52 protein-coding genes (2 of these 52 only partly in view) are annotated in these 57,143 nt (G+C 74.0%); 20 read left to right on the top strand and 32 right to left on the bottom strand.

The genetic code is table 11. From position 1 onward, the window contains the following. Positions 1-1,999, top strand: the 3' portion of a protein-coding gene (locus tag D7044_RS33295; protein WP_120689762.1) for a hypothetical protein. The gene continues 230 nt to the left of window position 1, outside the view; 1,999 of the gene's 2,229 nt are visible here — the last part of the coding sequence; its start codon lies beyond the left edge, outside the window; it ends in the stop codon at positions 1,997-1,999. Between the two features lie 42 nt (positions 2,000-2,041). Here the strand turns inward: D7044_RS33295 and D7044_RS19405 are convergent, their stop codons facing one another. Both D7044_RS19405 and D7044_RS19400 read right to left on the bottom strand, forming a co-directional pair. Next, entirely contained in the window at positions 2,042-2,461 is a 420-nt protein-coding gene (locus D7044_RS19405) for a RidA family protein (protein WP_120675079.1), read from the bottom strand. Further along, a complete protein-coding gene (locus D7044_RS19400) occupies positions 2,458-3,279 on the bottom strand; it encodes an NAD(P)-dependent oxidoreductase (RefSeq protein ID WP_120689761.1) in 822 nt (273 codons plus the stop codon). Before D7044_RS19400 ends, D7044_RS19405 begins: the two co-directional genes overlap by 4 nt. Before the next feature lie 95 nt (positions 3,280-3,374). Here D7044_RS19400 and D7044_RS19395 point away from each other — a divergent pair, with 95 nt between their 5' ends. From D7044_RS19395 to D7044_RS19385, 3 genes are all read left to right on the top strand, one after another. After that, positions 3,375-4,268 (top strand): LysR family transcriptional regulator, encoded by an 894-nt coding sequence (locus tag D7044_RS19395; protein WP_120689760.1) that lies wholly within the window; start codon positions 3,375-3,377, stop codon positions 4,266-4,268. 194 nt (positions 4,269-4,462) lie between these two features. Continuing rightward, positions 4,463-4,954, top strand: coding sequence for an SsrA-binding protein SmpB (gene smpB, locus D7044_RS19390; protein ID WP_120689759.1), 492 nt, complete (start codon positions 4,463-4,465; stop codon positions 4,952-4,954). Positions 4,955-5,178: 224 nt separating this feature from the next. Further along, entirely contained in the window at positions 5,179-5,571 is a 393-nt protein-coding gene (locus tag D7044_RS19385; protein WP_120675071.1) for an SCO5389 family protein, read from the top strand. A 139-nt stretch (positions 5,572-5,710) separates the two neighbouring features. Here D7044_RS19385 and D7044_RS19380 read toward each other — a convergent pair whose 3' ends face one another. The 6 genes from D7044_RS19380 to D7044_RS19355 all read right to left on the bottom strand — a co-directional run bounded on the left by D7044_RS19380 (position 5,711) and on the right by D7044_RS19355 (position 10,713). Next, the gene (locus tag D7044_RS19380; RefSeq protein WP_120675069.1) at positions 5,711-6,109 is read right to left on the bottom strand and encodes a hypothetical protein; all 399 of its coding nucleotides are present in this window, start codon (positions 6,107-6,109) and stop codon (positions 5,711-5,713) included. After that, entirely contained in the window at positions 6,106-6,414 is a 309-nt protein-coding gene (locus tag D7044_RS19375; protein ID WP_120675361.1) for a hypothetical protein, read from the bottom strand. The genes D7044_RS19380 and D7044_RS19375 overlap by 4 nt, the downstream gene beginning before the upstream one ends. Before the next feature lie 155 nt (positions 6,415-6,569). After that, positions 6,570-6,980 (bottom strand): type II toxin-antitoxin system Phd/YefM family antitoxin, encoded by a 411-nt coding sequence (locus tag D7044_RS19370; protein WP_120675067.1) that lies wholly within the window; start codon positions 6,978-6,980, stop codon positions 6,570-6,572. A gap of 91 nt (positions 6,981-7,071) precedes the next feature. Further along, entirely contained in the window at positions 7,072-7,665 is a 594-nt protein-coding gene (locus D7044_RS19365) for a GNAT family N-acetyltransferase (protein WP_120675359.1), read from the bottom strand. Between the two features lie 148 nt (positions 7,666-7,813). Beyond that, positions 7,814-10,321: a DUF4132 domain-containing protein gene (locus tag D7044_RS19360; protein ID WP_120689758.1), complete on the bottom strand. Its 2,508-nt coding sequence runs from the start codon at positions 10,319-10,321 to the stop codon at positions 7,814-7,816. Continuing rightward, complete coding sequence (locus tag D7044_RS19355; protein ID WP_120675063.1) at positions 10,321-10,713, bottom strand: hypothetical protein; 393 nt, start codon at positions 10,711-10,713, stop codon at positions 10,321-10,323. The genes D7044_RS19360 and D7044_RS19355 overlap by 1 nt, the downstream gene beginning before the upstream one ends. A gap of 131 nt (positions 10,714-10,844) precedes the next feature. Here D7044_RS19355 and D7044_RS19350 point away from each other — a divergent pair, with 131 nt between their 5' ends. Further along, a complete protein-coding gene (locus tag D7044_RS19350; protein WP_120689757.1) occupies positions 10,845-11,330 on the top strand; it encodes a GNAT family N-acetyltransferase in 486 nt (161 codons plus the stop codon). A 25-nt stretch (positions 11,331-11,355) separates the two neighbouring features. Here the strand turns inward: D7044_RS19350 and D7044_RS19345 are convergent, their stop codons facing one another. The 6 genes from D7044_RS19345 to D7044_RS19320 all read right to left on the bottom strand — a co-directional run bounded on the left by D7044_RS19345 (position 11,356) and on the right by D7044_RS19320 (position 18,592). After that, complete coding sequence (locus tag D7044_RS19345) at positions 11,356-11,856, bottom strand: anthrone oxygenase family protein (RefSeq protein WP_120689756.1); 501 nt, start codon at positions 11,854-11,856, stop codon at positions 11,356-11,358. 7 nt (positions 11,857-11,863) lie between these two features. Beyond that, on the bottom strand, positions 11,864-13,753 hold the full coding sequence (locus D7044_RS19340; RefSeq protein WP_120689755.1) for an IucA/IucC family protein: 1,890 nt from the start codon (positions 13,751-13,753) through the stop codon (positions 11,864-11,866). Continuing rightward, on the bottom strand, positions 13,750-14,343 hold the full coding sequence (locus D7044_RS19335; RefSeq protein ID WP_120675357.1) for a GNAT family N-acetyltransferase: 594 nt from the start codon (positions 14,341-14,343) through the stop codon (positions 13,750-13,752). The genes D7044_RS19340 and D7044_RS19335 overlap by 4 nt, the downstream gene beginning before the upstream one ends. A gap of 74 nt (positions 14,344-14,417) precedes the next feature. After that, a complete protein-coding gene (locus tag D7044_RS19330) occupies positions 14,418-15,734 on the bottom strand; it encodes a lysine N(6)-hydroxylase/L-ornithine N(5)-oxygenase family protein (RefSeq protein ID WP_120675054.1) in 1,317 nt (438 codons plus the stop codon). A gap of 37 nt (positions 15,735-15,771) precedes the next feature. Then, entirely contained in the window at positions 15,772-17,370 is a 1,599-nt protein-coding gene (locus D7044_RS19325) for a pyridoxal phosphate-dependent decarboxylase family protein (RefSeq protein ID WP_120689754.1), read from the bottom strand. Positions 17,371-17,566: 196 nt separating this feature from the next. Then, positions 17,567-18,592: an ABC transporter substrate-binding protein gene (locus D7044_RS19320; protein ID WP_120689753.1), complete on the bottom strand. Its 1,026-nt coding sequence runs from the start codon at positions 18,590-18,592 to the stop codon at positions 17,567-17,569. A 64-nt stretch (positions 18,593-18,656) separates the two neighbouring features. Between D7044_RS19320 and D7044_RS19315 the strand changes: the two genes are divergently transcribed. The 5 genes from D7044_RS19315 to D7044_RS19295 all read left to right on the top strand — a co-directional run bounded on the left by D7044_RS19315 (position 18,657) and on the right by D7044_RS19295 (position 24,333). Then, complete coding sequence (locus D7044_RS19315) at positions 18,657-19,760, top strand: FecCD family ABC transporter permease (protein ID WP_407663322.1); 1,104 nt, start codon at positions 18,657-18,659, stop codon at positions 19,758-19,760. Further along, a complete protein-coding gene (locus D7044_RS19310; RefSeq protein ID WP_120675045.1) occupies positions 19,757-20,785 on the top strand; it encodes a FecCD family ABC transporter permease in 1,029 nt (342 codons plus the stop codon). The genes D7044_RS19315 and D7044_RS19310 overlap by 4 nt, the downstream gene beginning before the upstream one ends. Positions 20,786-20,889: 104 nt before the next feature. After that, complete coding sequence (locus D7044_RS19305) at positions 20,890-21,678, top strand: ABC transporter ATP-binding protein (protein ID WP_199716703.1); 789 nt, start codon at positions 20,890-20,892, stop codon at positions 21,676-21,678. Then, on the top strand, positions 21,675-23,723 hold the full coding sequence (locus tag D7044_RS19300) for a penicillin acylase family protein (RefSeq protein ID WP_120689751.1): 2,049 nt from the start codon (positions 21,675-21,677) through the stop codon (positions 23,721-23,723). Before D7044_RS19305 ends, D7044_RS19300 begins: the two co-directional genes overlap by 4 nt. Beyond that, positions 23,713-24,333 carry a GNAT family N-acetyltransferase gene (locus D7044_RS19295; protein WP_120689750.1) on the top strand — a complete coding sequence of 207 codons (621 nt, stop codon included), beginning with the start codon at positions 23,713-23,715 and terminating at the stop codon, positions 24,331-24,333. The genes D7044_RS19300 and D7044_RS19295 overlap by 11 nt, the downstream gene beginning before the upstream one ends. Positions 24,334-24,518: 185 nt before the next feature. On the opposite strand, the gene D7044_RS19290 is transcribed toward D7044_RS19295, so the two are convergent. The 12 genes from D7044_RS19290 to D7044_RS19235 all read right to left on the bottom strand — a co-directional run bounded on the left by D7044_RS19290 (position 24,519) and on the right by D7044_RS19235 (position 38,158). Then, on the bottom strand, positions 24,519-25,400 hold the full coding sequence (locus D7044_RS19290; RefSeq protein WP_120689749.1) for a S1 family peptidase: 882 nt from the start codon (positions 25,398-25,400) through the stop codon (positions 24,519-24,521). A gap of 110 nt (positions 25,401-25,510) precedes the next feature. Further along, entirely contained in the window at positions 25,511-26,347 is an 837-nt protein-coding gene (locus D7044_RS19285) for a metallophosphoesterase family protein (RefSeq protein ID WP_120689748.1), read from the bottom strand. 194 nt (positions 26,348-26,541) lie between these two features. After that, positions 26,542-27,114: a nucleosidase gene (locus D7044_RS19280; protein ID WP_120689747.1), complete on the bottom strand. Its 573-nt coding sequence runs from the start codon at positions 27,112-27,114 to the stop codon at positions 26,542-26,544. Between the two features lie 76 nt (positions 27,115-27,190). After that, positions 27,191-28,570: an IS607 family element RNA-guided endonuclease TnpB gene (gene tnpB / locus D7044_RS19275; RefSeq protein WP_120675031.1), complete on the bottom strand. Its 1,380-nt coding sequence runs from the start codon at positions 28,568-28,570 to the stop codon at positions 27,191-27,193. Continuing rightward, positions 28,567-29,142 carry an IS607 family transposase gene (locus tag D7044_RS19270; RefSeq protein WP_120689746.1) on the bottom strand — a complete coding sequence of 192 codons (576 nt, stop codon included), beginning with the start codon at positions 29,140-29,142 and terminating at the stop codon, positions 28,567-28,569. Before D7044_RS19270 ends, tnpB begins: the two co-directional genes overlap by 4 nt. A gap of 185 nt (positions 29,143-29,327) precedes the next feature. Continuing rightward, entirely contained in the window at positions 29,328-32,600 is a 3,273-nt protein-coding gene (locus D7044_RS19265) for a S8 family serine peptidase (RefSeq protein ID WP_120689745.1), read from the bottom strand. A gap of 368 nt (positions 32,601-32,968) precedes the next feature. Further along, entirely contained in the window at positions 32,969-33,844 is an 876-nt protein-coding gene (locus D7044_RS19260; RefSeq protein WP_120689744.1) for an SMP-30/gluconolactonase/LRE family protein, read from the bottom strand. Between the two features lie 37 nt (positions 33,845-33,881). After that, complete coding sequence (locus D7044_RS19255; RefSeq protein WP_120689743.1) at positions 33,882-34,526, bottom strand: bifunctional 4-hydroxy-2-oxoglutarate aldolase/2-dehydro-3-deoxy-phosphogluconate aldolase; 645 nt, start codon at positions 34,524-34,526, stop codon at positions 33,882-33,884. Continuing rightward, on the bottom strand, positions 34,523-35,446 hold the full coding sequence (locus D7044_RS19250; RefSeq protein ID WP_233565045.1) for a hypothetical protein: 924 nt from the start codon (positions 35,444-35,446) through the stop codon (positions 34,523-34,525). The genes D7044_RS19255 and D7044_RS19250 overlap by 4 nt, the downstream gene beginning before the upstream one ends. Further along, the gene (dgoD, locus tag D7044_RS19245; protein ID WP_120689742.1) at positions 35,440-36,585 is read right to left on the bottom strand and encodes a galactonate dehydratase; all 1,146 of its coding nucleotides are present in this window, start codon (positions 36,583-36,585) and stop codon (positions 35,440-35,442) included. The genes D7044_RS19250 and dgoD overlap by 7 nt, the downstream gene beginning before the upstream one ends. A gap of 65 nt (positions 36,586-36,650) precedes the next feature. Continuing rightward, positions 36,651-37,361 (bottom strand): FadR/GntR family transcriptional regulator, encoded by a 711-nt coding sequence (locus D7044_RS19240; RefSeq protein ID WP_120675019.1) that lies wholly within the window; start codon positions 37,359-37,361, stop codon positions 36,651-36,653. A 38-nt stretch (positions 37,362-37,399) separates the two neighbouring features. Beyond that, complete coding sequence (locus D7044_RS19235; RefSeq protein ID WP_120689741.1) at positions 37,400-38,158, bottom strand: SDR family NAD(P)-dependent oxidoreductase; 759 nt, start codon at positions 38,156-38,158, stop codon at positions 37,400-37,402. 144 nt (positions 38,159-38,302) lie between these two features. On the opposite strand from D7044_RS19235, the gene D7044_RS19230 reads away from it, so the two are divergent. Genes D7044_RS19230 through D7044_RS19215 form a run of 4 tightly spaced genes read left to right on the top strand, consistent with a single transcriptional unit; the run spans position 38,303 to position 43,484 of the window. Continuing rightward, positions 38,303-39,598 (top strand): ABC transporter substrate-binding protein, encoded by a 1,296-nt coding sequence (locus tag D7044_RS19230; RefSeq protein WP_120689740.1) that lies wholly within the window; start codon positions 38,303-38,305, stop codon positions 39,596-39,598. 10 nt (positions 39,599-39,608) lie between these two features. Continuing rightward, a complete protein-coding gene (locus D7044_RS19225) occupies positions 39,609-40,544 on the top strand; it encodes a carbohydrate ABC transporter permease (protein ID WP_233562999.1) in 936 nt (311 codons plus the stop codon). Further along, positions 40,541-41,365, top strand: a complete 825-nt coding sequence (locus D7044_RS19220) for a carbohydrate ABC transporter permease (protein WP_233562998.1) — start codon at positions 40,541-40,543, stop codon at positions 41,363-41,365. The genes D7044_RS19225 and D7044_RS19220 overlap by 4 nt, the downstream gene beginning before the upstream one ends. 22 nt (positions 41,366-41,387) lie before the next feature. Further along, positions 41,388-43,484 carry an alpha-galactosidase gene (locus D7044_RS19215; protein ID WP_120689739.1) on the top strand — a complete coding sequence of 699 codons (2,097 nt, stop codon included), beginning with the start codon at positions 41,388-41,390 and terminating at the stop codon, positions 43,482-43,484. Positions 43,485-43,551: 67 nt separating this feature from the next. On the opposite strand, the gene D7044_RS33290 is transcribed toward D7044_RS19215, so the two are convergent. After that, on the bottom strand, positions 43,552-46,431 hold the full coding sequence (locus D7044_RS33290; protein WP_120689738.1) for an Hsp70 family protein: 2,880 nt from the start codon (positions 46,429-46,431) through the stop codon (positions 43,552-43,554). Between the two features lie 163 nt (positions 46,432-46,594). Between D7044_RS33290 and D7044_RS19205 the strand changes: the two genes are divergently transcribed. Further along, positions 46,595-47,287, top strand: a complete 693-nt coding sequence (locus tag D7044_RS19205; protein WP_120689737.1) for a response regulator transcription factor — start codon at positions 46,595-46,597, stop codon at positions 47,285-47,287. Beyond that, entirely contained in the window at positions 47,280-48,302 is a 1,023-nt protein-coding gene (locus tag D7044_RS19200) for a sensor histidine kinase (protein WP_120689736.1), read from the top strand. The genes D7044_RS19205 and D7044_RS19200 overlap by 8 nt, the downstream gene beginning before the upstream one ends. 21 nt (positions 48,303-48,323) lie before the next feature. Here the strand turns inward: D7044_RS19200 and D7044_RS19195 are convergent, their stop codons facing one another. Genes D7044_RS19195 through D7044_RS19185 form a run of 3 tightly spaced genes read right to left on the bottom strand, consistent with a single transcriptional unit; the run spans position 48,324 to position 50,337 of the window. Beyond that, positions 48,324-48,974, bottom strand: a complete 651-nt coding sequence (locus tag D7044_RS19195) for a class I SAM-dependent methyltransferase (RefSeq protein ID WP_120689735.1) — start codon at positions 48,972-48,974, stop codon at positions 48,324-48,326. Then, positions 48,971-49,651 (bottom strand): TIGR04282 family arsenosugar biosynthesis glycosyltransferase, encoded by a 681-nt coding sequence (locus D7044_RS19190; protein WP_120689734.1) that lies wholly within the window; start codon positions 49,649-49,651, stop codon positions 48,971-48,973. The genes D7044_RS19195 and D7044_RS19190 overlap by 4 nt, the downstream gene beginning before the upstream one ends. Next, the gene (locus D7044_RS19185; protein ID WP_120689733.1) at positions 49,648-50,337 is read right to left on the bottom strand and encodes a glycosyltransferase family 2 protein; all 690 of its coding nucleotides are present in this window, start codon (positions 50,335-50,337) and stop codon (positions 49,648-49,650) included. Before D7044_RS19185 ends, D7044_RS19190 begins: the two co-directional genes overlap by 4 nt. Positions 50,338-50,482: 145 nt before the next feature. Here D7044_RS19185 and D7044_RS19180 point away from each other — a divergent pair, with 145 nt between their 5' ends. Beyond that, positions 50,483-51,871, top strand: a complete 1,389-nt coding sequence (locus tag D7044_RS19180; RefSeq protein ID WP_120689732.1) for a hypothetical protein — start codon at positions 50,483-50,485, stop codon at positions 51,869-51,871. Positions 51,872-51,942: 71 nt separating this feature from the next. Here the strand turns inward: D7044_RS19180 and D7044_RS19175 are convergent, their stop codons facing one another. Then, positions 51,943-53,007 (bottom strand): NAD-dependent epimerase/dehydratase family protein, encoded by a 1,065-nt coding sequence (locus D7044_RS19175; RefSeq protein WP_120689731.1) that lies wholly within the window; start codon positions 53,005-53,007, stop codon positions 51,943-51,945. 256 nt (positions 53,008-53,263) lie between these two features. Between D7044_RS19175 and D7044_RS19170 the strand changes: the two genes are divergently transcribed. From D7044_RS19170 to D7044_RS19160, 3 genes are all read left to right on the top strand, one after another. Then, positions 53,264-54,547, top strand: a complete 1,284-nt coding sequence (locus D7044_RS19170; protein WP_407663321.1) for a molybdopterin-dependent oxidoreductase — start codon at positions 53,264-53,266, stop codon at positions 54,545-54,547. After that, on the top strand, positions 54,540-55,082 hold the full coding sequence (locus tag D7044_RS19165) for a hypothetical protein (RefSeq protein WP_199716688.1): 543 nt from the start codon (positions 54,540-54,542) through the stop codon (positions 55,080-55,082). Before D7044_RS19170 ends, D7044_RS19165 begins: the two co-directional genes overlap by 8 nt. Positions 55,083-55,239: 157 nt before the next feature. Next, positions 55,240-56,340, top strand: coding sequence for an L-dopachrome tautomerase-related protein (locus D7044_RS19160; RefSeq protein ID WP_199716687.1), 1,101 nt, complete (start codon positions 55,240-55,242; stop codon positions 56,338-56,340). Positions 56,341-56,406: 66 nt separating this feature from the next. Here D7044_RS19160 and D7044_RS19155 read toward each other — a convergent pair whose 3' ends face one another. Continuing rightward, on the bottom strand, positions 56,407-57,143 hold the 3' end of the coding sequence (locus D7044_RS19155) for a GH92 family glycosyl hydrolase (protein WP_120689729.1). It continues 4,882 nt past the right edge of the window; 737 of the gene's 5,619 nt are visible here — the last part of the coding sequence; its start codon lies off the right edge, out of view — the gene reads right to left on this strand; the stop codon is at positions 56,407-56,409.

Raw genomic sequence — 57,143 nt, 5'->3', positions numbered from 1 at the left:
CTCCGGCACCGCGGTGCGGACGTTGTCGCTGGTCTTCCTCCTGCCGTTCATGCTCTGCAACGTGTCGGCCTGGATGAGTCCGAACCCCACCGGCTCGCACACCCTGATGAAGGCGCTGTGCCGGCTGCTCGGGCTCACCCTGACCGGGCTCTACGTGCTCTCCATCGTCGGGGCCGCCCTGGATCTGGTCGCCTGGCAGTGCATGGCCGCGCCGCGCTGTGTCCGGGGCCGGGACTGGCTCTCCTGGCTCGGCACCCAGCCGATCGGGCTGCGCCTGGCGGTGCTCAGTCTCGTTCCGGCCGGGGCCATCGCCCTGATCTGGTGGCTCGGAGCGCGGCCCGGCCGCCCGTTCAACGTCTTCCGGCCACCGGCGGCCGCCGGGGCCGGCACGTACCGGCTCGGCGAGGTGGGCAAATGGGACTCGGCGCCACTCGGTGGGCGGCTGCGCTCGATCCACGTCGCGACCGCGTTCGCGACGCTCGACGCGAGCCTGCTCGCCGCCCGTCTCGGGCCCGGCGCCTCCCTGGTGTCGCTGGTGCTGGCGGTGCTGGTGGCGGCCGTCCTGGTGGCCTGCATGGCGATGGTCTGCGCCCGGAACCTGATCGACCATCCAGGGCCCCGTCCGACTGCGGATCTCGCCACGCGGGCGCTGCGCACGGTCACCTGCGGGCTGAGCGTGCTGGTCGTGGTGGTGATCCTGGTCGACCCGGCGCCGTGGCCGGCGGGGCTCGGCCTGCCCCGCTACGGCGCCACCCTGGCGTGGGTCTTCGTCGCCCAGACGCTGCTGCTCGCCGGCATCGGTCTCGTCGTACTGCGCAGCCGGGGCCTGCACCGCACGCGGCAGGGGTGGGGGGCGCCGGTCATCGCGGCGGTCGCCACGGGGCTGGCGGTGGCGTTCTCCTCCGAGCTGGTCTACCGGGTGGCGGACCTGCTCAATCGGGACCAGCCGACGGCCGAGCGGCTGATGATCAGCCCGCCGCCGGCGTACAAGTGGGCGATCTTCGGATTCGGGCTGGCGGTGCTCGGCACGCTGATCATGGCTGGGGTGGTGATCCTCGTCTCCGGGCGGAGCAGGTACCGCATCGCCGCGAGGATCGTCGCCGACGACTTCCCCGACGCGCCGCCGGAGGCGGGGCCGCGCCTGCGGCAGGTCCAGCGGACCATCGCCCGGGCCCGGTTCACCGAGCACCTGGAGCCGATCACCATGGTGTACGCCTGCCTCATCGGGCTGGGCCTGGCGACCAGCGTCCTCGGGCTGATGGGGCGGTTCCCCGCGGACATCGTCCAGGGCTACCTCGGGATCCCGGGCGACCTGGTGAACTTCTTCCTGGGCGCGGGGAGCTACGTGATCGCCGCGATCCTGCTCGGCCTGGTCATCGGCGGCATCTTCGCCTACCGGACCGCCGAGTTCCGCCGGTACGTCGGGGTGATCTGGGATCTGGGCACCTTCTGGCCGCGCGGCAGCCACCCCTTCGCACCACCCTGTTACGCGGAGCGGGCGGTGCCCGAGCTGGCCCGACGGATCACCTACCTGGTCGGGCGGGGCAACCGGGTGCTGCTCTCCGGGCACAGCCACGGGTCGGTCCTGCTCGCGGCGGCCGTGCTGCAGCTGCCCGACGGGGTGGGCGAACGGGTCGCCCTGCTCACCTACGGCTCACCGCTGCGCCGGCTCTACTCCCACCTCTTCCCGGCCTACGTCGACGAGGACGTGCTGCGGGAGGTGGGCAGGCGAGTCGGCTGGCGGTGGATCAACATCTGGCGGGACACCGACCAGATCGGCAGTTGGATCTTCTCCCCGCACCGGGAGGGCGACCCGGAAGCGGCGGACGACCCGGCCGCCTCGGTGGATCGGCGGCAGATCGACCCCCGCGACGTGGTGGCGCCGCCGAGCGACAGCGTGCCACCACCGATGTTCGGGCACTGGCCGGGCGAGTCCGACGACCGGCTCACCGAGTCAGTCCGGGAACTCGCCGGGCGGCTGCGCACCGAGACCTCCTGACCGCCGCAACGCGCCCCGGCTGCTCGACCGGGCGCGGGCGGGTCAGCCGGGTGGGCCGGCCGGCACTGCGGCGGTGACCTCGACCTCGATCACCGCGCCGGGCAGGAAGAGCCGACTCACCTCGACGGTGGTGCTGGCCGGTGGCGGCGTCCCGGTGAAGAGTCGCCGCCGGACGGCCGCGTACCCGGGCAGATCGTCGAGATCGGTGAGGAAGCTGCGGATGTGCAGCACGTCGGCGAGGCCGGCGCCGTGCGCCGCGAGCACGCCGTCGACGATCTCGAAGATCCGCTCGGACTGTGCGACGACGTCACCCGGCGCGACCACCAGGCCGTCGTCGTCGACGCCGACCTGGCCGGCGAGCAGCAGCAGGGCACCACCGGTCAGATCGAGCCGGGCCACGTGCGCGAACCGGTCCCGGAAGGGCGCGGCCACGGTGTGCGGGTTGTCCAGGACGATTCTCACGAAGGCTCCTCGGCGGTGCGGGCGGCGATGTCCGCCCCCGCGTCGGGTGCGGTGGCCAGCGCCGCCCGCGCGGCGCCGACCAGGGGCGCGGCAGCCCCGGCGAGCTGGTCGAGCACGAGGCCGAGATCCTTCTCGGCCAGCGTGACGGGAAAGTCGGCGTCGGTCGTGGTGGCCCGGGCGAGCGCTGCGCCGAGCGGACCGTCGCCGAGCAGGTTCAGCGCGACGTCCCGGTCCAGGCCGACGGATCGGGCGACGGCGAGCGCGTCGGCGACGCCGGTGACCCCGATCAGCAGCGCCGTGTTGAGCACCAGCTTGGCCGCCGCGCCGCTGCCGGTGGGGCCCAGATGGCGTACGGTGCCGAGAGCTTCCAGCAGCGGGCGGACGCGCTCGACGGCGGTGGCCGATCCACCGGCGTACACCCGGAGCCGCCCGGTCGCCGCGGCGGCGACGCTCCCTCCGACCGGGGCGTCGACGAGGTGCACCCCGGTCGGGAGCCGGTCGACGACGGCTCGGACCGCGGCCGGGCCGATGGTGGACATCTCGACGAGACAGCTACCCGACGCGAGCGCCGCCGCGGCGCCGGCCGGTCCGAACAGGACGGTGTGCACGGCCGTCGGGTCGGCCAGCATGGTGACGGCGACGTCCACCCCGGCGACGGCGTCGGCGGGCGAGTCGGCGACCGCGATGCCGGCGCGGCGCAGCGGTTCGGTACGGCCGGCCGTGCGGTTCCAGACCGTCACCGAGTGGCCGGAGGCGAAGAGGCGCTGGGCCATGGCCGCCCCCATCCGCCCGGTGCCGAGTACGGCGATCTTCAACATGACTGGAACCGTAGGCGGCCGCTCGGCATGCGACCAGCGAATGATCGGCATGCCTGCCATGCACATACGGCATGTCAGCGGCTAACGTTCGCCGCATGCAGATCGAGGCGCTCGACGTGCTGCGGACCGTCGCCCGGCACGGGTCGATCACGGCAGCGGCGCGGGAGCTCCGCTACACCCAGTCGGCCGTGTCCCGGCAGATCGCCGCGCTCGAAGCGGAGTTCGGGGTGGTGCTCTTCGACCGGTTGCCGCGCGGCGTGACCTTGACCGAGGAGGGACGCCACCTGCTCCCGCACGCCGAGGCGGTGCTCGACCGACTGACCACCGCTCGCCGCGAGCTCGACGCGCTGCGTGGGCTGGGCGCCGGCCGCCTTCGGGTGGGCGCCTTCCCGACCGCCGTGGCCGCGCTCGTGCCACGCGCCCTGGCGGACTTCCGCGCCGCGTACCCCGACGTCGGCGTCTCCCTGGTGGAGGACCGGACGCCCGCCCTGCTGGAACGGCTGCTCGCCGGCGACACGGATCTCGCTGTGGTGAGCGCCCCACCCGACCAACCCCTCGACACCACCCGCTTCGACCTGCGTCACCTGCTCGACGAGCGCCTGCTGGTGGCGGTCCCCCGCCGGCACGCGCTCGCCGGGCGCGACACGGTACGCCTGGCCGAGCTGGCCGAGGAGTCCTTCATCGCGGGCTCCACGGATCAGGCGGATCCGCTCATGCGGGCCAGCATGCCGCCCGGCTTCCGGCCGCGAATCGACATCGTCGCCGCCGACTGGACCGGAAAGCTGGGCTGTGTGAGCGCGGGACTCGGCGTCGCGCTGATCCCCGCACTGGCCGTCCGGGCCGCCCCCGCCGACCTCGCCCTACTCCGGCTGCACCCCGACGACGCGCCGACCCGGCAGGTCTACGCGGCCGTGGTCGCCCACCGCCACCGACCCCCCGCCGTAGCCGCGCTGCTCCCCCTCCTGGCCGAGGTGGCCGCCACGCTCTGACCCGACCCGACCCGACCCGACCCGACCGCTCGCCGCCGCCCGCCCCGGCGCGGCCCGGCGGACGGTCGCGCACCGGCGCGGCCCTGCGGACGGTCGCGCGGCGGCGAGGTCCGGCGGACGGTCGTGCGGCGGCCGCTGGGGGCTCGCCGCAAGCGAGGCGGGTAGCGCGCCCGCGTCCGGCTATCCTCGGCCGGGTGAACGCCTCGAAGCAGCCCGAGCGCCGGCTGATCGCCGCGAACAAGAAAGCGCGGCACGACTACACGATCCTCAAGACGTACGAGGCCGGGATCGTGCTGGCCGGCACCGAGGTGAAGTCGCTCCGGGAGGGGCGCGCGTCGCTGGTCGACGCGTTCGCCCAGGAGCGCGACGGCGAGATCATGCTGTACGGACTGCACATCGCCGAGTACGGCTACGGCACGTGGACCAACCATCAGCCGCGGCGCACCCGCAAGCTGCTGCTGCATCGGGTGGAGATCGAACGCATCCTCGCCAAGGTCCGGGAGGGCGGGATCACGCTCGTGCCGCTGTCGATGTACTTCGAGAACGGCTGGGCCAAGGTGGAGCTGGCGCTCGCCCGGGGCCGCCGCTCGTACGACAAGCGTCAGGCCCTGGCCGAGCGGGACGCCAACCGGGAGATCGCCCGGGAGTTCGGCCGTCACCTCAAGGGCCGCACGAAGCGGGCCTGACGCCGGCCCGCGTCCGTCACCGGTGACCGCCCTGGGCGCCGGGACCGCCGAGCACCGGTAGCACCCGGCCGAGGCCGGCGGCGGGACCAGGGCAGGCGGACAGCTCCGGTGCGGCGTGTCCGGAATGGGCACGCCGTGGCGCGTTGACTGATTCCCCACGCCGTGTTGTGCTCGACTCTCAACCGTTAATGGAAACGGTTGTCATTGCTGAATGGAGGATGAGCATGTCCCTCACCGTCCCACCGGCCCTGCTCGACGCCGCCGAACGCGGCCCGGTCGACGACGCCGACTTCGTCGCCTGCGTACGGGCCTCCCTGCCGTACGCCTGGGAGACCGTCAGCCGCGTGGTCGCCGACCTCGACGCCGGCGGAGCCGAACGCGCCGACAACCTGGTGCCGCCGCCGACCGAGGCGGACCGGGGGCAGTTGCTGCGCGCGCTGGCCAGCGACGCCATCCGGGCCGGGCTGGAGCGGCACTTCAAGGTGAAGCTGGCGTTCCAGAACTGCCACCGGGTCGCCGCGTTCCGACCAGCGGCGGTCGACTCGGCCGCGTACCGCGAGTTCGTCTCGCCGCGCGGTCAACTGCTCAACCAGTCACCCGAGCTGCGCAACTGCTGACCCGAGCCGCTGCCCGGGCCGGATGGTCCGGGCGGCGGCGCGCCGCGCCCTCGCCGGCCTTGGACCCGAGGCCGGAGGGGCCGGTGCAGACCTTCGAGACAGCGAGCTGCTGACTCCGCCGAGACCCGGTTCGGCGATGTCACTCCGGCATGTAGATCACGGGCAGTTCGCCGTCGCCGTAGCTGGTCTCGCGGGTCAGGATCGATGCGTCGTGATCGAAACTGGCCATGACGGTGGTGGCGAGGTCGACGCGGCCGGTGTAGCTGCGCCAGTAGCTCAGTTCCTGCCAGGAGTGGCCGCTGGTGGAGAGCACCGCGCAGGCGTCGAGGGCCAGCAGCCGGTGCAGGGCGGCCCGGTCCTTCGGGTCGCCGACGAGGGCCAGGGCTTCAACGGCGGTGATGGCGGTGACGCCGAAGCGGTTGCGATCCTCAATGACCTCGTGCAACGGCTCGCCGACGTGCAGGGAGCCGGCGACGTAGGCAAGCAGCGCCGACCGGTCCAACAGCAACCGGACCGGCCGGTCGTCGTCGGGGCTCACGCGGCCGGCTGCTGGCGGGTGCTGTCGGCCTCGTCGAGCAGGTGCTGGCGTACCCGGTCGCGCACGGACTGGCGGCGCTCGGCCGGCCACTCGGCCTCGACGGCGGCCCGGCGGGCGCGGGCTTCGGCCACCCCCTGCTCGCTGATCTCGATACCGGTGTGCGCCAACTCGGCGTCCAGGGCGTCCAGGCGCATCCGGTCACGGACCGCCTGGGTGACATAGGCGGAGGCGTTGGGTTCCTGCTCCAGGCGCTCGGCGACGTCCGGCGGAACAGAGATCGACAGCTTCCTCACCGGCTTGGTCATACCGAGAAGCATATGCCAGTAGCACCGCGAGTTGGCTGTGAACCACGGTGAGCGATCGTCGCCTCCGTCAGCAGCGCACGGGTCGGCCGGGACAGGGCGCGCCGACGCGACTCGGCACGCCGAGCTCGACGACGCGAAGGATCGCCCGAGCCGGATCAGTCGGCGAGCAGGTCGGCGTGGGCGGCCCGGAGCCGGGCCAGGGCTCGGTCGCCGGGTTCGGCCCGCCGGTCGAGCTCGGCCCACGCCTGTGCCAACGCGGCCCGGACCGCGCGCAGCTCGGCGGCGTGCCGACGGCTGCTCTGCTGGCGCTGCTCCTCCAGGCGGCGGGCCCAACCGGCGGTGACCGCGGCGAGCCGGTCGGCGTCGGCGGTGGTCTGGGCGAGGGTGCGCGCCGCACCGGCCGGCACGATCGCGGCGACCGGGCGCGGATCACCGTCGCGGGTCACGACCGTGACCGCGCCGGTCAACTCGGCGAGCGCCACGAGCTGGGTGAGCCGGGTGCGCACCTCGCGCAACGGCAGGGATCGCGGCTGATCGGGGTGGGGGGTCAGCGCGGAGACGGCCATGGATGCATGCTGCCGCGGGGGTACGACAGAAAGGCGTCGACCGCCGCGACGCGACACGGATGGCGTGCGGTCACGGACCGGACCTCGCCGGTCACCCGACGGGGCGCGGATCCTTTTCCGGCTCGCCACCCTCGACGGGGAACGACGCTCGCCACTCGTCGGCGAGCACCGACCAGACCTGGATGTCGATCCGGCCGGACGGTCCCGGGTATACCGCGCGGAGTGTGCCCTCGTGCCGCAGCCCCAGCCGACGGGCCAGAGCGATGCTGCGAACGTTGTCGGGCTTGGTGCGCCACTCCACCCGGTGGACGCCGCGCTCGCGCACCGCCCAGTCGACGACGTGGCGTACCGCCCGGAAGACCAGCCCGTGGCCCTGGGCCGACGGTTCGAGCCAACAACCCACCTCGCAGACGCCGAGCGAGACGTCGAACGAGACCAGCATGACGCCGCCGACGAGCGTGTCGCGCCGCCACAGCCCCCAGATCCCGCCGGCGTCGCGGGCCCAGCGGTCCGCGTACCGGCGCAGCACCGCCCGGGCCGAGTCGAGGTCGGTGGCCACGAAGGACGGTCCCACCCAGGGCGCGATGTGCTCCCGGGCGCGGTCGAGGTGGGCGAGGAACTCCTCGGCCCGCCAGGGTTCGAGCGGACGCAGCTCGACATCGGAGGTGAGGCGCAGCGCGAACACGGCACTCCCGTGGGTGATCGAGGGTCGGGACGAGCCGATCATGTCGCCTGCGGGCCGCCCCGGCCACCCGGTTTCGCACCCTGGACGTCCGGGGCCGGACCGTGCCGCCGACGGCCCGTCGCGGGGCCGCCGGCGGCACGGCGGGAACTCAGCGACGGCGCAGCTGGGAGACGATCGTCGGGTCGGTGACCTCGGTGTCCCGGGCGAGCAGCAGCGCCTTGCTGAGCACGACACCGAGCATCCGGTCGCCCTCGAACGGCAGGAAGAGCTCACCGTTGCCGGCGGACCCCGACTGCTGCGGCACGATGCAGAGGTACTCGTCGTTGGGGCTCATCAGGATGTTCCCCGACCCGAGGTGGATCTTGTATGTGCGCAGGTCGCCACGGACCACGAGGAAGCGCCCCTCCATCCGGCACCGGTCGGCGACGGCCAGCCGGGGCAGCAGCCGGGTGAGCAGGTCCCGCCGGGTCTCGGCGGTCGCCGACAGCTCACCGAAGCTGTACGACTGCCAGTACTCCCGGTAGCGGCCCTCCGGCCCGCCGTCCTGCCAGGTCGGGTCGTTGCCCACACTGGCCACCCCGACGAAGAGGTCGATGTCCCGCATGACCTCGCTGAAGACCAGCGGCGGGATCTGCTCCAGCGGCAGCGGGCCGGTCGGCTCGCTGCCCCCGGGGATCCACTGCGCGTACCCGCCACCGCCGGCGTGCGCGCTGTTCTCCGCGGCGCCGAGCGGGTAGAAGCGGACCTGGTCGGTGACCACCCGCAGGTAGGTGCCGGTGTCGGTGGCGTCGGTGTCGTAGTCGTCACCGGCCCCCTCCACCCAGTACTCGGCGCGCAGCCCCCACTCGGGCAGCTCACGGGTCGCCGGAGGGTACTCGTCGTCCACCATCAACCGGAGTCGGTTGCGCCACCCCCGCACCGCGGCGAGCGCGTGAAACTGGTGCTGGCGCAGCACGTGCGCGGCGAACCGGTTGGAGTAGACCTCGGTGCGCTCCTCGGCGGCGGTGAGCAGGTAGACCTCCCGGTGCGCCTGCTTGAACGGCTGCACCACGGCGTGGCGCTCCAGCCACTCGCGCCAGCCGAGCACCTCGGCGACGTCACGGCCGATCGGGTGCCAGATCGTCACCTCGGCGTCGTCGGCCGCCGTGACCGGCGCGCCGTCGACGGTGCGCAGCGCGTCGTCGGCGTAGCCGCACGGCACGCCGTCGACGAGCCAGATCAGCCGCCGCCCGAGCGTGCCGACCAGCGGGTGGTCCAGATACTGCGCCCGCCACGCCGCGTACCGCCAGCGCCGTCGGGCGAGGAACTGCCGGTCCAGCCGTTCGGCCTGCGCGGCCAGCATCTTCTCGATGTCCTTCGCCGCCGCCTTCAGCTCCCGCAACCGCTCCGGATGCTCGCGGCGGACCGCGGCGGGCACCGTCCGCACCGGACGGCCGGCGGCGTTGCGCCAGTGCAGCGCGACGTCGGCGCCCTGCACCACCAGCTCGGCGGTGACGTCGCCGAACGTCTCGACCCGCCGGCCCACGCGGGTCAGGTCGTACGTCGGCACCGCCAGCTCCTCGACCTCGGCCCGGGACAGCCCGAGCGCGGCGGCGCGCGCGTCGAGCGCCTTGTGCAGCTCCTTGAGCGTGCCCTTGAAGGTGACCCGGGTGGAGAGCCGGGCGAGCTGGGCCAGGGCCGGCTCGCCGTCGAGGCGGGCGAGCGCGTGGACCGCGGCGTTGGCCACCTTCGGGTTGCGCGGGCCGATCCCCGGAACCTTGCGCAGCGAAGTCTCCACCAGCCGCCCCAGCTCCCGGGCGACCTCGGCGTCCGCGCCTTCGGCGGCGAGCGCGAGCAGCCAGATGAGCCCACGCAGGGCCGTCGAGTTGTACGGGTCGTACGCCTGGGAGAAGTCCTGCTCGTGAGCGCGCGCGAGGATCGGGACGGTGCGGGGGCGACCGACCTGCGCCAGCCAGGTGAGCGCCGTCTTGCGGTAGAGGTCAGCCCCGACCCGGTCGAGCAGCGCGCGGGCCTGCCGATCCCATTTGTCGGAGGGGCGGGCGGAGGTCGCGCTCCGCGCGTGCGCCACCAGCTCCGGCCAGTCGGCGCCGAGCGCGGGCAGCTCGGCCAGCAGAAGGTCACTCCACGCCTCACCCGGGTTCAGCACCGGCTCCCGGACCCGCTGGAGCAGCTGCCGTACCAGACCGGTGGGTCCGTAGCCGGTGACCTCGGTGCGGCGCAGCACCGCGACGACCTCCCCGGGCAGAGTTCCGTCGGTCTCGTACACCACCTGGCACAGCTGGGCGTACTCGTCGGCGAGCCACCAGATCCACCGTCCGGTGGCGTGGTCGAGCAGCCGCCGGAGGTCGGCGACGGCGACCGCCTCGCCGAACCTGCGCAGCAGCAACGCCACGAGCGTGGTCAACGCCTCGGCCTCGGCCTCGCCGTCGGCGTCCGACGGGTCGCCCGCCGCGAGCCGGTCGACCAGGGCGGTGGCGAGCCGGGCCCGCCGGTCGTCGGGCAGCGCGTCGAGCGCACCCGCGATCCGGGGGCCCTCGTAGTACCAGCCGCCGTGGAAGTGCCGCGCGAGCCAGGCCAGCTCCGTGACGATCGCGGCGAGGTCGTCGCCGGTGGCGAGCCGCCGGAGCTTGGCGACGTGCTTGTCGTGGGCGCTCATCAGCCACCGACCAGCGGGACGAGCTTGAGGAAGCAGACCTCGGTGCCGGCGCGCAGCTGCACCTCCGTGTCGAGGTGGTCGACCTGCCGGTCGTCGACGAGCACCACGAACCCGTTCCGCCCGAACGCCTCGATCGCGCGATCGTACTGCTGCTCGGCGTCGACCCGGCGGGGCTCGCGCAACCGGTAGCCGTTGAGCGTGCGCTCGGCGTCGCTGGGCTGCACCAGGCCGCGGAAGACCTCGGGCTGCCCGGCGTTGTACTCGGCCACCTCCTGGAAGACCCGGCGGCGGATGAGTTCCCGCAGCGCCAGCCGCTCCTCGAAGATCTCCAGGTGCCACGCGTCGGCCTTGGCGCCGCTCGTGGTCTCGTCGATGAACTTGACCATCACCATGGCCGCGGAGTCTAGGGTCGGGCACCGACAGCGGGCGCCCCTGACGGCCGAGCCACCGGCACCGCACCCTCGACGGCCGCCCGGCGGGAAACCCGGTTGCCTCGCCGGGTCGGCGCTCCTAGCCTGCCGGGGTGCGGATCCGGGAGTTCGCCCCGCAGGACTGGGCGCAGGTGTGGCCGATCATCTCCGACGTCGTCCGGGCAGAGGAGACCTTCGTCTACGACCCGGCGCTGACCGCCGACGAGGCGTACGACCTATGGGTGGACGTCCCGCCGGGACGTACCGCGGTGGCGGTGGAGGGCGAGCGGGTCCTCGGTACGGCCAAGATGGGCCCCAACCGCCCCGGGCCCGGCTCGCACGTCTCCACCGCGAGCTTCATGGTGGCGGCGGACGCGCGCGGTCGCGGTGTGGGCACCGCGCTCTGCCGGGACGCGCTGGACTGGGCGCGGCGGCAGGGGTACGCGGGCATGCAGTTCAACGCGGTCGTGGAGACCAACCGGGCGGCCGTCGAGGTGTACCTGCGGGAGGGTTTCACGGTGGTCGGCACCGTGCCGGGCGCGTTCCGGCACCCCACCCTCGGCCGGGTCGGCCTGCACGTCATGTACTGCGAGTTCTGACCGGGCCGGTCTTTCCCGGCCGGGCTCAGCCGGCGATCCGCCCGTGCACCACCAGCGCCCAGGTGAGCAGCACGAAGCCGGCGGTCGAGGCGACCGCGCGCACCAGGTTCCAGCGGATCCACGCCGGGGCGAACCGGTCCCGCGCCGCCGCGACGTCGGCGAGCCGATCGGGGTCACCGACCCGGGCGAGCGCGTTGTTCAGCGGCACGTTGAGCGCCATGGTGACCACCAGGACGACCAGGTAGAGCACCAGCGCCGCCACGATCCAGGGCAGCGCCGCGCTCCAGTCGCCGCTCGCGTGCAGGGCCGCGGCCGCGCCGGTGAAGAGCAGTGCGCCGAAGAAGCAGCCGAGGAACCAGCCGTTGAGGATGGCCTCGTTGATCCGCTGCATGGCGAGGACCAGCGTGCGGGCGTCGGCGCGCACCAGGCCGGGCATGACGGAGTAGGCGAACGCGGCGAAGAGGCCGGCCATCAGGCCCGTGGTCACCGTCGCGGCGAGCAGGCTCAGCGTGCGCAGGATGGTCATCGGGTCATTAGACGCGCCGTCGGGGCGTCCGGGCCACCCCGGTCGCCCCGACGGCGTCGGCCTCAGGCGCGGGCGCGTACGGGGCCAGCGGATTGACCAGCGTGCCGACGAACTGCAGCGCCGCCGACGGGTCGGCGAGGTCGACCATCTGCTGGTTGTTGCGCAGCTGGAGCCGGTTCAGGCAGGAGAGCGCGAACTCCGGCGCGAACAGGTCGTACCGGGCGATCCGCTCGGCCAGGTGCGGGACGCTCGCCAGGTAGTCGGCGGCGCAGCCGGCCACCGTGCGCCAGAAGGTCTCCTCGGTGAGCGTGCCGGCCTCGGCCAGCACCGCGCAGAGGTGCCGCAGGTAGCAGTCCACGACGTCGGTGAAGATGGCGAGCAGCCGCTCCTCCTCCGGCACGTCGGCCCGGATCCGCTCGACCGCCGGCGGCAGCGGCCGGTCGGGGCTCATCACGACGATCTCCTCGGCGATGTCCTTGAAGATCGCCCGCTCGACGGTGTCCTGGTCGTCGAGGACGAGGATCACGTTCTCGCCGTGCGGCATGAAGGCCAGGTCATAGGCGTAGAAGGCGTGCAGCAGCGGGGTCAGGTAGGCGTCCAGGTAGCGGCGCAGCCACGCCTGCGGCGTCAGCCCGGACCGGGCGACGAGGGCGGCGGCGAGCGAACCGCCGTCGTGGTCGACGTGCAGCAGCGAGGCCATGGTGGCCAAGCGCCGCCCCGGCCCCAGGCTCGGCACCGGGCTCTCCCGCCAGAGCGCGGCGAGCATCTTCCGGTACGGCGAGTACCGGTCGGTGGCCGCCTCGTACTGCTGGTGCCGGTAGCCGACGGCGGCCCGCTCCCGCAGCACGGTGAGCCCGGTCGCGGTGAAGACCTCGTCGGCGGCGATCAGGTCGGCGAGCCAGTCGTTGATGGCCGGGGTGCCCGCCATGTACGCGGCCGAGAGCCCCCGCATGAACCCCATGTTGAGCACGGAGAGCGCGGTCTTGACGTAGTGCCGGTGCGGGTCGGTGAGGTTGAAGAAGGTGCGGATGGACTGCTGGGCGAGGTGTTCGTCGGGCCCGGGACCGAGGCAGACCAGGCGACGCTGCGCCACCTCGCCGGCGAAGGTGACGGCGATCCGGTTCTGCCACTGCCACGGGTGGACCGGGATCAGCAGGTAGTCGTCCAGGTCGAGGCCGAAGCCGGCCAGAACGGCCTCGAACCGGGACAGCGTCTCGGCACCGAGCTCGCCGGTGATCAGGGCGTCGTAGTCGAGGTCGGCGCCGTGGCTGAACTGCGCGTGGTCGCGGTGCGCCGCGACCCAGACCAGCCGGACCGGGCGGGCCGCCTCTGGGGCGTACCGGTGGTACTCGTCGATGCCGAAACCGAGCCGACCGTTGTTCGCCACGAAGCAGGGGTGCCCCTCGGTCATCGAGGTCTCGATGGTCTGGAAGTCGGCCCCCGCGAGCTCCTTCGCGGTCGGCTGCGGGCGGTCCAGTTTGTACGCGATGCCGGCCAGCGTGGAGGTGATCTCCTCCAGGTAGACCGGGAGGACCTGGTCGGAGAGCCCGAGCGCCGCACGCAGCTCGATGATCAGGTCGACCGCGTCCAGCGGCAACTCGTCGTCGCCGCGGTGCCGGGTGATGCTGGCGGCGTCGATCTGCCAGTGCTCGAGGCTACGCACGACGGCGGCGAAGCGGTACGTCACCGCAGCGTCGTCGCTGCGCAGCACGTACCACTTCGGGGTGTCGCCGGAGCCGGCCGGCTCCGCGGCGGTGGCGCCGGAGGGCGCGGCCGTGGGTTCCGGGGCGAGCAGCCGTTCGTGAGTGAACTCGGCGAGGGCCTTGCGCACCAGCAGCCGGTTGGCTCGGGCCCAGTGCGCGGGGGCGAGGTGGGCGACGGGGTCGAACACGGTCACGCCGAGGCTCCGTCCGTGCTGGGTACGCCGGTGACGGCTGCGGGGCCGGGGCGGCTGGCCGAGCCGAGGCCGGTGGTGGTGTGGAAGCGGGCGCGGGTGCAGATGCTCAACAGGGCGTCCTTCTCGGGTTTCGTGACGGTGCCGACGACGTCGAAGCCGACGGCGGCGTTCAGCGCGTGCACGGCGGTGTTGCGCACGTCCGGCTCGACCACCACCCGTCGCGTCGACGGGTCGGCGAAGAGCCAGGCCATCACCGTGGTGATCACCGCGCGGGTGAAGCCGTGCGCGGGGGCGTCGGCGGGCGCGCAGAGGAAGTGCATGCCCACGTCGCCGGGGTGAGCGTCGTACAGGCCGACCAGCTCGACGCGCGCGGGGTCGTAGCGCTCGGCCAGGAAGGCCGGCCGGCCGCGCCAGTGGCCCAGGTACGCCTCGTGGTGCGGGTGCTCGGCGATGCGCCGGTACTCCTGCGTCACCTCGGCCACGTCGGCGTCCTGCATCAGCCAGAACGCGGCCTTGGGGTGGGTCACCCAGCAGTGCAGCAGCGCGGCGTCGGCCTCCGGCTCGACCGGCCGCAGGGTGAACTCACCCAACCGTGCGTCGAGCCGGCTGAAGACGACCTCGCCGGCCGTGCGCGGCTCCGCGGTGCCCGGCTCGTCCCGGCTGCTCACGACGCCGTTCCCGCCGGTGCGCCGAACTCCTGGAAGGTGATGCTCTTCTCGATCGGGTAGTGCTCGCGGCCGAGCAGCTCCCGGATGATCCAGGAGTTGCGGTACGGACCCATGCCGAGGTCGGGCGAGGTGACGCTGTGGGTGTGGGTGCCGCCGTTCTGGAGGAAGATCTCCCGGCCGGTGTGGTCGATGCTGTAGTTGCGGGCGACGTCGAAGCGCCCGTGCGCGTCCCAGCGGATCCGGTCCCGGACCGGTTCGAGGAAGGCCGGGGGCCGGTAGCCGTAGCCGGTGGCGAGCACCAGCGCCTCGGTCCGGAGGGCGAAGTCCCGCTCCTGCTCGACGTGCCGCAGCCCGAGGGTGTACGTGCCGGTGGCCGGGTCGTACCCGGCGCTCTCCAGCTCCGTGTTGGTGAGCAGCCGGGTGTTCACCGGTCCGCTCACGCTCCGCTCGTAGAGCAGGTCGAAGATCGCGTCGATCAGGTCCGCGCTGATGCCCTTGAAGAGCCCCTTCTGCTCGGACTCCAGCCGGTAGCGGGTCGCCTCCGGCAGGGCGTGGAAGTAGTCCACGTAGTCCGGTGAGGTCATCTCCAGCGTCAGCTTGGTGTATTCCAGCGGGAAGAAGCGGGGCGAGCGGGTGACCCAGTTCAGCTGGTAGCCGTACGTGTCGATGTCGCCGAGCAGGTCGTGGTAGATCTCCGCGGCGCTCTGCCCGCTGCCGATCACCGTGATGCTCCGCCTCGTCCGCAGCGCCGCGCGGTTCTCCAGGTAGCGGGAGGTGTGCACCGGGTCGCCGCCCAGCCCCTCGCACGCCTTCGGCAGGTGCGCTGGGGTGCCGGTGCCGAGCACCAGGTGCCGCGCCCGGTAGGTGACCGTCTCCCCCGCGTCACCGCCCTCCTGTCCCGCGCCGATCCGGGCCCGCACCACGTAGCGCCCGTCGGTCGGGTCGTACTCGACGTCGGTGACCTCGTGGTTGAAGCGCAGGTTCGGCAGCTTCGCGGCGGCCCACCGGCAGTACGCGCTGTACTCACTGCGCAGCGGATAGAAGCTCTCCCGGATGTAGAACGGGTAGAGCCGCCCGGTCTCCTTCAGGTAGTTGAGGAACGAGTAGGGCGAGGTGGGGTCGGCGAGGCTGACCAGGTCGGCCAGGAACGGCGTCTGCAGGCGGGCTGAGGAGAGCAGCATGCCGGGGTGCCAGTCGACGCCCGGCCGGGCCTCCAGGAACACCCCGTCCAGTTCGGGGATCGGCGCGGTGAGGCAGGCCAGGCCGAGGTTGTAGGGGCCGAGGCCGATCGCGATGAAGTCGTGTGTGGACATGACGGCCCTCCCGGGGCGGTTTGCAGGCCTTCGGTGGTCAGCCGACCCGGCAGGCCAGGTCGGCGGTGGTCCGCTCGTGCACGTACCGGCCGGCGTGCTCGGCGATGAGCTGCACCACGTGGCCGACGTCGTCGAGGGTCGTCTCGGGGTTGAGCAGGGTGAACTTGAGGAAGTGCCGGCCGTCGACGGTGGTGCTGGCGACCAGGGCGGCCCCGGAGGCGGCGAGCGCCTCCCGCGCGTACAGGTTCGCCCCGTCGGCGAGGCCCCGGCCCGGCCCGGTGGGCAGGTAGCGGAAGACCACGGTGCTCAGCGGCGACTTGGTCACCACCTCGAACCGGGGGTCCTCGCTGATCAGCTCCCAGGCGCCGGCGGCCCGCTCCACCACCTCGTCGAAGAGCTCACCGAGCTGGTCCGGCCCCATCACCCGCAGGGTCAGCCAGAGCTTGAGGGCGTCGAACCGCCGCGTGGTCTGCAGGCTCTTGTCCACCTGGTTGGGGATGCGCTGCTCGACCATCCGGGCGGGGTTGAGGTAGTCGGCGTGGTAGGTGGCGTGGCGCAGCACCCGCCGGTCGCGGACCAGCAGGGCGCTGGAGCTGACCGGCTGGAAGAAGGACTTGTGGTAATCCACGGTCACCGAGTCGGCCCGCTCGATCCCGTCGAGCAGGTGCCGGCGGGTGGGCGAGGTCAGCAGGCCGCAGCCGTACGCCGCGTCGACGTGCAGCCACACGCCGGCCGCGGCGCAGATCCCGGCGATCTCGTCGAGCGGGTCGATCGAGCCGAAGTCGGTGGTGCCGGCGGTGGCCACCACGGCCATCACCACCTGGCCGTCACGGCGGCAGCGCTCGATCTCCCGGCGCAGCGCCGCCGGGATCATCCGCCGCTGCGCGTCCGTCGGGATCGTGCGCACCGCGTCCGGGGAGAGCCCGAGCAGCTTCGCCGACTTCTGCACGCTGAAGTGGCCGGCCGTCGAGGTGAGCACCCGCAGCCGGGGCAGCAGCTCGGCGCGGGCCTGCGGGCTCGGCGCAGCCTGGCTCGCCTCCTCCCGGGCCAGCAGCATCGCCTGGAGGTTGGACTGGCTGCCCCCACTGGTGAAGACCCCGTCGGCGGCGGGGCCGAGGCCGATCCGCTCCGCAGTCCAGTCGACCAGCCGTCGCTCGATCAGGGTGGCGCCGACGCTCTGGTCCCAGGTGTCCAGCGAGGAGTTCACGGCGGTCAGCACCGCCTCGCCGAGCAGCGCCGGGATCACCACTGGGCAGTTCAGGTGCGCCAGGTAGCGGGGATGGTGGAACCAGACCGCGTCGCGCAGGTAGACCTCGTCGAGCTCGTCGAGCGCGGCCGTTGTGTCGTCGAGCGGCCGGTCCAGGTCGATGCCGGAGACCCGGGGCGCCAGTTCGGCGGGGGTGATCCCGGTGAACGGCCGCTCCACACCGGCGGCCCGCCGCGCGACCCGGCCGACGCCGTCGGCGAGCACCGCGCGGTACCGCGCGGTCGTCCCGCCGTTGAAGAGATGCCCCCGGGCGGCGGTGGAGCCGGGCCGGGCCTCGACCGGGGCCGGGGTGGCCGGGCCGGGCGGGGTCGGGGCGGGCGGACCGGAGGGGCTCGGAACGGCCTCGACGGGGTACGCCGGCAGACTCATGGGAAGGTCCTCCACACTCGGTTGCGGACGGAGCTGATCTCGGGCAGCCGGAACCCGCCGCCCGGGCGGGACGGCAGGACGGCGGGGTGGGCAGGCGTGGCGGACGGGGCGCCGGAGCGGGGCGGCGGGTGCCGCGGGTGTCAGGACGAGGCCGGTCGACTGTGGAGTGTCCCGGTCGGGGCTCCGCCCCGCGGCGTCAGCTCAGCTTCTTCGCGGAGCGGATGGCGGTGGCGAGGTGCTCCAGCAGCGGCGCGGCGCCGGCGTAGGAGAACCGTGGCACGGCGTCCCAGGGCGTGACCTGGTTGGCCTTGACCGCGGGCAGCTGCGCCCAGGTCGGCTTGGCGGCGAGGTCCTTGGGCTGCAGTGCGGTGCTGCGGTTGTCGAGCAGGATCAGGTCGGCCGGGAACTTGCCGGCGTTCTCCCAGCTCAAGGCCTCGAAGTAGTCTCCCGACTCGAGCTTGGTGGGGACCACGATGTCGACCCCGAGCTCGGCGAAGTACATCAGGTCGGTGCTGACCTTCGGGTTGGAGACGTAGAAGAGGTCCGGGCTGCCGGAGGCGGCCATCACCTTGATGCCCGGGTTCGCCTTGACCGCCTGGCGGACCGACTCGGCCGCCGCCTCGAAGCGGGCCTTGGCGTCGGTGACCTTCTTCGCGGAGAGGTCCGCGCCGAGGGACTCGGCGAGTTGGGCGTAGCGCTCGATCGGCGTGGTCATCGGCACCCGGGCGGTGGTGATCGCCACGCTGGGCGCGAGCGGCAGGATCTTGTCCTTGCTCTCGTCCGGGACGTACCAGAGCGCCCCGGGGTCGTACATGTGGGTGACGAGCAGCTCGGGGCGCGAGGCGGCGTACTTCTCGACGCTGAACTCTCCCCAGACGTTGCCGAGGATCTCCACGCTCTCCACGTTCAGGTCACCGGCCTGCGGGTCGGTCGTGCCGTCGGCCCGCTTCGTCTCACCGAACACGCCGACGATCTGCTTGTCGAGTCCGAAGTCGACGAGCGCGGCGGCGGTGCCGGTGAAGGCCACGACCCGGGCCGGCCGGTTCTCGGCGCTCACCTTCTCGCCTCGGTCGTCGGTGAAGGTCCAAGGGCCACCGTCGCCGCTGGACGGGGCCGCCGGGTCACCGTCGCCGCAGCCGGTCAGCAGGAGGCCGAAGGCGGCGGCCCCGCCGGCCAGGAGGCCGCGGCGGGAGAGGCGACGGGCGGAGGTGGAACTGAGCATGGTGTCGTCTTTCGATCGGGGTCCAGAGTGAGCATGGACAGCGCGGTTAGGTTAACCTAACCTAATTCGCTGTCAAGTCTCGTTCGGCGTTTCACCCCCACCGGAGCCCACACTGTCCGTCGTCCAGTCATCACCGCCCGGCATCACCGCGAGGGCCACCGCACCAGGTCCGACCCGGCACGGGCGGGCCACCGTACGGGCGGTCGGCCTCGTCGCCGCCGTGGCGGTGCTCGCGACCGTCATCGTGCTCAGCATCACGGTCGGGGCGAAGCAACTACCCCTCGCCGACGTCTGGTCGGGCCTACGCGACAGCGGTTCGGCCGAATACGCGGTGGTCCACCAGATGCGCCTGCCGCGTACGCTGCTCGGCCTGCTCGCGGGCGCGGCGCTCGGCGTCGCCGGGGCGGTCATGCAGGCGCTCACCCGCAACCCGCTCGCCGACCCGGGTCTGCTCGGCATCAACGCGGGCGCCTCCGCCGCGGTGGCCACCGCCGCACTGGTCGGCGTGACGGCCCTCAACGGGTACGTGTGGTTCGCGCTGCTCGGCGCGGCGGCGGTGACCGCGCTGGTCTACGCCGTCGGCGGCGGGCGGGGCGCCACCCCGGCCCGACTCGCGCTGGCCGGCGCGGCGCTCAACGCCACCCTCTACTCGTACGTCAGCGCGGTGATGCTGCTCGACACCGCCTCGCTGGACCGGCTCCGTTTCTGGACCGTCGGCTCGCTGGCCAGCGCCGACACCGCGACCGTCAGCCGGGTGGCGCCGTTCATCGGGGCGGGCCTGCTGGTCGCGCTCGTCACCGCGCGCCCGCTCAACGCGCTCGCCCTCGGCGACGACGCGGCCCGGGCCCTCGGCGCGCGACCCACACTCATCCGGGCGGCCGTCATCACGGCGGTCACCCTGCTCTGCGGGGCCGCCACCGCCGCCTGCGGGCCGATCGTCTTCGTCGGCCTGCTCGTGCCGCACCTGGTCCGCGCGCTCACCGGGCCCGACCTGCGCTGGCTGCTGCCCTACTGCGCACTGCTCGCGCCGGCGCTGCTGCTCGGCGCCGACGTGCTGGGCCGGGTGCTCGGCCGCCCCGGCGAACTCCAGGTGGGCATGGTGACGGCCGTGCTCGGCGGGCCGCTCTTCCTCTGGCTGGTGCTGCGCAGGCGGGTGGCCCGACCGTGACCGTGCTGCGTACCCCAGGCGGGCTCTCCCTGCGGTTCCGCCCCCGCGCGCTCGCCGTCGGCGCCGGCTGCGCCCTGCTCGCCGCGGGCCTCGGCGTGCTGGCGGTCGCCGGCGGCGACTACCCGATGACCCCGGCCGACGTGCTGCGCACCCTCTTCGGCGGCGGCACCCCGGCCGAGGAGTTCATCATCCACGAGCTGCGACTGCCCCGGCTGGTCACCGCGCTGCTGGTGGGCGCGGCCCTGGCGCTGGCCGGGGCGGTCTTCCAGTCACTGGTCCGCAACCCGCTGGGCAGCCCCGACATGCTCGGCTTCACCCAGGGCGCGTCGACCGGCGCGCTGGTCGTGGTGGTGCTCGGCGGCAGCAGCCTCGCCCTCTCCGGGGCGGCCGTGGCGAGCGGCCTCGCCACCGGCCTCGTCGTCTACCTGCTCACCTGGCGCAACGGCGTGCACGGCTACCGGCTGATCCTGGTCGGCATCGGCATCACCGCCATCCTCACCGGGGTCAACGGCTACCTGCTGACCCGGGCGCCGCTGATGGACGCGGCCCGGGCGGTGCTCTGGCTCACCGGCAGCCTGGACGGGCGGGGCTGGTCCGAGGCGCTGCCGCTGCTGATCGTGCTGGCGGTGCTCGCCCCGCTGGTGCTCCTCGGCTGCGGTCCGGCGCTGCGGATGCTGGAGATGGGCGACGACACCGCCGCCGCGCTCGGCGTCCCGGTGCGGCGGCTACGAATGGTGCTGCTCGCCGCGGCGGTGCTGCTGGTCTCCTTCGCGGCGGCGACCGCCGGGCCGGTGTCGTTCGTGGCGTTGACCGCACCGCACCTGGCCCGACGGCTGACCCGCTCACCCGGGCCGAACCTGCTCCCCGCCATGGCTGTGGGCGCGACACTGCTGGTGGGGGCCGACCTGCTGGCCCAGCGGGCGTTCACCGGTCACCAGCTCCCGGCCGGCGCGATCACCGGCGCGATCGGTGGGGCGTACCTGGTCTGGCTGCTGGCCGTGCAGCGGCGGGCGGGCCGGTTGTGAGCATTTCCGCGGGTCCCGCAGACGGCGAAACCGCCCCGAACACCAGCGACGAGAACGGAGCACCATCCATGCAGGCCGGCCCTCCTCGGCTCAGCGGCACCGGGATGACCCTCGCGTACGACCGGCGCACCATCGCCGAGGACCTGACCGTCGCCGTACCGGACCGCTCCTTCACGGTGGTGATCGGGCCCAACGCGTGCGGCAAGTCCACCCTGCTCCGGGCGCTGTCACGGATGCTCAAGCCGACGACCGGCGCGGTGCTGCTCGACGGCGAGGACATCCAGCGCCGGCCGGCCCGCCAGGTCGCCCGTACGCTCGGTCTGCTGCCGCAGTCCTCGATCGCGCCGGACGGCATCACCGTGGCCGAACTGGTGGCCCGGGGCCGATACCCGCACCAGGGTCTGCTGCGGCAGTGGTCGCGCGAGGACGAGCGGGTCGTCGAGGAGTCGATGACGGCCACCGGCGTCGCCGACCTCGCCGACCGGGCCGTCGACGAGCTCTCCGGCGGTCAACGCCAGCGGGTCTGGATCGCCATGACGCTGGCCCAGCAGACCCCGCTGCTGCTGCTCGACGAGCCCACCACCTACCTGGACATCGCCCACCAGATCGAGATCCTCGACCTCTGCGCCCGGCTGCACGAGGAGCAGGGCCGCACGCTGGTCGCGGTGCTGCACGACCTGAACCACGCCGCCCGGTACGCCACCCACCTGATCGCGATGCGCGACGGTCGGGTCGTCGCCGCCGGGCCACCCGCCGAGGTGGTCACCGCGGAGCGGGTCGAGGAGGTGTTCGGGCTGCCCTGCCGGGTGATCGAGGACCCGGAGACCGGCACCCCGCTGGTCGTGCCGGCCGCGCGTCGACCGGCCGCACAGCTCGCCCCGGAGCCGGCGTGACCGCCCGAATCTTCCGCGACCCGTGGGGTGTCCCGCACCTGCGGGCGGCCGACGAGACGGCGCTCGCGGCGGCGCAGGGCCGGGTGACCGCGTACGACCGGGCCTGGCAACTGGAGGTGGAGCGGCATCGGGCTCAGGGCACCAGCGCGGCCTTCCTCGGCGCCGACGAGCTGGGCTGGGACCGGTTCGCCCGGCAGGCGCGGCTGGCGGACACCGCCCGCCGCTGCCACGCCGCGCTGGATCCGGCCACCGCCGCGTGGGTGGGGGCCTACGTCGAGGGGGTCAACGCCGGCCTCACCGCCGGGGCGGCGCGGGCGCCGCAGTTCGCCGCCGTCGGGCTGGCGCCCGGCCGGTGGGAGCCGTGGACCCCGCTGGCCGTCTGGCTCTCCCATCACGTCCTCTTCGCCAACCTGCCGACGAAGCTGTGGCGCGAGCATGTGGCCGAGCGCCTCGGCGAACGGTGGATGAACCTCTTCGCCGCCGACGCGCCCGCCACGACGGGCAGCAACGGGTGGCTGCTCGCCGGTGAGCGCACCGCCGACGGGGCCGCCCTGCTGGCCGGGGATCCGCACCGCTTCATCGAGGACCCCGGCATGTACCAGCAGATCCGGCTGGCCTGCCCGGAGTACGACGTGGTCGGTCTGGCGGTGCCCGGGGTGCCCGGCCTCGCCCACTTCGGACACACCGGCGGCGTGGCCTGGGCGATCACCAACGCGATGGCCGACTACCAGGACCTCTACGCGGAGCGGCTGCGTCGCCGCGGCGCGGCCGTCGAGGCGTACGGCCCGGACGGCTGGGAGCCGGCGGCCGCGCACACGGAGACCGTCGAGGTGTCCGGGGGTGAGCCGGTCCACGTCGAGGTGGTGGAGACCGCTCGCGGGCCGGTGGTGATCGGCGGCCCGGACGACGGAACGGCGATCAGCCTCCGCTATCCGCCCCGGGTGCTGGCGGAGCTGGGTTTCGGGGCGCTGCCGGCCCTGCTGCGCGCCCGGACGGTCGCCGACGTGGACGCGGCCGTCGACCGCTGGATCGAGCCGGTCAACGTGCTCCAGGCCGCCGACACCTCGGGTGGGCTGCTGCACCGGGTCGCCGGGGCGGTGCCGGTGCGGCATCCGGCGAACCGGCTGCGGGTGGTCCCCGCCTGGTCGGCGCGGCACGCCTGGAAGGGCTGGCACGCGCCGATGCCGCGCGCCGAGGTGGGCGACGTCGCGGTGATGGCGAACGCCCGTGGGCTCGCCACGCCGCTCGGCGTCGAGTTCGCCCCACCGCACCGGGCGGACCGGATCCGCGAGCTGCTCGACGCGGGCGGCGGCTGGACGGCCGAGGCGATGGCGACCGTCCATACCGACACCTACCTCGCCTCGGCAGGCCCTCTGATCGGGCGGCTGGCGGCGCTCACCGGGCTCACTCCGGCCGCCGCCGCCCTGCGTGACCGGCTGCTGGGCTGGGACCGCCGGATGGACGCCGGCAGCCGCGACGCCACTGCGTACGCGCTGGTTCGGGCGGCCCTCGTCCGGCGGCTCGCCGCCCACGATGCGCTCGCCCCGCTCGCCGACCCGCCGGCGTACCCGGAGGTGTTCCGGCCCTGGCTGGCGCTCGCGCCGCGGGTGGCCCACGCCGTCGAGGCGGTGCTGGGCAGCGGCCTGCTGCCCGAGGAGGCCACCGAGGCGCTGCTGCGCGCCGCCGTCGAAGAGGTGTCGGACGAGGAGCTGCCGCGCTGGGGCGAGCTGCACCGGCTCACCCCGTGGCGGGCGCTGCCGGAGCCGGACGGGGCGCCGGTGCCGGGCCTGGCCGGGGACCACGACTGTGTGCTCTCCACCTCCAGCGTGCCGGGCGTCACCCACGACTGCCTGCGCGGGCCGGCGGCGCGCTACGTCTGGGACCTCGGCGACCGCGACCGCAGCCGCTGGGTGGTGCCCTTCGGCGCCTGCGGGGTGCGCGGGGACCCGCACCACCACGACCAGACGCCGGCCTGGCTCGCCGGCGACCTGCTGCCCGTGACGACCGACTGGGACCAGCTCACCGAGGAGCGTCATGACCACTGACCAGGACATCACCGGGACCGACCCGCACCGCTACGAGCGGGACGTCACCGGGTTCGGCCGGGTCACCGTCCGCCCCGTCGACCCGGAGGGCGACGTCGACCTGCTGCACGGCTGGGTGACGCAGGAGCGGGCCGGGTTCTGGGGCATGCTGGACGCCGACCGCGAGCGGGTGCGGGAGATCTACGCGTACGTGGACTCGCTGACGACGCACCACGCCTACCTGGTGCACCGCGACGGGCTGCCGGTGGCGCTGTTCCAGACGTACCAGCCGGAGGCCGACCCGGTCGGCGAGTGCTACCCGGTCCAGCCCGGGGACTTCGGCCTGCACCTCTTCGTCGGCCCGGCGCCCGCCTCCGAGCAGGGCTTCACCGGGCGGCTGTTCGGGGTGCTGCTCGACTTCGTCTGGGCCGACCCGGGCCGGCGGCGGCTGCTGGCCGAGCCGGACGCGCGCAACGAGCGGGCGGTCGCCCGGCTGCTGCGTGCCGGCTTCCGGCTCGGGCCGCTGATCGACAAGCCGGAGAAGCGGGCCCGGCTACTCTTCCTCGACAGGCCGTCCACCGAGGATCGGCCGAGCGCCACCGGCGACGAGCCGACCGCCGCCGAGCGCTGACGGCGGGCCCACTTCCGGGCGGGCACTGCTGGCGCGACGCCGGCAGGTAGGCGCTGACGGCGGCCCGTGGGCGCTGACGGCCGGACGCCGGCCGGCGGGCGCTGACGGCCGGACGCCGGCCGGCGGGCGCTGACGGCGGGACGCCGGCCGGCGGCGAGCGCGCCACCGGCCGGTCACCGGGCGGGTCAGGGAATCGTCAGGCCGTACGCGGCCAGGATCTCCCCGATCGGCTGGTAGAACGTGGTGCCGCCGCTGGTGCAGTTGCCGCTGCCGCCGGAGAGGACGCCGACGATCCGGCCGGTCGCGGCGACGTAGAGCGGGCCGCCGCTGTCGCCGGGCTCGGCGCAGATGTTGGTGCGGATCAGGCCGTACACCACCCCGGTGGAGTAGTTGACCGTCTGATTCAGCCCGGTGATAGTGCCGCAGCGCACGCCGGTGGTCGAACCGCTGCGGCAGACCGCCAGGCCGATGGTGGCGGTGGCGGTGCCGGGGACGGGGAGCAGGCCCGGGTAGGTGTAGACCGCGCTGGGGCGGGGGATCGTGCCGGTGTAGCGCACCACGCCGTAGTCGTTGCCGGGGAAGCTGGTGCCGGTGCGGACGCCGAGCACGGTGGTGCCGGCCGCGTTCGCGTACCAGGTGCCGGCCGCGTTGGTGCAGTGCCCGGCGGTGACGAAGTAGGAGGTGCTGCCACTGCGGACGTTCGCGCCGAGCGAGCATCGCCCGCCGCCGCCGTAGATCGCCTCGCCGGCCGCGATCAGCGTGCTCAGCCGGCCGGGTTCCCGGCGCAGCTCGGCGCCGGCCCGGGCCGCGGTGGCGCGCAGCGCCGCCAGCCCGGGGCCGGTCACGGTCTCGTCGGCGGTGAGGGTCATCCGACCGGTGGCCGGGTCGATCCCCCAGGTGACACCGGCGGTACGCACCTCGCTGAGCACGCGCGCCGCGGCGGCGTGGTCGGGGCGGGCGGCCGCGTCGGCGCGGGCCGGTCCGGCGTCGGGTTCTGCCTGCGCGGCGGCGGGGGTGCCGAGCAGCAGGGCGGTCAGGACGAGGGCGACGAGCGGGAGACGACGCATCCGAGCCTCCGATCCAATCGGTGATTGTCGATGCGCATCCAGCATCCGCCGAGTTCGGGCGGCCTTCAAGCCCCACCGGGGAGCGGATCGCGCCGCGCTCGTCGGCGAAGTCAGGCCGGCGCGGCGGGCAGCACCACGCGCGGCCGGAAAGCGACGCCGCGCGGCCGCCACTCCCTCGGATAGCCCAGCGACACCTCCTCGAAGCGGACCCCGTTGTACCGGGTGGTGCGCGGGATGTGCAGGTGGCCGTAGACCACCGCCGCCGCGCGGAAGCGCAGGTGCCAGTCCGCGGTACGGGTGGTGCCGCACCACTGGGCGAACTCCGGATGGCGCAGGATCCGGGTCGGTTCGCGGACCAGCGGGAAGTGGTTCACCAGCACCGTCGGCCGCCCCGGATCGATCGCCGCGAGCCGCCGCTCGGTGTACGCCACCCGGGCCGCGCACCAGGCGTCGCGCCCCGGGTACGGGTCGGGATGCAGCAGCATCTCGTCGGTGCAGACCACCCCGGCGTCGTACGCCCGGCGCAGCGACTCCTCCTTGTTCGCCGTGCCGGGGGCGCGGAACGAGTAGTCGTAGAGCGTGAACAGCGGTGCGACAGTCACCGGGCCGTCCTGACCGGGCCAGACCGGGTACGCGTCCTCGGGGGTGAGCACGCCCAGCTCGCGGCAGGTCGCGACGAGTTCCCGATAGCGCGCCTCGCCACGCAGCTGGACCGGATCGTCGCGCAGCGTCCAGAGCTCGTGGTTGCCGGGCGCCCAGATCACGGTGTAGAACCGGTCGCGCAGCAGCGCCAGCGTCGCGCGGACGTCGGCGAAGTACTCGGCCACGTCACCGGCGACGATCAGCCAGTCGTCATCGGAGCCGGGGCGAAGGCCGTCGGCGACGGCGCGGTTCTCGGCGTACCGGACGTGCAGGTCGCTGACCGCGAGCAGTCGTCCCCCGCTCACCGGGCCCGGCCACCGGCTGCGGCGGCCGTCCGACGATCGATCGTCCGCACCCCCACGCCCGCACCCCCTGCCCACCCGACGGTCCGCAGTAGATTACGCCCCTCGACTCCCCCGTCGTCGATCATGAGTTTGACCGGCGCGACCCGCCGACGCGCCACCCGCAAACGTCATGATCGACGCGGGAGAGCGGTGGGTCAGCGGAGTTCGCTGCGGAGCCAGGTGGCCAGGTCGCGGGCGCAGGCGTCCACCGACTCCTGCCAGCTGCGCACCGCACCGTCGCCCGCCTCGTCGCTGACCCGCTTGATCAGCCGGCACGGCACCCCCGCCTGCGCCGCGGCCGAGGCGATCGCGTACCCCTCCATGTCGACGAGGTCCGCGCGCTGCGCGAGCCGGGCCCGGGTCGCGTCGTCAGCGACGAACGTGTCGCCGGTGGCGAGCACCGTCGGCTGCGTGCCGAGCGTCAGCGGCGCGCCGCAGATGTGCCCGGTGAGGTTGCGCAGCAGCTCGGTGTCGAGGTCGTGCTGGAAGACGCTGCCGATCTCGTGGAGGCCGTCCCAGCCGGGTCGCAGCGCACCGGCGGTGCCGAGGTTGACCACCAGGCTCGGCCGTACGCCGCCGGCCAGGGTCGCCGCCAGGGCCGTCGCCGCGTTGACCTTGCCCATCCCGGTCACCAGCACCGGCAGGTCGGTGTCGAGGTGCGCGGCCTCCTCCTCGAGGGCGAGCACGAGCAGCGGGGCATCGGACCGGATCTTGCCACGAAGGATCACCGGCGCATCGTACGGACCGGACCGGACCGCACCGGTCGCGGGCCCGAGCGGCGATAACCTGCGTCACCGTTACCGTTTAGCGCGCTTTGGTGAGCGCACGATCGGTTGTCCCGCCTTGCGGTGGGACGGTCCCGGTCTTGCCGGCTGACGCCGTGCCGGGTTCACGCTTCACAGCCACCTGCCCGCGCGCGTGGGTCTTCTGGTCGGCTCCACGTGCTGCCACCGAGCCACTCCCGGCGGTGTCGAACTCAGCCGCCAAGGCGGCCAGGTTGAGCGCGGCGTTGCGGTCACGGTCCATGACCAGACCGCACGCCTCGCATTCGTACTCGCGCTCGGACAGGGCCAGCTTGGTTTTCACCGCGCCACAACCCGAGCAGGTCTTCGAGGACGGGTACCAGCGGTCGGCCGTGAGCAGTCGGCCACCGTTCCACGAGGTCTTGTACGCCAACTGTCGACGGATCTCGGCGAACCCGGCGTCGGCGATATGCCGGGCGAGCCGCCGATTGCGCATCATCCCGGCCACGTTGAGATCTTCGACCACAATCGTGCCGTGCGTCGTGGCGAGTCGAGTGGTGAGCTTGTGCAGACCGTCGCGGCGCACGTTCGCCACCCGGGCGTGCGCGCGGCCGAGCCGGGCCGCCGCCCGCTCCCACCGCTTCGACGGCCGCCGTCCGGTGCGCCGGTCCGGGCCGCTCTTACGCGACAGGGACCGGCCCAGTGAGAGCATCCGCTGCCGCGCGGCCACCAGGTGGCGCGGGTTCGGTACGAGCTCTCCGGTGGAGAGCACCGCGAGGTGCTTGATCCCGACGTCCACGCCGACCACCGTGTCCGGCCGGGCCGGGATGCATTCGGCACGCTCGACCTCGACGGTGAAAGACACGTGCCAGCGGCCGCCTTCACCACGCACGGTGGCGCACATGATCCGCGCGGTGCCGTTGTCTACACGGCGGGCGAGCTTGCGGGCGGATTCGTGCAGCTTCAACCGGCCCAGCCTGGGCAGCACCACGTGCATGCGGTCGGGTTCGACGCGGATCGCGCCGGTGGTGAACCGCACGCTGGGTGTGGTGCGGCGGCGGGACTTGAAGCGAGGGAATCCGACCGGGCGCCCGGCCCGCCTGCCCTTACGGGAGTCGGACCAGTTCTTCAAGCCACGCGCGAGAGCGTCCAGGCCGGTGTTGAACGCCTCTTTGGACACCTCGGCCCACCACGGCGCCACCTCAGGCTTCGCGGCGTTCCACGTCTTACGCAGCCCGGCAAGCGACCACGACAGCGACGGCGTTAACTGCTCGTCTGGCACACCGTAGGAACGCTCCGCCGTCCGCTGGTCCATCACGGCCTTGACCTGGGCGAGAGCCCAGTTGTGCGCGACCCTGGCCGCGCCGACGTGGGCGAGGACGGCGCGTTCCTGGCCGCGGCTGAGGTCGAGAGCGAATCGGTACGCCTGGATCGTCTTCACGCAGGACCGTCCTCGGTGACGGCTTCGACCGCGCGGCGGGCGCGGTTCGCGGCACCGCGGCGACCATACAGGCGGGCGCACAGTGACGTCAGGATCTCGGTCACGTCCCGAACGAGGTCATCATCGACCTCGGCGGGATCAACCACCAGCAGCCGACGGCCCTGCGCGGACAGAGCGGCCTCCACGTACTCAGCGCCGAACCGGCCGAACCGGTCTCGGCGCTCGACCACAATGGTGGTCACCGCCGGATCGCTCAGCAGGGCGAGGAACTTCTTGCGGTGCCCGTCGAGGGCCGAGCCGACCTCAGTCACCACTCGATCGACCGCGAGTTTCCGCCCGGTGGCCCACACCGTCACCCGAGCGACCTGCCGATCCAGGTCCGGCCGCTGATCGGCCGACGACACCCGGGCGTACACCACGGTCTGCCCGGTGCCGGTGGTGACGCCGGTTACCGGCTCCCCCACCATGATCAGCCGGCCAACCCGGTACGTCGGAACAGGCAGCGTTCCCGCCGCATACTGCCGCCGCGCGGTGATATACGCGATGCCGGTCGACGCCGCCCACTCCTTCAATTCACACGAGCACCATAGCAACCCAAAGAGCGCTAAAGAACCCCAACACGTCGGCAGTTGTTACCCCCACACCGGGACTCCCCGGCCGACGCCCGAAGGCGGGCGGCTCCGACCTCGGCGCGGGACCCGGAGACGGTGGTGGGGCCGTCCGACACCGGACGGCCCCACCAGCGTGCGATCGGCGGTTACCGCAGCTCGTACGCCCGGATCACGGTCGTGGTCACCACCGCGCCCGCCGAGTCGGCCACGCGGGCACGCAGCGAGACGAAGCCGGCCCGGCCCGGGTGCCCGACCACCGCGGTGTGGCTGCCCAGCAGCGAGAGCACCGGCGCCTTGGCCCAGTGGGCGCCGTCGTCGTAGGAGACCTCCACCTCCACCTTGGCGATCTTGCCGGCGCCGGCCTGTCGGGTGAAGGTCAGCGGCACCGCCGCCAGGCCGTGCTTCTTCGCCGTGTTGGTGCCGTCGAGGCGAGGTGCGAAGCCGACCGCGGTCAGCGGCAGCGCAGTGCCGGTGGCGGTGTACGCCGAGTCGAACTCCCACACGGTCTCCACGCGGGTGGAGAGCCGCGTCGGCGCCGGCTGGGTGAAGCCGTACGAGAGCCGGTAGCGGGACCGTCCAGGCTCACCGACGTCGATTCCGGCGTACGCCCCGGCCCGCTCCTCGACCAGCGTGTCACCGCGGTAGAGCGCCAGCTTCCCGGTGAGCCCCGCCGGGTCGGCGGAGCCCCGGTGGCCGGCGGCGTCGGCGTAGCCGTCGAGCCGGAGCAGGAATTCGTTGCCCCGCCGCTCGACCACCGGGTACTCCGGGAACGCCGGGGTCATCGGCGTGGTGAAGACCCCGTAGTTCCACCGCTCGATGTAGTCCTTCCCGGCCCGGTACTCGGTCCGCTGCGCGGTGAGCTCCGACAGACGACGGTAGTCCGCCCCCGCGCCGACGCCCTCCTCGAAGGTCGACTCCCAGCCGAGGTTGCCGGCGTAGTACTCGGTCCGCTGCGCGGGCAGCGTCGTACGGGGCAGGACGAGCCCGTCGGGGTAGTCGACCCCGGGGATCACCGGGTAGTTGACCCGGGTACCCACGCCGCCGACCGCCGCCGCCGCGTAGCTGGTGCTTACCTCGGCCACGTCGCGCCGGCCGAGGTGGCGGGTGAAGCCGGTGACGAACGAGCCGGTCTGGTACCAGCCGGTCTGGTAGGTGTACGGGCTGGCGGTGAAGTCGCCGCTGCGGTCCGGGCGGGCGAAGAGCGCCGTCACGGAGGTGATCAGGCCCGCGACCTTCTCCGGGCCCAGGTCGGCGGTGTAGATGGAGCCCGGATCGCCGGTGAGGCTCATGGCGAAGAGCTGCGGTGCGCCGGTGTGCTGGACCTCGACCTCACCGATGACCGGTGCGGCGTCCCGGTCCGGAAGCCGGATGTCCACCGGCCGGGCCCGGCGGCCGTCGAGCGCCAGGGTCGTCGACCGGTCGATGGTCATCCGGCCGTTGGCCAGCACGGTGCCCGTGCCGTCGGCGCTGATGCCCATGCTGAGCACCACGTAGTCGCCCATCGGCACCCGGAGCGTGTCCGCGCTGTCGTAGCTGACCACGAACTCGCCGGTGGCGAGGTTGCCGAGCTGGGTGACCACCTCCTGCGGGGCGTCGGTCCGGGCGGTGACCTTCAGCTGGACGTCGGCGGAGGGCTGCTCCCGGAAGACGCTGAACGGCGTCTGGACGCTTACCCCGTCCGCGGTGGCGACCAGTCGACCGCCGAAGGTGCCGTACGCGGCGCCCCCGGCCCGGGTGTCAGCGGTGAGCCGGACCGAGGCCTGCCCGTGCGCGGGCACGGTGAGGGTGCCACTCTCCAACGTGATCACGCCGGCCGGCAGGTCTCCGGTCACGGCCAGCCGCAGGGTGATCGGCGCGTCGGCGTCGTTGCGGTACGTCACCGGCCGGCTGATCACGTCCTGGGCGTCGTGCGGGTACGACCGGAAGCCGAAGTTGACCACGGGCGGGTCGGCGGCGACCGGCTGGGTGAAGGCCCGGGCCACGTCGAGCTGGCCGGCGCCCTGACCGAAGAGTTCGATCGTCGCGCTGGGCCGTGCCGAACCCATCAGCGCCGACTTGAGCTGGCCGGCCCGCCAGTCGGGGTGCGCCTGGGCGAGCAGCGCCGCCGCGCCCGCGACGTGCGGGCTCGCCATCGAGGTGCCGCTGAACGAGACGTACTGCTCGCCGGCCGGGGCGACGTCGGCGGTGGCGGAGCGGGCCGCGGTGATCGCCGTACCGGGGGCGGTGATCTCCGGCTTGACCGCGTAGTCCTCGAGCCGGGGGCCCTGGCCCGAGTCCCAGCTGCGCGCGCCGGTCTTGTCGACGTTGCCGACGGCGAGGGCGGCGTCGGCCGAGGCCGGTGAGCCGACCGACTGCGGCACCCAGCCGCTGTTGCCCGCGGCGGCGACGAAGAGGGTGCCGTACCGGGCGGTGAGGTCGTTGACCGCGGCCTCGATCGGGTCGATGCCGGGCTGGTCGTCGGCGCCGAGGCTGAGGTTGACCACCCGCGCGCCGGACTCGGCCGCCCAGCGCAGCCCCTCGAGGATCGCCGAGTCGGGGCAGGCCGCGCCGAGGCCCTGGTAGCTGAAGCAGACCTTGCCGACCAGCAGGTTCGCCCCGGGCGCCATGCCCCGGTAGCGACCGCCGGAGGCGGCGCCGGTGCCGGCCAGGATGGAGGCGACGTGGGTGCCGTGCCCGGCCAGGTCGTCGTCGGTCGTCTCGTAGTCGGTGACGAAGTTCCGCTGGGCGAGCACCCGCCCGACGAAGTCGGGGTGGGTGTTGTCGATCCCGCTGTCGAGCACCGCCACGGTCACGCCCGAGCCGTCGTAGCCGGCGGCCCAGACCGCCGGGGCGCCGCTGGCGGGCACACTCACGTCGAGGGCGGGTTTGCGGATGCCGTCCAGCCAGAGCTTTCCGGTACGCAGCGAGCCGCGCAGCGTCGGCCAGTTGCGGGCCAGGTCGGCGACCTGGATCTCGGTGGCGAAGCCGTCGACCGAGGCGAGGCGGCGCTGCGCGGTCAGTCCGCGCATGCCGGTCAGGTCGGAGGCGATCAGGGGAAGCTCCCCGCGCCGGTCGAAGCCGTCGGCGAGGAGTTGGGTCACGTTGAACAGCCGCTCGTCGAGCCGATCCTGGCGCAGCAGCCCGAGCGCGTCGGAGGGCACCACGTACTGGTCGTCGCCGTGCTGGTAGCGGAGGAACTGCACGCCGTGGCGCGGGATGACCGCGATCCGGCCGGACGAGGACTCGATCCGGTCGCCGGTGATCAGGGTCAGGGTGCGGGTCGGTTGCCGAGTGGGTTCGGCCACCGCCGGCGCCTCGGCCGAGGTCGCGGCGGGGGCCAGTGGTGTGGGGCCGGCGCTGGCCGGGCCGCCCCCGATCAGCAGCCCGGCGACGGTCACGAGGGCAAGCGCGCCGTGAGGGGTCGAACGGCGTATTCGCATGCGTGCTCCTTTGCATGGCGGCAGAGCGCGCCACCGGCCGGTTCGCAGCAGCCGGGAACGCGCCCTGTCCGAAGAGGATCCGTGCGGCGGTTTTCGCACTGTCAATGCGATAACTCGCCCGGACGCCAATGCTTGTGGATCATCGCCCGGCTGTCGAGCCCGCCGAAGATCACGTAATGGCAACCCTTCGTCGGGTAGGCCCCACGTGGACGAGCGCCCGGCGATCCCGCCGGGCGCTCGTCACTGCTGTGGATCGTCAACTCGGGTTCCACGAAGTCGGGGTGTCGCACGGCTGGAACAGCCCGACATCAAGGAACCCGAGTCGATCAACCAAGCCCGGACCTCGTCCGGGCGCGGGGCAGGCCCCGTCAGCCCGCCGGGACCGACGCGGCGGGCCGGCCGGCGATCGGCACGTCGACGGCGAGCAGCGCGCCGTCGAGCGGCCCCGGGTCGGTCAGGCCGTACGCGGCGGTGGTCACGAAGAGTCGGCGCAGCCCGGGGCCACCGAAACAGACACTGGTGGGCTGCTCCGCCGGCAGCCGGATCTCCCGGTCCAGCACGCCGTCCGGCCGATAGCGGCGCACCGCCGAGCCGCCCCAGAGCGCCACCCAGAGGTGGTCCTCGGCGTCGACGGTCATGCCGTCCGGGGCGCCCTCGGCGGGGTCGAGCCGCAGGAACGGCGTCCGCTCCCCGAGGGCGCCGGTGCGGGCGTCCACGGAGAACCTGTCGACGTGCCCGCGCGGGGTGTCGGCCAGGTACATGGTGGTGCCGGCGCCGTCGAAGGCCGGCCCGTTGGCGATGGTCAGCCCGGTCACCACCGGCACCGGCGCGGCCCCCGGGTCGATCCGGTAGAGCGAGCCGCCGCCGGGCGTTCCGGCGTACGTCATGCTGCCCGCCCAGAACCGACCGTGCGGGTCGGCCACCGCGTCGTTCATCCGGGCCGGCTCGGGATTGCCACCCTCCAGCTCGGCGACGACGCGATGCCCGCCGTCGGCGCCGAGCCGGACGACGCCGGTGCCGGCGGCGGCGAGCCACTCCCCCGGCTCCCCGGCCACCGGCGCGACCGCACCCAGCGGCACGTCCAGCCGGCACAGCTCGGCCAGCGGCGCGGGGCCGTCGCCGGTGGTGCTCAGCAGCCGCCCGGCGAGCAGATCGACCAGCACGAGACGGTCGTCCACCCAACGGGCGCCCTCACCCAGCTCCAGCCGGTCGGCGCTCCACGCGGTCGGCTCGGTCAGCTCCATCTCTCCTCCTCGATCGGTGCTCGGCGTCCGGCGCCGATCAGCGGGACGACGGTACGACCGGCGCGTCGGCCACCGCCGCGCGGAAGGCGGCCGCCCGGGCGCGCAGCGCGTCGAGGTCACCGCCGCGCACCGCGTCGCCGAGCAGCGGCGAGCCGACCCCGACGGCCACCGCGCCCCGAGCCAGGTACTGCCGAGCGCTCTCGGCGTCCACCCCGCCGACGGGCACGAACGGGACGTCCGGCAACGGGTCGCGCAGCGCCCCGAGGTAGCCGGGCCCGCCGATCGAGGCGGGGAAGAGCTTGACCGCGGCAGCGCCAGCCGCCCGGGCGCCGAGCACCTCGGTCGGGGTGAGCGCACCGGCGAGGACCGGCAGCCCGAGCCGGAGCGCTTCGTCGAGGCTCTCGGCGAGCGCCGGGGTGACCAGGAAGGACACCCCCGCGTCGGCGGCCGCGCGAGCGTCGGCGACGCTGAGCACGGTGCCCGCGCCGAGGCCGAAGCCGGGACCGAGCGCGGCCCGGGCCCGACGCAGCGTGCCGAGAGCGTCCGCGCTGGTCAACGACACCTCGATCAGGGCCACGCCGCTGTCGGCGAGGGTCAGGACGGCGGCGAGCGCCGCCTCCGGGTCCGGGCCGCGCACGATGGCGAGCAGCCGGTGGGTACGCAGGGCGTCGGTCAGGTTCACCGGGGACCTCTCTGTCGGTGCGCGGAGACGGTCAGCCGCCAGGCGACCTCCCCGCTCGGTGGGACGAGCGCCGCGTCCTCCGGCCCGGCGTCGGCCAGGTCGAAGGCGGCGCCGAGCATCGGCTCCACGCCGAGGCTGCGGTAGGGGGCCGCCTCGGGCCAGCCCCGCAGGTTGCGCCAGAGCCCGACGCCCACCGGCTGGCCGTCGCAGGCCAGCTCGAAGGTGAGCACGTCGGGCGCGTCCACCACCCGGACCCGGGGACAGTCCACCAGCACCGCGCCGACGGCGGTGCCGTCGTCCGGGCCGAAGGCGTCCAGCGCCAGACCGGCCGGCGTGGGCCAGTCGCCGGGAAGCCACGGCCGTCCGGCCGGCCAGGTCTCCGGCGGCAGCAGTGCGGCGGCCTCCGGATGCAACCGCGTCGAGGTGCCCGTGGGCGCCTCCAGTCGGGCCGCCGGCGACAGGTCGAGCAGGGCGTGTGCCGCCCAGAGGAAGCGGTACCCGGGGTCGGCGGCGAGCCGGTAGTCGACCACGATCACGCCGGAGCGCTCGGCGAGGCGGCGGGTGAGGGTGAACTGCGGGCAGTCGACGGCCGCGGCACCGGGGCCCGTCTCCTGCCAGGGGCGGGACCAGACGTCACCGTGGTCGGGACAGCCCCGCACCGTGGGCAGACACTCCTCCAGCCCGCCCGCGTCCACGAAGGCCGCGCCCGGCGAGACCCCCTCCCGGCCTAGTTCGGGACCCAGCCAGAGCCACTCCCGCCCGCCACCGCGCAGGCTGGTCCAGCGTCCACCCAGCGCGAGATCGACCTCGGCGCGCAGCGGCACCGGCCACTCCGGATCAGGCCCGGTCCCGGCGGTGGGCGCCGGCTGCGGGCGCGGGCCGGCCGGCTCGTGCGGCCGCGCCCCGGTGGGCGTCACCATTCGGCGAACGACCCGTCCGGGTGGCGCCAGACCGGGTTGCGCCAGGCGTGCGGGCTCTTCGCGGCCCGCCGCACCGCCGCCTCGTCGATGGTGATGCCGAGGCCGGGCCCGTCGAACCGGACGATGTGCCCGTCGGTGAACCGGAACGGCTCCGGGTCGATCAGGTAGTCCAGCAGCTCCGAGCCGCCGTTGTAGTGGATGCCGATGCTCTGCTCCTGGATGAGGAAGTTCGGCGTCGCGAAGGCCACCTGGAGGCTGGCCGCGAGCGCGATCGGGCCGAGCGGGCAGTGCGGCGCGAGCAGGGCGCCGTACGTCTCCGCGAGCGCCGCGATCCGCCGTACCTCGGAGATGCCACCCGCGTGCGACAGGTCGGGCTGCACCACCGACACCCCGGCCTGCAGCGGGGTGAGGAACTCCGTCCGTGAGTAGAGGCGTTCGCCGGTGGCGACCGGCACCGGCGAGCTGGCGACCACGTCACGCAGGTGGTGGGCCTGATCCGGGAGCAGCGGCTCCTCGACGAAGAACGGCCGCAGCGGCGCCAGCTCGGGGAGGATGCGGCGCACCGCGGCGAGCCCGGCGCGGCCGTGGAAGTCCAGCGCGATGTCGCGTTCGTCGCCGAGCACCGCCCGGGCGGCGGCGACCCGGCCGACGACCTCGTCGATCTCCGCCGGGGTGGGGATCGGGGAGAGCTGGCCGCAGGCGTTCATCTTGAGCCCGGTCAGTCCGGCGGCCATCTGCTCGGCGGCGGCGTCGGCGATCTCGGCGGGTTCGTCCCCGCCGATCCAGGAGTAGATGCGCACCCGGTCCCGGACCGGCCCGCCGAGCAGGGCGTGCACCGGAACGCCGTACGCCCGCCCGGTGATGTCCCACAGCGCCTGGTCCAGGCCGGCGACGGCGCTGGAGAGGACCGGGCCGCCGCGGTAGAAGCCGCCCTTGGTCAGCACCTGCCAGTGCTGCTCCACGCGGAGCGGGTCCTCCCCGACGAGGTACTCGGCGAGCACCTCGACCGCGGCGCGGACCACTTCGGCCCGTCCCTCCACCACCGGCTCGCCCCAGCCGACCAGACCGGTGTCGGTCTCCACCCGGCAGAACAACCACCGCGGCGCGACCAGGAAGGTCTCGATCCGTTCGATCTTCACTGCGTTACCCCTTCGTTCGTGACCGCGGGGCTCGCAAGCTCACTGGTCGCACTCACTGGTCGTACTCACCGGTCGCCGTCTGGTCCGCGCAGCTTCTCGACGTCCCGCACGGCCTTGGCGAGCAGTTCACACATCGCCGCCTCGGCGGCGCGGTCGTCGCCGGCGCGGATCGCGTCGACCACGGCGCGGTGGCTGGGGACGGGATCGTCGTCGCTGTCGCGGCCGTGCACCAGCCGGTCGCGCTCGGCGAGCCCGGTCTTCATCACCACTTCCATCCGGACCAGCAGCTCGTTGTGGGTGGCGGCGAGCAGGCCCCGGTGGAACGCGAGGTCGGCGGCGACGGCGGCCGCCGGCCGGCCCCGCGCGTCGGACATCGCGTCCAGCGCCGCGTCGAGCGCCGCCACGTCCTCGGCGCTGGCCCGGGAGGCGGCCAGCCGCGCCGCGGCCGGCTCGATGATCGAGCGGACCTCGTGCAGCTGGTCGATGAGGAGCGGATCGGCCCCGTCGGCGAACTGCCAGCGGATCACGTCACCGTCGAGCAGGTTCCAGTCGGCGCGGGGCCGGACGAAGGTGCCGCGTTTCTGCCGGGCGTCCACTATGCCCTTCGCGGTGAGGACCTTGAGCGCCTCGCGGAGGGCGGTGAGACTGACGTCCAGCTCCTCCTGGAGCGCGGCGAGGTTCAAGGTGTCGCCTTCGGCGATCTCCCCGGTGAGGATGCGCCGGGCGATCACCTCGACGGTGTGTCCATGGACACCACGGCCTGCGTACTGTGCCAATGCTCTTCGCGCCTTCTTCGCTCGTCGGTCTCGATCTGTCAGGCCGAGGCTTTCATCGCGGTCCATCCACCGTCCACCACCAGGCTCGTGCCGGTGACGAAGGCGGCGTCCGGCGAGGCGAGGAAGGCGACCACGGCGGCGACCTCCTCCGGCGCTCCGAATCGCTTGGCGACCGTCTCCGCGACGCTGCGTCGACGGTCCTCCTCCCCGATGCCGTCCCAGGCGCCGGTGAGGATCGGGCCCGGCAGCACGCTGTTGACCCGTACGTGGGGGCCGTACTCGACGGCGAGCTGCCGGCCGAGGGCGACCAGGGCGCCCTTCGCCGCCGCGTAGGCGGGCCGGCCGGGCAGCCCGATCAGGGCGTGCACCGAGGAGATCAGCACGACTGCGCCGGCGCGGTCGACGAGGTCGTCGAGGCAGGCCCGGACGCCGAGGAAGGCGGCGGTGAGGTTGACGCCGAGCTGGTGGTCCCAGGATGCCCGGCTGGTGCGGTGCGCGGGGGCGATCTCGACGGTGGAGGCGTTGCTGACCAGGATGTCGACCGGGCCGAGCTCGGCGCGCACCCGGTCGATCGCGGCGGCCCAGGACGCCTCGTCGGAGACGTCGGCCACGATGGACAGCCCCTGGCCACCGGCGGCGGTCAGCGCCTCGGTCGCCGGGGCGGGGTCGCGGACGTCGAGCAGGGCGACGCGGGCCCCCTCCGCGGCGAGGCGACGTGCCGTGGCCGCGCCGATCCCGCCGTAGGCGCCGGTGACCACCGCTGTCTTGCCGTCCAATCGGCGTACGACCGGATCCATCGATCACCCCAGGCACCGTTTAACCATTAATTACGAATACATCTTGACAGTGAGAGTACCCCGGATGCAACCTTCTGGTCACACCATTAACGAGACCGACACCGAGCGCCGCGTCGCACCGTGTCGATGAGGAAGGGACCACCTGTGACCGACTTCGATCCCGGTCGCCGCCGATTCCTCGGCAACCTCGGGCTCGCGGGCCTGGGCGCGCTCGGCGCCGGCTCGTTGCTGAGCGCCTGCGCCAGCTCCGCCAGCGGACCGGCGAAGAGCGGCGGCTCCGGCGCTGTGACCATCCAGTCCAACCTCTCCTCGCCGCAGGCCAAGACGGCGATCGAGAAGCTCGCCGAGAACTTCAACAAGCTGGGCAAGGGCACCGCGTCGGTCAACACGATCGCCTCGGAGACCTTCCGCACCCAGCTGCCGACCTACCTGACGTCGGCCAACCCGCCGGACCTCTACACCTGGTACGCGGGCTCGGTCGCCAACGACTACGCCAGCAAGGGCCTGCTGCTCGACGTCTCCGACGTGTGGCAGGGGCTCGGTGAGTACCCGCAGTCGTTGAAGACCCTCTCCACCGACGCCGCCGGCAAGCAGGTCTTCGTGCCGATGACCAACTACTGGTGGGGCTTCTTCTACCGCAAGAGCAACTTCGCCAAGTGGGGGGTCCAGGAGCCGAAGACCTGGGCCGACTTCCTCGCCGTCTGCGAGACCCTGAAGAGCAAGGGCATCCCGCCGATCGGCATCGGCCTCGGCGACACCCCCTGGGTCGCCTCGGCCTGGTTCGACTACCTCAACATCCGCATCAACGGCGCGCCGTTCCACCGCGAACTGCTCGCCGGCAAGCAGCGCTTCGACGACCCGAAGGTCAAGGCCGTCCTCACCCGCTGGCGGGAGGTCCTGCCGTACTTCGACCCGAAGGGCAAGGCGTACCCGTTCCAGGAGGCGACCACCGCGCTGCTCGCCGGCAAGACCGGCATGTTCCTGATCGGCACCTTCTTCGCCGACGCCGCGCCGAAGGACGCCCTGGGCGACCTGGACTTCTTCCGCTTCCCGATCATCGACCCGGCGGTGCCGGTGGCCGAGGAGGCGCCCACCGACGGCTTCTTCGCCAGCGCCAAGAGCGCCAACCCGGCCGGCACCAAGGAGCTGCTGAGGTACTTCGCCTCCGTCGAGGCGCAGGAGGAGTACGTCAAGTCCAGCTCCGGCATCGTGCTGCCGGTGCACCCGAAGGCCAAGGCCGCCGACTCGCCGCTGGTGAGCAAGGGCAAGGCGATGCTGGAGAGCGCCGCCGAGCTGACCCAGTTCTTCAACCGGGACTCCAGCGACGCGCTCCAGCCGACCGCGGACACGGCGCTCACCAAGTTCATGGACAAGCCCGACCAGATCGACGCGATCCTCCGCGAGTGGCAGGCGTCCGCCGAGAAGGTCTTCAAGGGCTGACGTGACAAACGTGTCCACAATCGCCGAGACACCCGGGACGACGGCGTCCACGGTGGCCGGCGCTCCCCGGCGGCGGCGACGGTCGAACCGACTGTCGCCGCTGCTGGTGGCGTTCGTGCTGGTGCCCTTCGCGGTCGAGAGCATCTGGGTCTTCTGGCCGGCCCTGCAGGGATTCTGGTTCTCGCTGACCCGCTGGGACGGCCAGACGCCACCCGAGTTCATCGGCGTCGACAACTACGTCGAGCTGGCCGGGGACGCCACGTTCCGCGGCGCCCTGCTCAACACGGTCATCTGGCTGGTCCTCTTCGGCGGGCTCTCCGTCGTCGGTGGCTTCGGGATGGCGCTGCTGCTGCAGAAGGAGCGGCGGGGCGTCGGCTTCTACCGCGCCGCGCTCTTCACCCCGGTGGTCTTCTCCCTGGTGGTGACCGCCCTGGTCTGGCGGGTCTTCTACCAGCCGGACGGGGTGGCCGACCAGATCCTGCGCACGATCGGGCTGGAACACCTGATCCGGCCCTGGCTCGCCGATCCGCAGACCGCCCTCTACGCGGTGATCCTGCCGGCCCTGTGGCGGCAGATCGGCTACGTGATGGTGCTCTTCCTCGCCGGCCTCAAGGCGATCGACCCGGCGCTGCACGAGGCCGCCCGGATGGACGGGGCGAACGGCTGGCAGCGGCTGTGGTACGTGACGGTCCCCCAGCTCAAGGGCGTCAACGCGGTCGTGCTCTCGGTCATCGTGATCGACTCGCTGCGCTCGTTCGACATCGTCTGGTCGCTGACCAAGGGCGGGCCGTACCACTCCTCCGAGCTGCTCAGCACCTACATGTACTCGGCCGCCTTCCAGAGCCTGCGGCTCGGGTACGCGTCGGCCATCGCCGTGGTGATCTTCGTGCTCGCGCTCGCCGTCATCCTCGGCTACCTCGTCCGCGCATTCCGGGAGGAAGCGTGATCCGCAAGCTCCGCACCGGGACCTTCCACACCGGGATGATCCTGCTCTCGCTGCTCTGGCTCGGGCCGGTGATCTGGGTGGTGGTGATGTCCACCCGCACCTTCGACGACATCGCCGCCAACGGCGTGGGCAGCCTGCCGCACTCGTTCACCCTCGACACCTACCGGCAGGCGTGGGTCGACGGCGGCGAGCTGCGGGCGTTGATCAACAGCCTGCTGGTCACCGTCCCCTCGGTGGTGCTGAGCCTGGCGCTGGCCGCGGTCGCGGCGTTCGCGTTGAGCCGCTACCGGATCCCCGGCCGGCGGACCATCCTGCTGCTGATGCTCGCCGGCAACCTGCTGCCACCACAGATCCTGCTCATCCCGGTGCAGAAGTTCAGTGAGCTGACCGGGCTGTACGACACCCTCTGGGCGTTGATCACCGTTCAGGTCGGCTTCGGGCTGGGCTTCTACACGTTCGTGCTGCACGGCTTCATGCGCGACCTGCCCGGTGAGATCCAGGAGGCGGCGACGATCGACGGCGCGGGCCCCGCGCAGATCTTCGCCCGGGTGATGCTGCCGCTGACCCGACCGGCGCTGGCCGCCCTCGGGGCGCTCTCCTTCACCTGGATCTTCAACGACCTGCTCTGGGCCATCACGGTGCTGCGCACCGACGATCGGATGCCGGTCACCCCGGCGCTGCTCGCGCTCCAGGGCCAGTTCGTCTCCTCGTGGAGCGTGATCGCCGCCGGCACGGTGATCGCGGCGGTGCCGACCGTCGCGGTCTTCCTGCGCTTCCAGCGGCACTTCATCGGCGGCCTGGCGATCGGCGCGGTCAAGTGAGCGTCTGCACGGAGGAGAGCAAGTGAGCGAGCACGGTACGGAGGCCGCGCGGCGGTGGACGCTGCGCGGGGCGCACACCGAGTACGTGGTGACGGTGCCGGCGCACGGGCGCTGGCTGGAGCTCGGCGCGTGGGGGCCGCACGGGGTCGGCGACGGCCCCTCCCCCGTCGCGTACGACGGGCCGGTGCCGTTCCTCACCGCCGGGGACGCCGCCCCGATCGAGTACGCCACCGACGCGGACCGCCCCTTCACCGGCGCCGACCTGGTGGTGGAGACGACCACCGGGCACCGACGGGTGGCGTTCGACTTCGTCGAGGCGGCACACGACCCGGCCGCCGGCACTCTCGCGGTCACCTTCGCCGACCCGGTCACCGGGCTGCGCGCGGTGCTGCGGTACGCCGTCGCGGCCGGCACCGACGTGGTCCGGCGCTGGGTGGAGCTGACCAACACCGGCACCGAACCCCTTCAGCTGGCTCGCGTCGGCACGGGCGGGTTCTGCGTACCCACCCCGCACGGCGCGCTGCTCAGCCACCAGTGGGGCCAGTGGTCGCAGGAGTTCCAGCTCGAACACGTCGACCTGAAGCACGGGGCGTTCACCATCGGCAGCAGCCAGGGCGTACCGGGGCATCTGCACGTGCCGTGGCTCGCGGTACGGGACCGGGCCGAGCCGGACGGCCCGGCCTGGGCCGTGGCGGTGGCGTGGACCGGCTCGTGGGAGATCACCGCGGAGCGGGACACCGGCGGGCTCACCCGGGTCCGGGCCGGACGCCGGCTGCCGGACGGGCCGCTGGAGCTGCCGGCGGGCGGCGCGCTGACCCTGCCGGAGGTCGCCGGGGCGTACAGCACCGCCGGGTTGGACGGGCTGGCCCGGGTCTGGCACCGCTACCAGCGGGTGCTCGCCGGTGACCGGCTCGTACCCCGACCGGTGCTCTACAACTCGTGGGAGGCGACCTACTTCGCGGTCAACGCGAAGAGCCAGCTGGAACTGGCCCGGATCGCCGCCGAACTCGGGGTGGAGACCTTCGTGGTCGACGACGGCTGGTTCGTCGGCCGCGACGACGACACCGCCGGGCTCGGCGACTGGACGCCCGACCCGGCCAAGTTCCCCGACGGCTTCGAGGCGTTCGTCGCCGAGGTACGCGGGCTGGGGCTGCGCTTCGGGCTCTGGGTGGAGCCGGAGTGCGTGAACCCGCGCTCGCGGCTCTACGCCGAGCACCCCGACTGGGTCTACCAGGTCGACGGGCGGCCGCTCACCCCGATCCGCAACCAGTACCTGCTGGACCTGGGCCGGCCGGAGGTGGCCGAGTTCGTCCACTCCACGCTGGACGGGCTGCTGCGCCGGTACGACATCGCGTACCTGAAGTGGGACTTCAACCGCCCGCGCACCGAACCCGGCCGGGCCGGCGTGGACGGGCCACTGGACCTCGACGGCGCGCACGTGAGCGCCCTGCACCGCATCTACGAGCGGCTGCGCCGGGACCACCCGGACGTGCTGATCGAGTCCTGCGCCGGCGGTGGCGCCCGCACCGACCTGGCCATGGCCGCCCGGGCCGACATCTTCTGGCCCAGCGACAACACCGCCCCGCTGGACCGGCTCGCCATCCAGCACGGTTTCCTGCACGCCAACGCCCCGCACCTGCTGAGCTCCTGGGTGACCGACGCGCCCGGGATCTTCGACCCACGGCCGCGGTCCCTGGCGTTCCGGTTCGTCCTCGCGATGGCCGGGGTGCTCGGCATCGGCGCGGACATCCGGCACTGGACGCCGCAGCAGCGCGCCGAGGCCGCCGACTGGATCTCCCGGTACAAGGAGATCCGGGAGGTCGTCACGCACGGCGAGGTGCACCTGATCGGCGGGCCGGACCAGGCCCGCTGCGCGGTCCAGTACACCTCCCCCGACGGGCGGCGGGTGGTCGTGCTGGCCTGGCACACCGGCCGGTCGGACGGCCCCGGTCAGCTGCCGTCGCGCCCGGTCCGGCTGCCGCTGCGCGGCCTCGACCCGGCGGGGCGGTACCGGCACCACGAGCGGAGCTACTCGGGCAGCCACCTGAGCGCCGTCGGGGTGCCGGTGCAGTGGACCCCGACCCACGACGCCGAGCTGATCGTCCTCGACCAGGAGTGAACACCCACCCGCCCGGCCGCCCGCGACGGGTGGCCGGGCGGGTTCACGGGCGAGCCAGGCGCGGCGGTCAGTCGGCCGCGAAGCGGTAGATGACGAAGTCCTTCTCCGCGCCACAGGCGATCACCCGGCTGTTCCACGAGCAGCTGCTGCTGCGTACGCCCACCAGCTCGCCCAGTTCGGTCACCTCGCCGGTGCCCGCGCGTACCCCGGCGACACTGCGGTCGGCCTCCACCGTGCTCGCCGGCTCCGCGAAGACCAGCAGGTTCCCGGCGTCGAGCCGGACGGCGACGCCGCGCCGATCCCGCAGCACCGCCGTGCCGTCCGGGTCGAAGAGGGTGCTCGTGGCCGGTATGCCGGTCCGGCGGACCAACAGACGTTCGCCGACGGGCACGAGCACGCTCGCGTTCGGCGCCGGCCAGCTCTTCGGCGTCTCGCCCTCGGTCGCCGCCACCACGATGGTCCGCTCGGCCGTCGCGTCCGGCACCTCCAGCAGGCAGGCGCGGTGCTCGCCACAGGCCACCAACGCCTCCGGCCGGCGCCGCTCGTCGGGCGCCCGGTAGAGCACCACCGGCTGCGCCGAGAGCGCGTTCAGGTCGTAGCCGAGCAGTTGAAAGCCGCCCTCGTCGGCGGCGACGAAGAGCCGGTCCTCGTGCGCCACGAGCAGGTCGTCGAGGTCGGCGACGTTGCCCCGGCTGCCGGCGACGGCTCCGCTGTCCATCTCGATCACCCGCACGGAGCGGTCCGCGCCGACCTGGAGCAGACGCCGCCCCGTCGCCCGCCACGGATCCCGGGACCCACCGTCGAGATACCCGGGCCCGGCCTCCGCCTCGTCGGTGCCGACCGGCACGACGGTGGTGCGGGCGCCGCCGTACTCGTCCTGCGGGTTGGGCAGGTCCCACCGTTGCTCGCCGTCGTCGAGGCGCAGACCGACGAGCCGCTTCCCGGCCCGGTCGACGAGCACCGCCACCCGGTCGGTGAAGTAGACGTCGTCGTCGCCGCGGATGGCCCGCTTCCACCGCTGCGCGCCGGTCGCGGCGTCCAGCACCACCATCTCCCGCGGCTCGCTGGTGGCGGCTTCGCTGGGGTACGCCACGACCGCGCCCGGCACGGCGACGATCCGCTCCCAGTCGTCGGCGGCGACGTCGGTCGGCTTGCGCCACAGCTCCGCGCCGGTGGCGGCGTCGACCGCCGTCACCTCCAGCCGTCCGTCGCCTCGCCGGTACGCCAGATACCCACGGTCACCCAGCACGGCGGTCCACATGCCGACGGAACGCTCGCCGCCGGCGGCGACCCGCTTCACCTCCTGCACCGCGTGGAAGTCCAGCCCCGGGTAACGGTCCCGGGTCAGGTAGAGCAGCGTCGCGGTGGCCACCCCGGCGAGGGCGACCACGGCGCCGAGGACGATCCAGCCCGCCCGCCGCCGGCCGGCCGGCGCACCGGACGACGGCGGCGACAGCGGGCCGACCGGGGTGGGTCGCGCGGCCGGTCCGCCGAGGTGCGCGGCGGAAGGGCCGGCGGGCGACGCGGCGCCGGGGTCGCCGAACGGGGGCGGCCCGGGAAACGGCGGGGCGGCGGGAGAGTCGGGCCGTTCGACGAGGGTGGCGCCGACGCCGGCCGGCAGCGTCGCCGCGAGTCCCGGCGCGGGCGGCACGCCGGCCGGGCTCGGCACGGCCGCCTCCGGCCCCGGCCCCGCCGAGACCGAGCCGGGCAGGTGCGCCGCCGGAGCGGACGGGCCGGCGTCCACCGCCGTCGGGGCCGGCCGCTGGGCCGGGACGAGCGGACCGGCACCCACCGCCGCCGGGGCCCGGCCCCGCAGCGGCAGGTCGGTCAACGCGCCCTCGGCGACCGGCAGCTCCGGCTGTTCCAGCACGGTCGGCGCGATGCCCAGATCGGCGTGGAGCATCCGGGCCACCAGCGGGATCCGGGACGACCCGCCGACCAGGAAGAGCCCGGCGAGCCGCTCGGGGGTGAGCCCGGCCGCGCCGATCACCTCCCGGGCGGCGGCGACCGCCCGCTCCAGCAACGGACGGGCGGCCCGCTCGACGTCGTCGCGGGTCAGCCGCACCGGCTCGGCCACGCCGGGCACCACCACCGGCGCGACGGTGCCCCGGGAGAGCGACTCCTTCGCGCCGCGTACCGCCTCCCAGAGCTGCATGGCGTCGCGGCGCGCCACCGCGTCGGCGTGCGCGGCGAGCCGCGCCCACTGCCGCGGGTACCGCCCGGCGACCAGCTCGCCGACCCGGGCGAGCAGCGCCGCGTCGACGTCCAGGCCGCCGAGGTCGGGCAGCCCACCACAGGAGACGACGGTGAAGCCCGAGTCGCCCCACGGGTCGGCGCCCTCGTTGCGTACGACGGCGACGTCCAACGTGCCGCCCCCGAAGTCGAAGACCGCGATCGCCTCGCCGACCGGTACGGGGCGACGCAGCACCTCCGTGTAGTAACGGGCCGCCGCCACCGGCTCCCGCAGCAGCCGGGTGCCGGGCGGGGTCGGGCCGGCGAGGGTGTGCTCGGCGACCTGCGGCCAGCCGGCGCGCAGCAGCGCGTCGCCGAGCACCTGCCGCCGGGCGTCGTCCCAGGTCGCCGGGGCGGTGAGCACCGCCGGGGGCAGGAAACCGGCCGCCTCGACCGCGGCCCGCCCGACCGCGTGCAGCACCGCGCCGAGCAGCTCGGCGGGGAGCAGGTCACGCTCACCGAGGCGGACGCTCGCTTCGTCGACGCGGCGCTTCGGGTTCGGCTCGTACCGCAGCGGGTCGGCCTGCGCCAGCCGTCGGGCGTCCAGCCCGGCGTGCAGCCCACCGTCCGGATCGGCGTACACCCCGGACGGCATGATCGGTTGACCGTCCACCAGCAGCGGCCGGGTACGCCCGTCCGGCCAGCGCAGCACCGCCACCGTGTTGGACGTACCGAGGTCGACACCGAGAGCGAAGCCCTCGTGCTGGCCTGCCATCTACCGATACCTCCGCCGTGAGGATGCCCGGTCCCGCATCGTACGCAGCCACCACCGCGCCGCTGACCGGCCGGTCAGCCGGGTGGGACCGTAAGGAAGCCGCAACATCTCCCCCCGGCTGCTCGCCGGAGGCCCTGGCTAGGGTGGGCGCGGGGAGGTGCACGTGAGTCAGCGGGTGCTGGTGGTCGACGACGACCGGACGGTCAGCGACGTGGTCTGCCGCTACCTGGAGCACGCCGGCTACGAGGTCGACCACGTCGGGGACGGCCTGGCCGCGCTCGACGCGGTGCGGGAACGCCGGCCGCACCTGGTGGTGCTCGACCTGATGCTGCCCGGGCTGGACGGGTTGCAGGTGTGCCGGCGGCTGCGGCAGGGGTCGGACGGCGTACCGATCATCATGCTCACCGCGCGCGGCGACGAGGCCGACCGAGTGCTCGGCCTGCAGCTGGGCGCCGACGACTACCTGGGCAAGCCCTTCTCCCCCCGGGAACTGGTACTGCGAGTCGGCTCGGTGCTACGCCGGGCCCGGGAACCCGCGCCGCCGGAGGCGGAGCTCTTCGTCGACGCGGGCCTCGAGGTGGCGACCGGTCCCCGGGTGGCCCGGCTGCACGGCCGGGAGCTGTCCCTCACACTGCGCGAGTTCGACCTGCTCGCTCACCTGATGCGGCACCCGGCCCGGGCGTTGCGCCGCGCCGAGCTGCTGGAGCGGGTCTGGGGCTGGACGTTCGGCGACGAGTCCACGGTGACCGTGCACGTACGTCGGCTGCGGGAGAAGATCGAGGACGACCCGGCCGAGCCACGGCGCATCGTCACCGTGTGGGGTGTCGGTTACCGCTACCAGCCCGCCGATGCGTGACCTCACCCTGATCTTCGGGATGGCGTTGGCGGCGGCGCTCGGCGTCGGGCTGGCCGGCGCCCTCGCGCTGCGGCTGCTGCGCCACCGGTCGATCACCGTGCACGTCTGCGTGCTGCTCACGATCACCGTGGCGGCGGTGGTGGCGGGCGTGGCGGTGGTCGCCCAGGCGATGTTCCTCTCCGCCCACGACCTCCAGGTCGTGCTGCTCACCGTGGCCGCCGCGGCGGCGGTGAGCCTCGCCATCGGCTGGTACTTCGGTCGGCGACTAGCCGTCGCCGCGGTCTGGGCCGACCAGGCGCGCGAACGGGAACGCCGGATCGAGAAGGGTCGCCGCGACCTGGTCGCCTGGGTCTCCCACGACCTGCGTACGCCGCTGGCCGGTCTGCGGGCGATGGCCGAGGCGCTCGAGGACCGGGTGGTGGACGACCCGGCGACGGTCGCCGAGTACCACCGGCGCATCCGCGTCCAGACCGACCGGATGACCCAGTTGGTGGACGACCTGTTCGAGCTCTCCCGGATCAACGCCGGCGCGCTGCGGCTCTCGCCGGCCTCGCTGTCGCTCGGCGAGGTGGTCTCCGACGCCCTCGCCGCCGCCGCGCCGCTCGCCACCGCCCGGGGGATCAGACTCGTGGCCGCCGACTCCGGCTGGCCCACCGTGCTGGCCAGCGAGCCCGAGCTGGCCCGGGTGGTGGGCAACCTGCTGCTCAACGCGGTGCGCTACACCCCCGAGGACGGCACCGTGCAGGTCGACGGGGGCCGGGACCACGACGGGGTCTGGCTCGCGGTGGCGGACACCTGCGGCGGCATTCCGGAGCGGGACCTGCCGCGCCTGTTCGACGTGGCCTTCCGGGGCGAGCCGGCGCGTACGCCGCCGGGCGGCAACGGGGAGAGCTCCGGCGGGCTGGGCCTGGCCATCGTGCGGGGACTGGTCGAGGCGCACGGCGGTCGGGTGAACGTGCGGAACACGGCCGACGGATGCCGGTTCGTGGTGCGGCTTCCCGCCGCCGCCGGCTGACCGGGGCGCTCCGAGGTCCGGTCACGCGGCCGGTACGGCCAGCTCGCCGAACCAGCGCCCGCCCCGCCGGAACACGTCGCGCACGGTGAGCCGGGCGTGGACGGCGACCTGGTGCACCGCGCGGATGTCCAGCCGGGCCCAGCGGAACACCGGCCCCAAGGTGGTCGTCCCCGGCCGCCGTGGCGAGGCCACCCGGGCGTCGCCCTGCCAGAGCCCGAGGCCGGGCGGTTCCAGCTCGACCAGCACCGTGCCCGCCACGCCGAGCAGGGCCCGACAGCGGGCCAGCAGCGCGACCGGGTCGCCGCCGATGCCGATGTTGCCGTCGAGCAGGACGGCGTGCGCCCACCGGCCCTCGGCGGGCAGCGGCGCGAACAGGTCACGGTGCAGCGCCACGGCCCCGCGGGCCCGGGCCGCCGCGACCGCGTACGCGCTCAGGTCCACCCCGACGGCGGTGACCCCGGCCCGGGCCAGCGCCACCGTGAGCCGGCCGGGGCCGCAGCCGAGGTCGAGCGTCGGGCCGACGCAGCGGGCCACCACCTCGGCTGTGACCGGCTCGGCCGGACCGTGCCACCGACGAACCGGCAGGCGCTGCCGTACGCCGTCGCCGTGCACGAGCCAGTGCCCCTCGCCGTCACGGTCGCGCAGTGCCGTGGCGAAGCCGTCGACGGTCATCCGGGGCTTCCGGACACCATCGCCCGGCGGACCGTACCGACCTGTCGGGCGAACCGGCCGGACGGCGCCTCGGCGGCGACCGCGAGCGCGTCGGGCCACTCGTCGACGTCGCGCAGCAGGGGCAGCGGCACGGGACGCAGGCCCCGATCCTCCAGCGCGGACCAGGTGAGCCAGCCGGTGCGGGGGGTGGACATCGGCACCGTACGCAGCAACGTCGCGTCCCGCGGCTCGCGCAGCCCCAGCGCCCACCAGCCGCCGTCGACCGCCGTCCCGAGCACCGCTTCGGCACCGGCCAGGCGCAGTACCGCCGCGCCGAGCCCGGCCGGGGTCAGCTGCGGGGTGTCCATGCCGATCTGGAGCACCGGGCGACCCGGGAAGGCGGCGGCCACCTCGGCGTACGCGTTGGCGAGCCGGTCGCCGAGCCCGCCGCCCCGCTGCGCCAGCACCGTCCAGCCGCGCAGGGCGGTGACGAGGCCGGCCGCGTCCTGCGCGTCGGTCAGCCGGCCGGCGCAGGCGAGCACCGGGGTGACGCCAGGCGTGCCGCAGACCGCCTCCAGGGTGTCCCGCAGCGCGGCGGCGGCGATCCGGGCCGCCTGCAGGGGGCTGGCCGGCGGGCAGAGCCGGGTCTTCACCGCACCCGGCACCGGTGCCTTCGCCGCCACCAGCAGCACGGTCACCGGGGGCCGTCCACGGTGCGCAGCACACCGGCGAAGTCGCGGGTCGCCCGGAGCGTGCCCCGTACCGAGCCGGAGACCTTCGAGCGGGTGCCGGCCGCGCGCGGCGCGTACCGCACGTCGACCTCGTGGATCCGCCAACCGGCGGCGGCGGCGCGGATCAGCAGTTCGAGGGGGTAGCCGAAGGCCCGGTCGGTGACGCCGAGGGCGAGCAGCGCCTCGCGGCGGGCGACCCGGATCGGGCTGAGGTCGCGCAGCGGTACGCCTCGGCGGCGCAGCAGCGCCGCGACCAGGGCGGTACCGGCGCGGGCGTGCCACGGCCAGACGCCCACGCCGACCGGCCGGCGACGACCGACGGCGAGCTCCGCCGCGCCGGCCGCCACCGGGGCGACCAGCGCCGGCAGCTCCCCGGGGTCGAACGAGCCGTCGGCGTCGAGCACGCAGACCAGCTCGGTCCGGGCGGCCTCCAGTCCGGCGTGCACGGCGGCGCCGTAGCCCCGCCGCGGCTCGTGCACCACCCGGGCGCCGTACCCGGCGGCGATCTGCGGCGAGCCGTCCCGGGAGCCGTTGTCGACCACGATCGCCCGGTACCCGGCGGGCAGGGCGGTGAGCACCTGCGGCAGCGCGGCGGCCTCGTCCAGGCAGGGCAGCACGACGTCGATCGGGGTGGGGTCGTTCTGGGTCGGCATGAGGCCGACGCTAGGTCGCGGCCGGGTCGTCCGGGGCCGGAACGTCCTTACCGAACGCTTACCGCGCGGGCGATTCTTACCGGACGGTGACGGCGCGGCCGTTCCGCCCCCGCCGGCTGTCGCGCCGTCGTACCGTCCCCTGGTCATGGCCTCCGCACCCACGCTCACCGCCGCTCCCGGCCGGGCCGCAGAACACCGGCACCGCGCCGACCTCGCGGTGCTCGCGGTGGAGGTCGTGCTGTTCGGGGTCGCGGTCGGCGTGGGGCTCGTGCTGAACCGGCGCGACGTCGGCCTGTACGCGGACGCCGCGCCGCTCTACGCCAAATGGCAGCCGCACCTGGGCTGGGGCACGCCGGCCGCGCTGCTGATCGCGGTCGCGGTGCTCGGCTGGGGGGTGCGCTGGGCGCGTACCGCCCGATGGGGTGCGCTGCTCGCCGCCGGCTGGGCCTCGTCGGTGGCCTGGACGCTGTCGTTGGCGCTGGTGGACGGCTGGTCGGCGGGGCTGACCCGACGGCTGACGGCGCAGGCGGAGTACCTGACCGAGGTGCCGGGGGTGACCGACATCCCGGCGATGCTGGCCGGGTTCACCTCCCGGGTCCTCGACTTCCGGCCCGAATCGTGGTCCACCCACACCGCCGGGCATCCGCCGGGTGCGCTGCTGCTCTTCGTCGGGCTGGACCGGGTGGGCCTGGGCGGCGGTGCCGCCGCGGGGCTGGCCTGCGTCCTGGTCGGGGCGACGGTCACGGTGTCGGTGCCGGTCACGCTGCGGGCGCTCGGCGCCCCGGAGGCGGCCCGCGCGGTGGTGCCGTTCCTGGTGCTGCTGCCGGGAGCGGTCTGGATGGGCGTGTCGGCCGACGCGCTCTTCGCCGGGGTGGTCGCCGCCGGGCTCGCCCTGCTGGCGGTACGCGGCCCCACCGCCGCCGCGCTCGGCGGCGTGCTGCTCGGCTTCGCGCTCTACCTGTCGTACGGCTTCGTGCTGGTCGGGTTGCTCGCGCTGGCGGTGCTGGTGCTGCGCCCGGCGGCCCGGCTGCGGGCGCTGCTCGCCGGTGGCGTCGGGGTGCTCGCCGTGGCGGTGGCGTTCACCCTGGCCGGTTTCCACTGGTGGGAGGGGTACCGACTGCTCGTCGAGCGCTACTACCAGGGCTGGGCCGCCGAGCGACCGTACGCCTACTGGGTCTGGGCGAACCTGGCGGCGCTGCTGCTCTGCGCCGGCCCGGTGGTCGGCCCGGCGCTGCGCCGGGCGGTGGCCACGGCCACCGGCCGGGCGCGCGCCGGCTGGCGGCGGGCGGCGCTGGCCGCGGCGGTACGCGACGCCGGCCCGGCGGTCGTGCTGCCGTTGGCCGCCGCCGTGGCGGTGGTCGGGGCGGACCTGTCGGGGCTGAGCAAGGCGGAGGTGGAGCGGATCTGGCTGCCGTTCGCGGTCTGGCTGCTGGCCGCCGCCGCGCTGCTGCCCGCCGGGGCGCGCCGCTGGTGGTTGGCCGGGCAGGCGGTCACCGCGCTCGCCGTCAACCACCTGCTCTGGACGGTCTCCTGACGGCCGGGCGCACGCCCGCGACGGAGCAGACCGCCCGGCCCGGATCGGCGGCAGCGAAGGGCGGTGGCCGGTCAGCTCGACAGGACCGCCGGTTCGCGCAGCGGGTCGGTGGCGAAGCCCGCCACGCCCTCGGCGAAGCCGACCCGGGCGGTGTAGCCGAGCAGCTCGGCGGCGCGGCCCGGGTCGGCGACCACGTGCCGCACGTCGGCCGCCCGCGCGCCGCCGACGACCAGCGGGGCCGGGCCGCCCATCGCGTCGGCCAGGGTCTGCGCCAGCTCGCCGACGGTGTGCGGCTCGCCGGAGCAGACGTTCACCGGCACCAGCGTGGCCGTGGGCGCCGGCGCGGCCAACGCCAGCAGGTTCGCCCGGGCCACGTCGGTGACGTGCACGAAGTCGCGTCGCTGCCGGCCGTCCTCCAGGACCCGGGGCGGCTGTCCGGCGGCGAGCGCCGACCGGAAGATCGACGCGACTCCGGCGTACGGGGTGTCGCGGGGCATCCGGGGGCCGTAGACGTTGTGGTAGCGCAGCGCCCACACTCCCCCGCCGGTCTGCCGGGCCCAGGCGGCGGCGAAGTGCTCCTGGGCGAGCTTGCTGGCCGCGTAGGTGCTGCGCGGCTCCAGCGGGGCGTCCTCCGGCACCAGCGCCGGCGTGAGCGGGTCGTCGCAGCGGGGGCAGGTGGGGTCGTACCGGCCGGCCGCCATCTCCTGTGCCCGGCGTGGGGACGGGCGCACCACTCCGTGCGCGGCACAGTGATAGCGCCCCTCGCCGTAGACCACCATCGAGCTGGCCAGCACGAGGCGGGACACGCCGGCGCGGTACATCGCGGCCAGCAGCACCGCCGTGCCGAGGTCGTTGTGGCCGGCGTACTCCGGCGCGTCGGACGGGTCGAGGCCGTGCCCCACCATCGCCGCCTGGTGGCAGACCGCGTCCAGACCCGGCAGCAGCCGGTCCAGCAGCCGGCCGTCGCGGACGTCCCCCCGCACCAGGTCGTGCCGGCGCGCCCACTCCGGCGGCTGCGCGCCGTGGGCCTGCGGCAGCAGCGCGTCCAGCGGCACCACCTCGTGCCCCTCGGCGACGAGCAGGTCGGCGACCTGCGATCCGATGAACCCGGCCGCGCCGGTGACCAGTACCCGCATGTCCGGTCACGGTAGGCCAGTCGGACAGCCGGCGGGCCGGTACGGCGAACCTGTAAGGAGTTGGCAACAGGTGGCGCCCGGCCGGTGGGTCGGTAAGCCTCCGGTAATGCGGCAAACCCGGCCACCGGGCCCGACGGTCGGCCACGATGACCAGGAGATCGACCACCCGATCGAGGAGGAGGCACGAGTGCCAGCCAGCGATCCGTCCGCCGGGGAACGCACCGGTCCGGCCGGCGACCACGGCTCGCCCCGGGCGCTGTGGCAGGCCCTCGACCGGCATCGGCCGCCCGGCGCCGACGCGGTCACGACGGGCTGGCGCAGCCCACTGCGGGGTCCGCGGCTCACCTCGTTCTACGGCCTGGTGCTGCTCGTCACGCTGCCGCTGGTCATCGTCACCGGCCTGCTGGACTACGCCGCGTACAGCCCGCAGTTCGGGCAGGCGTTCCCGTTCGACGTGGGCTGGTTGCGGCTGCCGCCCTTCGACTGGCCGACCCGGCCGGCGTGGCTGTTCCAGCTCACCCAGGGGCTGCACGTGGGGCTCGGGATCGTCATCGTGCCGGTGGTGCTGGCGAAGCTCTGGTCGGTGGTGCCGAAGCTCTTCGACTGGCCGCCGGCCCGCTCGGTGGCGCAGGTGCTCGAACGGCTCTCCCTGCTGCTGCTCGTCGGTGGGATCCTCTTCCAGATCGCCACCGGCCTGCTCAACACGCAGTACGCGTACGTCTTCGGCTTCGACTTCTACACGGCGCACTACTTCGGGGCCTGGGTCTTCACCGCCGCGCTCGTGGTGCACGTGGTGTTGAAGCTGCCCCGGCTGGTGACGGCGCTGCGGTCCCGGCCGCCCGGCGCCGAGCTGGGTACGCCCCGCGCCGCCACCCGGCCCGAGCCTCCGGACCCGGACGGGCTGGTGCCGGTGAGGCCGGGCCCACCCACGGTGAGCCGACGCGGCGCGGTCGCCCTGGTCGGCGGCGGCTCGCTGCTGCTGGCCGCGTTGACCGTCGGACAGCACGTCGACGGCCCGCTGCGCCGCACGGCCTGGCTGCTGCCGCGGGGTCAGGACCCGGGCGACGGGCCGAACGGGTTCCAGATCAACCGGAGCGCCGCGGCGGCGGGGATCCGGCCCGCCGACACCGGTCCCGGCTGGCGGTTGACGCTGCGCGGCGGCGGGCGCACCGTGACCCTGGACCGCGCCGGGCTGCTCGCGATGGCGCAGCACACCGCGCGGCTGCCGATCGCCTGCGTCGAGGGCTGGTCGACCACGCAGACCTGGACCGGCGTACGGCTGCGCGACCTCGCGGCGCTCGCCGGAGTGCCCGACCCGGCGGCGGCGCACGTCGAGTCGCTGGAGCGCGCGGGGCTGTTCCGCCAAGCCACGCTCCAGGCGAACCAGGTGCGCGATCCGGACTCCTTGCTGGCGCTGCGGGTCAACGGGGCCGACCTCTCCGCCGACCACGGCTTCCCGGCCCGGGTCATCGTCCCGGCGCTGCCCGGGGTGCACTGCACGAAGTGGGTGGCGAGCATCGAGTTCCGCGCCGATGGGTGAGCTCTTCGCGCGGCTGCGGGCCGCATACGGCGCCGGTCCCCGGCACCTGCTCGTCCTGCTGCTCTGCTTCGTGGTCACCGGCTGGGTGGCGTTGCGGGTGGCTGGCGAGGCCACGGCGGGTCGGATGCTGCTCTGGTTCGTCGGCGCGGTGATCCTCCACGACCTGGTGCTCTTCCCCCTCTACGCGCTGCTCGACCGGGGGCTGCGCGCCGCGGTCGGGGTACCCGCCCGGCCGTCGCCGTCGGACGCGCCGTCGGGCGACGCGGGGCGGGCGGCGGCCCGGCTGGCGCTGCTCAACCACGTGCGGGTGCCGGCGCTCGGCGCCGCCCTGCTCTTCCTCGTCTACCTGCCGGGGGTGCTCGGCTGGGGCGCGGACACCTACCGGGCCGCGACCGGCCAGGAGCGGACCCCGTTGCTGGGCCGCTGGCTGGTGCTCAGCGGCGCGTTGTTCCTGCTCAGCGCCGTGCTGTGGGTGATCAGGTGGGTCCGGTGGCGAACGGTTCGCGGCAGCCGTGAGCCGGCCGAGCGAGGGTGACCGGGCCGGACGGTGGGACGGTTTCAGCCGCGCCTCGCCGGGAAGCACGGGGGCGGGCCCTTCGCGGCACCGGCCCGCGCCACCACCACCGAGGGGGTACGTCCATGGAGAGCCTGGCCAGGCCCACGCCCTGCCGGGGCACCGTCGGGGCCGCGGCGTGAACGGGCCGGTGGGCGACGAGCCGCTCGGTGAGCTGGAGCTGGTGCACACCTTCACCGGACCGATGCCGACGGGTGTGACCGTCTCGCACACCGGGCGGATCTTCGTCAACTTCCCCCAGTGGGGTGACGACCCGCCGGCCACGGTGGTCGAGCTGCGCGACGGTCGGGAGGTGCCGTTCCCGGACGAGCGGTGGAACTCTCCCGACGGGGACGACGACGCGCAGGCGTTCGTGTCGGTGCAGTGCGTGGTGGTCGATCCGGCCGACCGGCTCTGGGTGGTGGACACCGGCAGCCCGATGATGCGGCCGACGAAGCCGGGTGGTCCGAAACTGGTCCGCGTCGACCTGGAGACCGATCAGGTCGCCCAGGTGATCACGTTCCCGCCCGACGTGGCGCTGCCCAGCTCGTACCTCAACGACGTCCGCTTCGACCTGCGGCGCGGCCACGCCGGGCTGGCCTACCTCACCGATTCCACCGGCGACGGCCCGAACGGCATCGTGGTCGTCGATCTCGACAGCGGCCGCTCCTGGCGGCGGCTGCACGACCACCCGTCGACGAAGGCCGAGTCGCTGCACGGCTACCGGCCGATGGTCGAGGGTCGGCCGCTGCTGCAACGTCCGCCGGACGGCCCGCCGAAGCCGCTCTCGATGGGCTCCGACGGGATCGCCGTAGGCGCCGACGGAGCCCGCCTCTACTACTGCCCGCTGATGTCTCGGCACTGGTACAGCGTCTCCACCGACGCCCTCGCCGACGCGTCGATGCCCGAGGAGGAGGTGGCCGACGCGGTCGTCGACGAGGGCGACAAGGGCACCGGTTCGGACGGGCTGGAGAGCGACGACGCGGGACGGCTCTACTTCACCGCCTACGAGCACAACGCGGTGTTCCGGCGCCTGCCCGACGGGCGGTTCGAGACGCTGCTGCACGACCCGCGGCTGCTCTGGCCGGACACCATGTCGGTCGCCGCCGACGGGCACCTCTACGTCATCGCCAACCAGCTGCACCGGCAGGCCAACTACCAGGGCGGGCAGGATCGGCGGCGTAAGCCGTACGCCCTGTTCCGGACCCCGATCGACGCCGGACCGGTGCTGCTGCGCTGAGCGGCGAACGAGAGTGGGCGGGCCGGGAACACCCGGCCCGCCCACTGCGGTGGTACTACCTCAGGCTCAGTTCGAGCCGGTGACCCGGAACGGCAACACGATCCGCGTCTTCGAGTCGGCGCCGGTCAGCGTGACGCTGGTCGAGCCGACCTTCGCCTCGCCGGCGACGCTGACGATCACACCGGAGAGGACGCCGTCGGCGTTCGCCCGCACGGTGCTGGTCGCGAGGCCGGCACCGAAGCGGACGGTGACCGCCTCGTTCGGTGCGAACCCGTGACCGTCGACCATGATCGCCGTGCCGCGCGGCCCCGACGTGGTGAGCAGCCCGGCCCGCGGCTGGTACGTCCGCGCCTGCGCCTGCTCGGTCACCTGGACGGTGGCCGTCGCGGGCGTCCGCGAGGACGCGCCGGTGGCGGTGACCGCGTAGCGGCCGGGCTGCGCCGCGTCGGAGGTCACGATCGTGGCCCGCACCGCCCCCGCCGCGGAGGCGGTGACCTTCATGGTCCGCACCGGGCTGGTACCGAGCGTCACGGTCACCTGCTCACCGGCGGCGAAGCCGCTGCCGTTGACGGTGATCGTGCCGCCGGTGGCGACGGAAGCCGACGCCGAGGTCGCGATCGCCGGCTGACGCTTGCCGCCCCCCACGGTCACCGTGAAGGTGCCGGTGCTGCTGGAGCGGGTGTCCCACGCGGTGACGTGCACCGTGTAGGTGCCCTCCCGGAGGTAGGTGTGGGTGCCGTCCATCGCGCCGGAGGCGTCGATCGTGACGTCCTGCGGAACCGTGCCGTCACCCCACTGCACGC

Source organism: Micromonospora musae (assembly GCF_003626635.1).
Taxonomy (GTDB): Bacteria; Actinomycetota; Actinomycetes; order Mycobacteriales; family Micromonosporaceae; genus Micromonospora; species Micromonospora musae.
This window is presented reverse-complemented; position numbering and strand designations above follow the sequence as displayed.

Excerpts from the sequence above, each read along its gene's own strand:
- D7044_RS33290 (WP_120689738.1), bottom strand. The coding sequence starts at position 46,431 with ATGGCAGGCCAGCACGAGGGCTTCGCTCTCGGTGTCGACCTCGGTACG.
- D7044_RS19305 (WP_199716703.1), top strand. The coding sequence starts at position 20,890 with ATGACCCTCGCGTACGACCGGCGCACCATCGCCGAGGACCTGACCGTC.
- D7044_RS19395 (WP_120689760.1), top strand. The coding sequence starts at position 3,375 with ATGCAGATCGAGGCGCTCGACGTGCTGCGGACCGTCGCCCGGCACGGG.
- D7044_RS19360 (WP_120689758.1), bottom strand. The coding sequence starts at position 10,321 with ATGAGCGCCCACGACAAGCACGTCGCCAAGCTCCGGCGGCTCGCCACC.
- D7044_RS19175 (WP_120689731.1), bottom strand. The coding sequence starts at position 53,007 with ATGCGGGTACTGGTCACCGGCGCGGCCGGGTTCATCGGATCGCAGGTC.
- D7044_RS19290 (WP_120689749.1), bottom strand. The coding sequence starts at position 25,400 with ATGCGTCGTCTCCCGCTCGTCGCCCTCGTCCTGACCGCCCTGCTGCTC.
- D7044_RS19370 (WP_120675067.1), bottom strand. The coding sequence starts at position 6,980 with ATGGCCGTCTCCGCGCTGACCCCCCACCCCGATCAGCCGCGATCCCTG.
- D7044_RS19375 (WP_120675361.1), bottom strand. The coding sequence starts at position 6,414 with ATGACCAAGCCGGTGAGGAAGCTGTCGATCTCTGTTCCGCCGGACGTC.
- D7044_RS19200 (WP_120689736.1), top strand. The coding sequence starts at position 47,280 with ATGCGTGACCTCACCCTGATCTTCGGGATGGCGTTGGCGGCGGCGCTC.
- D7044_RS19385 (WP_120675071.1), top strand. The coding sequence starts at position 5,179 with ATGTCCCTCACCGTCCCACCGGCCCTGCTCGACGCCGCCGAACGCGGC.
- D7044_RS19235 (WP_120689741.1), bottom strand. The coding sequence starts at position 38,158 with ATGGATCCGGTCGTACGCCGATTGGACGGCAAGACAGCGGTGGTCACC.
- D7044_RS19400 (WP_120689761.1), bottom strand. The coding sequence starts at position 3,279 with ATGTTGAAGATCGCCGTACTCGGCACCGGGCGGATGGGGGCGGCCATG.
- D7044_RS19180 (WP_120689732.1), top strand. The coding sequence starts at position 50,483 with ATGGCCTCCGCACCCACGCTCACCGCCGCTCCCGGCCGGGCCGCAGAA.
- D7044_RS19355 (WP_120675063.1), bottom strand. The coding sequence starts at position 10,713 with ATGGTGATGGTCAAGTTCATCGACGAGACCACGAGCGGCGCCAAGGCC.
- D7044_RS19345 (WP_120689756.1), bottom strand. The coding sequence starts at position 11,856 with ATGACCATCCTGCGCACGCTGAGCCTGCTCGCCGCGACGGTGACCACG.
- D7044_RS19195 (WP_120689735.1), bottom strand. The coding sequence starts at position 48,974 with ATGACCGTCGACGGCTTCGCCACGGCACTGCGCGACCGTGACGGCGAG.
- D7044_RS19320 (WP_120689753.1), bottom strand. The coding sequence starts at position 18,592 with ATGCTCAGTTCCACCTCCGCCCGTCGCCTCTCCCGCCGCGGCCTCCTG.
- D7044_RS19260 (WP_120689744.1), bottom strand. The coding sequence starts at position 33,844 with ATGGAGCTGACCGAGCCGACCGCGTGGAGCGCCGACCGGCTGGAGCTG.
- D7044_RS19295 (WP_120689750.1), top strand. The coding sequence starts at position 23,713 with ATGACCACTGACCAGGACATCACCGGGACCGACCCGCACCGCTACGAG.
- D7044_RS19265 (WP_120689745.1), bottom strand. The coding sequence starts at position 32,600 with ATGCGAATACGCCGTTCGACCCCTCACGGCGCGCTTGCCCTCGTGACC.
- D7044_RS19325 (WP_120689754.1), bottom strand. The coding sequence starts at position 17,370 with ATGAGTCTGCCGGCGTACCCCGTCGAGGCCGTTCCGAGCCCCTCCGGT.
- D7044_RS19185 (WP_120689733.1), bottom strand. The coding sequence starts at position 50,337 with ATGCCGACCCAGAACGACCCCACCCCGATCGACGTCGTGCTGCCCTGC.
- D7044_RS19250 (WP_233565045.1), bottom strand. The coding sequence starts at position 35,446 with ATGGTGACGCCCACCGGGGCGCGGCCGCACGAGCCGGCCGGCCCGCGC.
- D7044_RS19330 (WP_120675054.1), bottom strand. The coding sequence starts at position 15,734 with ATGTCCACACACGACTTCATCGCGATCGGCCTCGGCCCCTACAACCTC.
- D7044_RS19165 (WP_199716688.1), top strand. The coding sequence starts at position 54,540 with ATGGGTGAGCTCTTCGCGCGGCTGCGGGCCGCATACGGCGCCGGTCCC.